At 69.1% G+C, this 57070-nt stretch carries 53 protein-coding genes and 1 tRNA gene (2 of these 54 cut by a window edge); 21 read left to right on the top strand and 33 right to left on the bottom strand.

Annotated elements, in window-relative coordinates:
* The 9 genes from menE to QGN31_RS03260 form a co-directional block, all read right to left on the bottom strand.
* Positions 1-100, bottom strand: partial view of an o-succinylbenzoate--CoA ligase gene (gene menE / locus QGN31_RS03220; protein WP_014942955.1) — the 5' end (the start) only. It extends 986 nt beyond the left edge of the window; the window shows 100 of its 1086 coding nt (coding positions 1-100); it begins with the start codon at positions 98-100; the stop codon falls past the left edge of the window.
* A 68-nt stretch (positions 101-168) separates the two neighbouring features.
* On the bottom strand, positions 169-471 hold the full coding sequence (locus QGN31_RS03225; protein ID WP_008261050.1) for a DUF3349 domain-containing protein: 303 nt from the start codon (positions 469-471) through the stop codon (positions 169-171).
* A gap of 56 nt (positions 472-527) precedes the next feature.
* On the bottom strand, positions 528-839 hold the full coding sequence (locus QGN31_RS03230) for a hypothetical protein (RefSeq protein ID WP_008261049.1): 312 nt from the start codon (positions 837-839) through the stop codon (positions 528-530).
* Complete coding sequence (locus QGN31_RS03235; RefSeq protein WP_008261048.1) at positions 836-2074, bottom strand: inorganic phosphate transporter; 1239 nt, start codon at positions 2072-2074, stop codon at positions 836-838. Before QGN31_RS03235 ends, QGN31_RS03230 begins: the two co-directional genes overlap by 4 nt.
* 97 nt (positions 2075-2171) lie before the next feature.
* A complete protein-coding gene (locus QGN31_RS03240; protein ID WP_008261047.1) occupies positions 2172-2579 on the bottom strand; it encodes a VOC family protein in 408 nt (135 codons plus the stop codon).
* 40 nt (positions 2580-2619) lie between these two features.
* Positions 2620-3516, bottom strand: a complete 897-nt coding sequence (locus QGN31_RS03245) for an SDR family oxidoreductase (RefSeq protein WP_008261046.1) — start codon at positions 3514-3516, stop codon at positions 2620-2622.
* A 29-nt stretch (positions 3517-3545) separates the two neighbouring features.
* Positions 3546-4448 carry a 1,4-dihydroxy-2-naphthoyl-CoA synthase gene (locus QGN31_RS03250; protein ID WP_014942954.1) on the bottom strand — a complete coding sequence of 301 codons (903 nt, stop codon included), beginning with the start codon at positions 4446-4448 and terminating at the stop codon, positions 3546-3548.
* A gap of 13 nt (positions 4449-4461) precedes the next feature.
* On the bottom strand, positions 4462-4917 hold the full coding sequence (locus tag QGN31_RS03255; RefSeq protein ID WP_014942953.1) for a nitroreductase family deazaflavin-dependent oxidoreductase: 456 nt from the start codon (positions 4915-4917) through the stop codon (positions 4462-4464).
* Positions 4918-4931: 14 nt separating this feature from the next.
* Positions 4932-5867 carry an aldo/keto reductase gene (locus QGN31_RS03260; protein WP_014942952.1) on the bottom strand — a complete coding sequence of 312 codons (936 nt, stop codon included), beginning with the start codon at positions 5865-5867 and terminating at the stop codon, positions 4932-4934.
* Positions 5868-5952: 85 nt separating this feature from the next.
* On the opposite strand from QGN31_RS03260, the gene QGN31_RS03265 reads away from it, so the two are divergent.
* The gene (locus QGN31_RS03265) at positions 5953-6495 is read left to right on the top strand and encodes a TetR/AcrR family transcriptional regulator (RefSeq protein WP_038537675.1); all 543 of its coding nucleotides are present in this window, start codon (positions 5953-5955) and stop codon (positions 6493-6495) included.
* A gap of 75 nt (positions 6496-6570) precedes the next feature.
* Here QGN31_RS03265 and fadD8 read toward each other — a convergent pair whose 3' ends face one another.
* The 5 genes from fadD8 to QGN31_RS03290 all read right to left on the bottom strand — a co-directional run bounded on the left by fadD8 (position 6571) and on the right by QGN31_RS03290 (position 11780).
* Positions 6571-8172, bottom strand: coding sequence for a fatty-acid--CoA ligase FadD8 (fadD8, locus tag QGN31_RS03270; protein ID WP_014942951.1), 1602 nt, complete (start codon positions 8170-8172; stop codon positions 6571-6573).
* Positions 8173-8260: 88 nt separating this feature from the next.
* Positions 8261-9076, bottom strand: a complete 816-nt coding sequence (locus tag QGN31_RS03275) for a hypothetical protein (protein ID WP_225342356.1) — start codon at positions 9074-9076, stop codon at positions 8261-8263.
* A 133-nt stretch (positions 9077-9209) separates the two neighbouring features.
* The gene (locus QGN31_RS03280; protein ID WP_014942949.1) at positions 9210-10046 is read right to left on the bottom strand and encodes a hypothetical protein; all 837 of its coding nucleotides are present in this window, start codon (positions 10044-10046) and stop codon (positions 9210-9212) included.
* A 265-nt stretch (positions 10047-10311) separates the two neighbouring features.
* Positions 10312-11478: a hypothetical protein gene (locus tag QGN31_RS03285; protein WP_014942948.1), complete on the bottom strand. Its 1167-nt coding sequence runs from the start codon at positions 11476-11478 to the stop codon at positions 10312-10314.
* Positions 11479-11480: 2 nt separating this feature from the next.
* The gene (locus QGN31_RS03290) at positions 11481-11780 is read right to left on the bottom strand and encodes a hypothetical protein (RefSeq protein WP_225331002.1); all 300 of its coding nucleotides are present in this window, start codon (positions 11778-11780) and stop codon (positions 11481-11483) included.
* 276 nt (positions 11781-12056) lie between these two features.
* Between QGN31_RS03290 and QGN31_RS03295 the strand changes: the two genes are divergently transcribed.
* From QGN31_RS03295 to QGN31_RS03320, 6 genes are all read left to right on the top strand, one after another.
* On the top strand, positions 12057-13661 hold the full coding sequence (locus QGN31_RS03295) for an amidohydrolase (protein ID WP_014942947.1): 1605 nt from the start codon (positions 12057-12059) through the stop codon (positions 13659-13661).
* Between the two features lie 50 nt (positions 13662-13711).
* Positions 13712-14629 (top strand): o-succinylbenzoate synthase, encoded by a 918-nt coding sequence (locus tag QGN31_RS03300; protein ID WP_373307938.1) that lies wholly within the window; start codon positions 13712-13714, stop codon positions 14627-14629.
* Positions 14626-15411 (top strand): alpha/beta fold hydrolase, encoded by a 786-nt coding sequence (locus QGN31_RS03305; RefSeq protein WP_009951861.1) that lies wholly within the window; start codon positions 14626-14628, stop codon positions 15409-15411. The genes QGN31_RS03300 and QGN31_RS03305 overlap by 4 nt, the downstream gene beginning before the upstream one ends.
* A gap of 140 nt (positions 15412-15551) precedes the next feature.
* Positions 15552-17210, top strand: coding sequence for a 2-succinyl-5-enolpyruvyl-6-hydroxy-3-cyclohexene-1-carboxylic-acid synthase (gene menD, locus QGN31_RS03310; RefSeq protein WP_043955392.1), 1659 nt, complete (start codon positions 15552-15554; stop codon positions 17208-17210).
* A gap of 11 nt (positions 17211-17221) precedes the next feature.
* The gene (locus tag QGN31_RS03315) at positions 17222-17746 is read left to right on the top strand and encodes a DUF3592 domain-containing protein (RefSeq protein ID WP_036389758.1); all 525 of its coding nucleotides are present in this window, start codon (positions 17222-17224) and stop codon (positions 17744-17746) included.
* A 51-nt stretch (positions 17747-17797) separates the two neighbouring features.
* Entirely contained in the window at positions 17798-18952 is a 1155-nt protein-coding gene (locus tag QGN31_RS03320) for a glycosyltransferase family 4 protein (protein ID WP_014942944.1), read from the top strand.
* Positions 18953-18960: 8 nt separating this feature from the next.
* Here QGN31_RS03320 and QGN31_RS03325 read toward each other — a convergent pair whose 3' ends face one another.
* Positions 18961-19785, bottom strand: coding sequence for an SDR family oxidoreductase (locus tag QGN31_RS03325; RefSeq protein ID WP_014942943.1), 825 nt, complete (start codon positions 19783-19785; stop codon positions 18961-18963).
* Positions 19786-19840: 55 nt separating this feature from the next.
* On the opposite strand from QGN31_RS03325, the gene QGN31_RS03330 reads away from it, so the two are divergent.
* Complete coding sequence (locus QGN31_RS03330) at positions 19841-20533, top strand: demethylmenaquinone methyltransferase (RefSeq protein WP_014712415.1); 693 nt, start codon at positions 19841-19843, stop codon at positions 20531-20533.
* A gap of 7 nt (positions 20534-20540) precedes the next feature.
* Here the strand turns inward: QGN31_RS03330 and QGN31_RS03335 are convergent, their stop codons facing one another.
* Both QGN31_RS03335 and menJ read right to left on the bottom strand, forming a co-directional pair.
* Entirely contained in the window at positions 20541-20954 is a 414-nt protein-coding gene (locus tag QGN31_RS03335; RefSeq protein ID WP_008261015.1) for a DUF732 domain-containing protein, read from the bottom strand.
* A gap of 110 nt (positions 20955-21064) precedes the next feature.
* Positions 21065-22303, bottom strand: coding sequence for a menaquinone reductase (gene menJ / locus QGN31_RS03340; RefSeq protein WP_036459730.1), 1239 nt, complete (start codon positions 22301-22303; stop codon positions 21065-21067).
* Between the two features lie 22 nt (positions 22304-22325).
* Here menJ and grcC1 point away from each other — a divergent pair, with 22 nt between their 5' ends.
* From grcC1 to QGN31_RS03355, 3 genes are all read left to right on the top strand, one after another.
* Positions 22326-23342, top strand: coding sequence for a nonaprenyl/(2E,6E)-farnesyl/geranylgeranyl diphosphat synthase (grcC1, locus tag QGN31_RS03345; RefSeq protein ID WP_008261013.1), 1017 nt, complete (start codon positions 22326-22328; stop codon positions 23340-23342).
* Positions 23343-23438: 96 nt separating this feature from the next.
* On the top strand, positions 23439-24302 hold the full coding sequence (gene htpX, locus QGN31_RS03350; RefSeq protein WP_008261012.1) for a zinc metalloprotease HtpX: 864 nt from the start codon (positions 23439-23441) through the stop codon (positions 24300-24302).
* Between the two features lie 82 nt (positions 24303-24384).
* Positions 24385-24645 (top strand): helix-turn-helix transcriptional regulator, encoded by a 261-nt coding sequence (locus tag QGN31_RS03355; RefSeq protein WP_008261010.1) that lies wholly within the window; start codon positions 24385-24387, stop codon positions 24643-24645.
* Positions 24646-24678: 33 nt separating this feature from the next.
* On the opposite strand, the gene QGN31_RS03360 is transcribed toward QGN31_RS03355, so the two are convergent.
* The 4 genes from QGN31_RS03360 to QGN31_RS03375 all read right to left on the bottom strand — a co-directional run bounded on the left by QGN31_RS03360 (position 24679) and on the right by QGN31_RS03375 (position 29665).
* Entirely contained in the window at positions 24679-26217 is a 1539-nt protein-coding gene (locus QGN31_RS03360; RefSeq protein ID WP_009951853.1) for a SulP family inorganic anion transporter, read from the bottom strand.
* A 244-nt stretch (positions 26218-26461) separates the two neighbouring features.
* Positions 26462-27487 (bottom strand): NAD(P)H-dependent glycerol-3-phosphate dehydrogenase, encoded by a 1026-nt coding sequence (locus QGN31_RS03365; RefSeq protein WP_008261006.1) that lies wholly within the window; start codon positions 27485-27487, stop codon positions 26462-26464.
* Between the two features lie 61 nt (positions 27488-27548).
* On the bottom strand, positions 27549-29060 hold the full coding sequence (locus QGN31_RS03370) for a flavin-containing monooxygenase (protein ID WP_009951851.1): 1512 nt from the start codon (positions 29058-29060) through the stop codon (positions 27549-27551).
* Positions 29061-29173: 113 nt separating this feature from the next.
* On the bottom strand, positions 29174-29665 hold the full coding sequence (locus tag QGN31_RS03375) for a YajQ family cyclic di-GMP-binding protein (protein ID WP_008261003.1): 492 nt from the start codon (positions 29663-29665) through the stop codon (positions 29174-29176).
* 69 nt (positions 29666-29734) lie between these two features.
* Here QGN31_RS03375 and QGN31_RS03380 point away from each other — a divergent pair.
* A tRNA-Tyr gene (locus tag QGN31_RS03380) sits at positions 29735-29818 on the top strand.
* Between the two features lie 252 nt (positions 29819-30070).
* Positions 30071-30280 (top strand): hypothetical protein, encoded by a 210-nt coding sequence (locus QGN31_RS03385; RefSeq protein WP_009951849.1) that lies wholly within the window; start codon positions 30071-30073, stop codon positions 30278-30280.
* Between the two features lie 97 nt (positions 30281-30377).
* Here QGN31_RS03385 and QGN31_RS03390 read toward each other — a convergent pair whose 3' ends face one another.
* Positions 30378-32363 carry a molybdopterin-containing oxidoreductase family protein gene (locus tag QGN31_RS03390; RefSeq protein ID WP_009951848.1) on the bottom strand — a complete coding sequence of 662 codons (1986 nt, stop codon included), beginning with the start codon at positions 32361-32363 and terminating at the stop codon, positions 30378-30380.
* A gap of 127 nt (positions 32364-32490) precedes the next feature.
* Here QGN31_RS03390 and QGN31_RS03395 point away from each other — a divergent pair, with 127 nt between their 5' ends.
* Entirely contained in the window at positions 32491-33798 is a 1308-nt protein-coding gene (locus QGN31_RS03395) for an NRAMP family divalent metal transporter (protein ID WP_014942942.1), read from the top strand.
* Positions 33799-33811: 13 nt separating this feature from the next.
* On the opposite strand, the gene QGN31_RS03400 is transcribed toward QGN31_RS03395, so the two are convergent.
* The 3 genes from QGN31_RS03400 to QGN31_RS03410 form a co-directional block, all read right to left on the bottom strand.
* Entirely contained in the window at positions 33812-35131 is a 1320-nt protein-coding gene (locus tag QGN31_RS03400) for a hypothetical protein (protein WP_014383327.1), read from the bottom strand.
* Between the two features lie 229 nt (positions 35132-35360).
* The gene (locus tag QGN31_RS03405) at positions 35361-36590 is read right to left on the bottom strand and encodes a cytochrome P450 (protein WP_008260994.1); all 1230 of its coding nucleotides are present in this window, start codon (positions 36588-36590) and stop codon (positions 35361-35363) included.
* A 153-nt stretch (positions 36591-36743) separates the two neighbouring features.
* Complete coding sequence (locus QGN31_RS03410) at positions 36744-37643, bottom strand: NYN domain-containing protein (RefSeq protein WP_014385837.1); 900 nt, start codon at positions 37641-37643, stop codon at positions 36744-36746.
* Positions 37644-37709: 66 nt separating this feature from the next.
* Between QGN31_RS03410 and QGN31_RS03415 the strand changes: the two genes are divergently transcribed.
* A complete protein-coding gene (locus QGN31_RS03415; RefSeq protein ID WP_014385836.1) occupies positions 37710-38582 on the top strand; it encodes an alpha/beta fold hydrolase in 873 nt (290 codons plus the stop codon).
* 7 nt (positions 38583-38589) lie between these two features.
* Here QGN31_RS03415 and QGN31_RS03420 read toward each other — a convergent pair whose 3' ends face one another.
* From QGN31_RS03420 to QGN31_RS03430, 3 genes are all read right to left on the bottom strand, one after another.
* Positions 38590-39756, bottom strand: a complete 1167-nt coding sequence (locus tag QGN31_RS03420; RefSeq protein ID WP_014942941.1) for an FAD-binding domain — start codon at positions 39754-39756, stop codon at positions 38590-38592.
* On the bottom strand, positions 39753-41003 hold the full coding sequence (locus tag QGN31_RS03425) for a cytochrome P450 (RefSeq protein WP_014381171.1): 1251 nt from the start codon (positions 41001-41003) through the stop codon (positions 39753-39755). Before QGN31_RS03425 ends, QGN31_RS03420 begins: the two co-directional genes overlap by 4 nt.
* An 84-nt stretch (positions 41004-41087) precedes the next feature.
* Positions 41088-43310 carry an FUSC family protein gene (locus tag QGN31_RS03430; protein WP_008260987.1) on the bottom strand — a complete coding sequence of 741 codons (2223 nt, stop codon included), beginning with the start codon at positions 43308-43310 and terminating at the stop codon, positions 41088-41090.
* 81 nt (positions 43311-43391) lie between these two features.
* Between QGN31_RS03430 and galT the strand changes: the two genes are divergently transcribed.
* From galT to QGN31_RS03445, 3 genes are all read left to right on the top strand, one after another.
* The gene (gene galT / locus QGN31_RS03435) at positions 43392-44507 is read left to right on the top strand and encodes a galactose-1-phosphate uridylyltransferase (protein ID WP_014942940.1); all 1116 of its coding nucleotides are present in this window, start codon (positions 43392-43394) and stop codon (positions 44505-44507) included.
* On the top strand, positions 44504-45595 hold the full coding sequence (locus tag QGN31_RS03440; RefSeq protein ID WP_014385834.1) for a galactokinase: 1092 nt from the start codon (positions 44504-44506) through the stop codon (positions 45593-45595). The genes galT and QGN31_RS03440 overlap by 4 nt, the downstream gene beginning before the upstream one ends.
* Positions 45596-45795: 200 nt before the next feature.
* Positions 45796-46485 (top strand): PAS and ANTAR domain-containing protein, encoded by a 690-nt coding sequence (locus QGN31_RS03445; protein ID WP_014385833.1) that lies wholly within the window; start codon positions 45796-45798, stop codon positions 46483-46485.
* On the opposite strand, the gene QGN31_RS03450 is transcribed toward QGN31_RS03445, so the two are convergent.
* Together QGN31_RS03450 and QGN31_RS03455 are read right to left on the bottom strand one after the other, a co-directional pair.
* Positions 46482-46967, bottom strand: a complete 486-nt coding sequence (locus QGN31_RS03450) for a hypothetical protein (protein WP_014385832.1) — start codon at positions 46965-46967, stop codon at positions 46482-46484. The genes QGN31_RS03445 and QGN31_RS03450 overlap by 4 nt on opposite strands.
* Before the next feature lie 37 nt (positions 46968-47004).
* Positions 47005-47685, bottom strand: coding sequence for an LpqN/LpqT family lipoprotein (locus QGN31_RS03455; protein ID WP_041785223.1), 681 nt, complete (start codon positions 47683-47685; stop codon positions 47005-47007).
* A 199-nt stretch (positions 47686-47884) separates the two neighbouring features.
* On the opposite strand from QGN31_RS03455, the gene QGN31_RS03460 reads away from it, so the two are divergent.
* Positions 47885-50530, top strand: coding sequence for a GH92 family glycosyl hydrolase (locus QGN31_RS03460; RefSeq protein WP_014385830.1), 2646 nt, complete (start codon positions 47885-47887; stop codon positions 50528-50530).
* Positions 50531-50540: 10 nt separating this feature from the next.
* Here QGN31_RS03460 and QGN31_RS03465 read toward each other — a convergent pair whose 3' ends face one another.
* Positions 50541-52919 carry a lysylphosphatidylglycerol synthase transmembrane domain-containing protein gene (locus QGN31_RS03465; protein ID WP_008260980.1) on the bottom strand — a complete coding sequence of 793 codons (2379 nt, stop codon included), beginning with the start codon at positions 52917-52919 and terminating at the stop codon, positions 50541-50543.
* Positions 52920-53064: 145 nt separating this feature from the next.
* Here QGN31_RS03465 and QGN31_RS03470 point away from each other — a divergent pair, with 145 nt between their 5' ends.
* Positions 53065-54012: a class I SAM-dependent methyltransferase gene (locus QGN31_RS03470; protein ID WP_008260979.1), complete on the top strand. Its 948-nt coding sequence runs from the start codon at positions 53065-53067 to the stop codon at positions 54010-54012.
* Between the two features lie 159 nt (positions 54013-54171).
* Entirely contained in the window at positions 54172-55557 is a 1386-nt protein-coding gene (locus tag QGN31_RS03475; protein WP_008260978.1) for an HNH endonuclease signature motif containing protein, read from the top strand.
* A 75-nt stretch (positions 55558-55632) separates the two neighbouring features.
* Here QGN31_RS03475 and QGN31_RS03480 read toward each other — a convergent pair whose 3' ends face one another.
* Positions 55633-56388 (bottom strand): TVP38/TMEM64 family protein, encoded by a 756-nt coding sequence (locus QGN31_RS03480; RefSeq protein WP_009957870.1) that lies wholly within the window; start codon positions 56386-56388, stop codon positions 55633-55635.
* Positions 56385-57070 carry the 3' portion of an exodeoxyribonuclease V subunit alpha gene (gene recD, locus QGN31_RS03485; protein ID WP_014942939.1) on the bottom strand. Its footprint extends 1036 nt past the window's final position, so 686 of the gene's 1722 nt are visible here — the last part of the coding sequence; the start codon falls outside the window, past its right edge; its stop codon occupies positions 56385-56387. Before recD ends, QGN31_RS03480 begins: the two co-directional genes overlap by 4 nt.

Genomic DNA, 57070 nt, shown 5'->3' on the forward strand with positions numbered 1-57070 from the left:
CGTCGTCGATGGTTTCCCCGACGCGCAGCCCCGCCCGCAGCGCCGCCGACTCGCGATCGTCGCCGACGGCTACCAGCGCCGGGTCGCGTCCCTCCAGCACGCCCGCCAGGGCGGGCAGCAGCGTCTCGGCCGCCGCGCCCGGCGGGACGTGCAGCGCGCGCAGTACGGCTATGCCGGATCCCCGGCCTGATCGGCGTCGTCGAAGGGCCAGCCCTGGGCCGCCAGCCGCACCCGTACCCGCTCGACGTCCTGCGGCGACGGCAGCTCGTCGGTGATCTGGGTGATCAGCACGCCGATGTCGACGTCGTCGAACTCGCCGCGCCGAACCAGCTCGCACGCCACGGCCTTGGCTTCGTCGTTGGACAGCCGGCGGGCCAGCAGCGCGAGCACCGGGAACGTGTCGGTGGGTGGCACGCCCTCGGGGTAGCCCGCGCGGAGCCACGAGACGATGGAATTGAGAAATCCGTTCACGCGGATACAGCTCTCCCCGGCGTCCGGTTCGCCGACTCGATGGGCATCAAACGATGCTACTTGGGTTTCGCTCCAAGCAGCGGATAGCCGGTGTGATGGGCGATGAAATCGCGGGCAATGTAGAGCAACGCCAGCGCGATCACCGCGATGACCAGCGCGTAGATGCTCCACGCCAACGCAGTCAGCATCGGGTTGCGCCGCGGGGCGGAGCCGTTGCTGGCGCCGTCCAGACTGATGTCGCCCGCCCCCGCGGACTGCAGCCGGATCCCGAGGGCGAACAGCCCCGGCAGGGCGGCGCCGGCCAGCATCGCGAAGACCAGAATCTTCAGGCTCGCCTGGTAGTTGAACCAGTCGCCGATGTGGCTCATGAGGCGTTGGCTTTCAGCGACGGGTCGTCGGAGTCGTACCGGGCGGACACGCCGCCGAGCGTGGGTCCGTCATCGCCGGGCGGCGGCTGGTCGGCGGCCTGCAGCCCGCTGGTCAGATCGCCCTTCCATTCGGCGTTGACGTTGTGGTGGTCGACCTTGACCCTGCGCGACCGGAGGTAGATGGTGGCCGAGACCGCGACCAGCAGCGCGAAACCGGTGATCGCCCCCGGGTAGCCGCCGATCAGGTGCACGATGCCGTAGGTGAAGGCGCCGACCAGCCCCGCCAGCGGGAGGGTGACCAGCCAGGCGACCCCCATGCGGCCGGCGACGCCCCAGCGGACCTCGCCGCCGGGCTTGCCCAGCCCGCTGCCCAGCACCGAACCCGTGCACACCTGGGTGGTCGACAGCGCGTAGCCGAAGTGGGCCGACAGCAGGATCACCGCGGCCGAGGAGGATTCGGCGGCCATGCCCTGCGGCGACTGGATCTCGACCAGGCCCTTGCCCAGCGTGCGGATGATGCGCCACCCGCCGAGGTAGGTGCCGGTCGCCATGGCCAGCGCGCAGCTCACGATGACCCACAGCGGCGGCATGGTGGCGGTCTTGCTGACCGAGCCGTAGGAGATGAGCGCCAGGAAGATGATGCCCATCGTCTTCTGTGCGTCGTTGGTGCCGTGGGCGAGCGAGACCAGCGACGCCGAACCGATCTGGCCGCGCCGGAAACCGGCCTCCGTGCGGGCCTTCGGCACGCCGCGGGTGATCCGGTAGACCAGCCAGGTGGCGACCGCGCCGATCGCGATGGCCAGGATCGCCGACACGACGGCCGGGATGATGGCCTTGGAGATCACGCCCTTCCAGATCACGCCGTGCGCGCCGACGGCAGCGATCGTGGCGCCGACGATGCCGCCGATCAGGGCGTGCGACGAACTCGAGGGGATGCCGAGCAGCCAGGTCAGCAGGTTCCAGACGACGCCGCCGACCAGGCCGGCGAACACCAGCTCCAGCGTCACGATGTTGGAGTCGATGAGGCCCTTGGCGATCGTGGCGGCGACGGCGGTGGACATGAACGCGCCCACCAGATTCAGTACCGCCGAGAGCAGAACCGCCGTTTTGGGCTTGAGCGCGCCACTGGCGATCGAGGTCGCCATCGCGTTGCCCGTGTCATGAAAGCCGTTGGTGAAATCGAAAGCCAGTGCCGTGATTACGACAATGATCAAGAGGAACAATTGGATGTTCACAGGGCCTGATTCTGGTGGTAGGGGCAATCCATTGTCGAATGCGGCATGACATGAAACGCGGGTGTACCTTGAGTCGTCGCCAGATGTTACCTCTCAGTTAACCGGAATTTCCCTGCCGTTCACCTCGGGTGTCGCGGCGCAACGGGTGGTCCGGGGGGATCTGGATGAAAATGAGCGTGATGCCGTCGGGGTCGAGCACGTGCATCTCGTGCAGGCCCCAGGGTTCCTGACGCGCCTCGCGGGCGATCGACACGCCGCGGCCGCGTAGCTCGGCCTGGGTCGCCTCGAGGTCGCGGACCTGCAGCCACAGCGCGCCCGGGAACGGGCCGCGGGAATGGTCCGGGGAGCCGTACCCGGCCAGCTCCAGCAGCGACTGCCCGGCGAAAAACACTGTGCCGCCGCCGTATTCACGCGCTATCGCCAGGCCGATCTCGTCGCGGTAGAAGGCCAGGGACCGCTGGTAGTCCGCGGGCCGGAGCAGCATCCGGCTAGCCAGGATCTCCATAACCCGTGTCTATCACACGGGCCCGATCGCGCCGGTCCGGTCAGCGGTCGCCCTTGCGGTTGGGCTGGATGCTCTGGCGCTGCATGACGGCGTTGACCCAGCGGGGGCCGAAGGTGTCCAGCGCCTTGGCCGCGATCGCCATGCGCGGCGCGATGCGCACCGGGCGGGTGCGGGCGGCGGTGATCATCCACTCGCCGGCCTCTTCCGGCGTCAGCGCCGGCACGCCCTCGTAGGCCTTCGTGGGCGCGATCATCGGGGTGGCCACCAGGGGGTAGTACAGCGCCGTGGAGTGCACACCCCGCTCGCCCCACTCCGTTTCGATGACCCGGCTCACGGTCGACAGCGCGGCCTTCGACGCGTTGTACACCGAGAACAGCGGCGACGCCTCCGAGAGCACCCCCCACGTCGAGACGTTGATGATGTGGCCGTCGCCGCGTTCGATCATCCCCGGCGCCAGGCCGCGGATCAGCCGCAACGGCGCGTAGTAGTTGAGCACCATGGTCCGCTCGACGTCGTGCCAGCGCTCCAGCGACTCGGCCAGCGGCCGGCGGATGGACCGGCCGGCGTTGTTGATCAGGATGTCGACGCCGCCGAGCCGCTTCTCGACGTCGGCGACCAGCGCGTCGACGGCGTCCATGTCCGAGACGTCGCAGGCGATCGCCGTGGCGTCACCGCCCGCCGTGGTGATCCGCTCGGCCAGTGCGTCCAGCAGCTCCTGGCGACGGGCCACGACGACCACCGTGGCCCCCTCGCGGGCGAACTGCTCGGCGGCGGCCTCGCCGATGCCCGACGACGCCCCGGTGAGCAGGATGCGCTTGCCCGCCAGCTCGATCGGCTTGATCAGCGGCCGGTTGACCAGCACCTGCGGGGCCATCGGCGGTCGCATGGTGGCCAGCACCAGCTGGTCGGTGAACCGGCGAAGCGGACTCTTGCTCACGGGACGCGAGTCTAGGCGGGCGGGCGGGCTCAGAAGTACCGGGGAAACCGGCTCCAGTCGGGGTCGCGCTTTTCCAGGAAGGCGTCGCGACCCTCGACGGCCTCGTCGGTCATGTAGGCCAGCCGGGTGGCCTCGCCCGCGAACAGCTGCTGGCCCACCAGGCCGTCGTCGAGCAGGTTGAACGCGAACTTCAGCATGCGTTGCGCCTGAGGGGATTTGGCGTTGATCTCGCGCGCCCATGCGATGGCTTCGGATTCCAGCTCGGCATGGTCGACGACGGCGTTGACCGCGCCCATGTGGTGCATCTGCTCGGCGGTGTAGGGGCGGCCCAGAAAGAAGATCTCGCGGGCGAACTTCTGGCCCACCTGGCGGGCCAGGTAGGCGCTGCCGTAGCCGCCGTCGAAGCTGCCGACGTCGGCGTCGGTCTGCTTGAAGCGGGCGTGCTCGCGGCTGGCCAGGGTGAGGTCGCAGACCACGTGCAGGCTGTGCCCGCCGCCGGCCGCCCACCCGTTGACCAGGCAGATGACCACCTTGGGCATGAACCGGATCAGCCGCTGCACCTCGAGGATGTGCAGCCGTCCGGCCCGGGCGGGGTCGACGGTGTCGGCGGTCTCGCCGCTGGCGTACTGGTAGCCGCTGCGCCCGCGGATGCGCTGATCGCCGCCGGAGCAGAACGCCCAGCCGCCGTCCTTGGGCGAGGGGCCGTTGCCGGTCAGCAACACCACGCCGACTCCCGCGGACATCCGGGCGTGGTCGAGCACCCGGTAGAGCTCGTCGACGGTGTGCGGCCGGAACGCGTTGCGCACCTCGGGCCGGTCGAACGCCACCCGCACCGTGGCGTCGTCGACGTGCCGGTGATAGGTGATGTCGGTCAGGTCGCCGAAGCCCTCGACGGGACGCCACTGATCGGCGTCAAACGGGTTGTCACTCAACGTCTGTGAACTCCTATGCCGGGTCCAGCCGGAATACCGGACACACGCCGGCCAGCGCCTCGAACTCTTCGGGGCGGCCGTCGGTGACCAACCCCGAGCGCTTCATGAAGCCGACCCCGGTGGGCACCTCGGTGGGAAACGCCCGCAGGAACGGGCGCGCCTCGTCGGCGGGCAGCTCCACCATCCGCACCCGCTCGCGGTGCCGGCCGCGGGCCAGCGTCGCGTGCTCGGCGGCGCGGACGTTGCGGATCCAATCCGCGCCCGGAAACCCGCCCACCACATAGCGTTTGCCGTCCACCGTCATCGGTGTCACCGGCGTCGACCGTGGCGTGCCGGACTTGCGGCCCGGCACGGTCAACACCACCGGGCTTTCACCGCCGAAGCTGAGGCCCAGCCGGGAGAGCTGAATGAACACCTTGTTCGCCGGTTTCAGCCACCAGGGCGGCTTGAGCCCGTCAGCGCGTGCCATGCCTGACACACTAGTCAGCTCCGGGACGCCTCCCGGAAGGGCTCGGCGCCCTGCGCCCAGGGGTCGACGCCGGGTGTGGCGACCGCGTCGAGCCGGGCGATCGCCTCGGCGCTCAGCGTGACGTCGGCCGCGGCCATGTTCTCCTCGAGGTGGGCGATCGACCGGGTGCCCGGAATCAGCAACGTGTTCGGCGCATGCGCCAGGATCCAGGCCAACCCGACCCGGGCGCCGGAGACGCCCAGCTCGCCGGCGATGCCGGCCACCACCGGATCGTCGGCGACCTTCGGGAATCCGGGGAAGGCGGAGCCGAGCGGGAAGTACGGCACCCACGCGATGCCCTCGTCGACGCACAGCTCGAGCGCGGCTTCCTGGGAGCGGTCCAGCAGGCTGTAGGCGTTCTGCACACAGGCGATGCCGGCGGGCAGCGCCCGCCGCAGCACGTCGAGCGACACGCTGCTGAGCCCGATCGCGCCGATCTTGCCCTCGTCGCGCAGGGCGATCATCTCGGCCAGCTGGTCGTCGAGGTCGACGATCTGATCGCCCTCGGCGGCCATGCCGATGCCCGAGTCGAGCCGCCGCAGGTTCACCACCGGGACGCGGTCGAGGCCGAGCTGGCGCAGGTCGTCCTCGACGGCGGCGCGCAGCTCGGAGGGCCGTTGCGCTGGAGCCAGCGGGATGGGTTGCTCGCCGGTGTAGCGGGCGCCGACCTTGCTGACGATGACGAGGTCGTCCGGGTAGGGGGCCAGCGCCGCGCGGATCCGGCGGTTGACCTCGCCGGGACCGTAGAACGACGCGGTGTCGATGTGGTTGACGCCGAGGTCGATCGCGCGCCGCAGCACCGCCGCCGCGTCCTGCGGGGAGGTCTCGAACAGTTGCATGGCGCCGTAGCCCATGCGGGCGACGGGATGCGATCCGATGGTGCCGATGCCGCCGGGGTTGAGATCGGTCATGGTGCTCCCTTGATCGTGAGACACTGGAAAAATGCGGAGGGTCCTCCGCTTTCGTCAGCGTAGCAGAAACGGAGGTGCCTCCGCTTTGGTGGGAAGGTCGGATGCGCGCCGCAATCGCGAGCGGCTGCTGTTGGCGGCCACCGCGGCGTTCACCGAGCACGGCGCGGCGGCCTCGCTCGAGTCGATCGCCCGCGACGCGGGCGTCGGGATCGGCACGCTGTACCGCCATTTCCCCAATCGGGAGGCCCTCGTCGAGGCCATCTACCGGGCCGAGCTCGCCGAGGTGGCCGCGGCCGCCGAGCAGCTGCTCGGGCGGCATCCGCCCACGACGGCGCTGCGACGCTGGATGGACCGCTACGCGGGCTTCGTGGCCGCCAAGCGCGGCATGGCCGAGTCCCTGCAGGCGATCTTCGATTCTGGCGCAATGGAACCCAGCCAGACCCGCGACAGCATCGTCGGCGCCGTCGAGCTGCTGTTGCGGGCGGGCGCCGACGACGGCAGCCTGCGCGCCGACGTGCGCGCCGACGACGTGGTGTCCAGCCTCATCGGCATCTTTTTGGTCAGCGGTTCATCGGAGCAGACCGGCCGCATGCTCGACCTGCTCGTCGCGGGGGTCTCGGCGACCTGACCGAGCGCCCGGCCAGCCGGGCGCCGCGCCGCCAGCGCCCGGCGGGCCGGGCGCTCGGCGCAACCCGCGCAATGTTCAACCCACCGAGCGCTCGGCGCCCTCCCAGAACTGCGCGCGCACGGCCTTCTTGTCCGGCTTGCCCAGCCCGGTCAACGGCAGCGATTCGGCGATCACCACCCGCTTGGGTGACTGCACCGAGCCCTTGCGGTCCTTGACCGCGGCCTGGATCTCGGCGGTCATCTTCTCGATCGCGGCGTCGTCGCGGGGCGCGTCGGAGCGCAGCACCACCACCGCGGTGACGGCCTCGCCCCACCTCTCGTCCGGCGCGCCGACCACGCATACCTGGGCGATCGCCGGGTGCTCGGCGACGACGTCCTCGACCTCGCGGGGGAAGACGTTGAAGCCACCGGTGACGATCATGTCCTTGACCCGGTCGACGATGAAGTAGAAGCCGTCCTCGTCCTCGCGGGCCATGTCGCCGGTGTGCAGCCAGCCGTCTTTGAAAGTCTTCGCCGTCTCGTCGGGCAGGTTCCAGTACCCGCCGGCCAAAAGCGGTCCGCTGACACAGATTTCGCCGGGCTCGCCCTGGGGGACCGGCTTGCCGTCCTCGCCCAGCAGCGCCACCCGCGCGAACAGGGTCGGGCGTCCGCACGAGGTGAGCCGCTTCTCGTCGTGCTCGTTCTTGGCCAGGTAGGTGATGGCCATCGGCGCCTCGGACTGCCCGTAGTTCTGCGCGAAGATCTTGCCGAACCGGCGGATCGCCTCGGCCAGCCGAACCGGGTTGATCGCCGACGCGCCGTAATAGACGGTCTGCAGCGACGACAGGTCGCGGGTGTGCGAATCGGGGTGGTCCATCAGCGCGTACAGCATCGACGGCACCAGGAAGGTGGCCGTGATGCGTTTCTCCTCAATGGTTTTCAGCACATCTGCCGGGTCGAACTTGGGCAGCACGTGCATCTCGCCGCCCTTGATCAGGGTGGGCAGGAAATACGCCGCCCCCGCGTGGGACAGCGGGGTGATCATCAAGAACCGCGGATCCTCCGGCCACTCCCACTCCGAGAGCTGGATCTGGGTCATCGACGAGATCGACTGCGCGGTGCCCATCACGCCCTTGGGCTTGCCGGTGGTGCCGCCGGTGTAGGTCAGGCCGATGACCTGATCCGGCGGCAGGTCCGCGGCGACCAGCGGCTGCGGGTCGTACTGGGCCGCCTCGGCCGCCAGGTCGACCGCGACACCGTTCAACGCCTCGGGCACCGGCCCGATGGTCAGGATCTGCTTGAGCCCCGGCACCTTCTCCAGCAGGGCCAGCGCGCGCTCGACGAACATCGGGTTGGGGTCGATGATCAGCGAGCTGATGCCGGCGTCGTTGAGCACGTACGCGTGGTCGTCCAGCGAGCCCAGCGGGTGCAGGGCGGTGCGCCGATAGCCGCGGGTCTGGCCGGCGCCGATAATCAGCAGCACCTCGGGGCGGTTGAGCGACAGCAGTCCGACCGCCACACCGGTGCCCGCGCCGAGCGCCTCGAACGCCTGGATGTACTGACTGATCCGCTCGGCCATCTGACCACCGGTCAGCGTGGTGTCGCCGAGGAACAGCACCGGCTTGTTCTTGTGGCGCTTGAGGGCGCCCACGAGCAGGTGGCCGTTGTGGGTCGGGTTGCGCAGCAGCTCGTCACTCATGTGGCAAGACTAGAACGTGTTGCAATTTGGGTCAGCCGCACCCTCGAAGACCCCGGGACGCGATGACGGGAGTCGAACCGGCCGCGGCTCAGTCCAAGTTCATGTTCTCGTACCTATCAACGACTTCCCCAAGGGACTTGCTTGGATCGGCGCCCCGCTCCAGAGCGTTTTTTGCTGCCTCGAGATCTTCATCTTCCATTGCTAACCACAGGTCAATGTCTGCGTCCTCTACACCGGAAGCCTTGAGTTGACGCAGTCGTTTCCCCGCGGCACCTAGACCTGCTATAGCTTTTTGATCTGAGATAACGCTTTCCAGCGCTACTAGAAGAACGTCGTCCTGCCGTGAATTCGTTAGGGATGACAAGACATTCGGCATATTTTTGATCTCGCGCCGGATCTGTTTGATCGCCTTCTTGTCGAGAGCGCTTAAGGTGCGCTCAAGCTCGAGTGCCAGCATGCCGGCGGTTTGATTGTCTGATGGCTTCGTGACGGTCGTCGTTGCTAGGTTTGTAAGCTGCATGCGCAATACGCGCCATGAGGCTGCCACAGGATCATCCGGTGCACCGGCCGCTCCGACTCTTCCGGCGTAGAGAGAAAGTGCGAGACCACTCGTATTAGTCATAAACGCGCGCACGGTAGCCAGCTCCACGTCGATGGGGATCGGCGTCTTACGCTGCTCGCCCATCGCCATTGCACCTTTGACAGCTATCGACCGTAGAGCCGCGAGCAAGGTGGCGAGGTCCGTCAGCAGGGCTTGGGAAGCTTTGAAGCCGCTCCCGTTAACCTGGTAGCTAGTTCGGGCTGAGCTAACTGCCGACGCAATTGCGATCACGGCAGATGCAATGGAAATAGCTGTGGCGAGCATCATCCCGGCCCCTTCGTAGGCTGAGCTGAATCCAACCACGATATTTCACCCAACAACGACCATTTGTCTCCGGTTTCTAGTCGGCCGACCCAAAAGTAAGGGGATGAGGATTGCCAGTTCCTGTCTCGCGTCAGCACAAGAACAGATCCATCGCAATAACGAGGTCCCGGAGCTATGCCGGTGATTGCCAGGGGTAGACCACATCGACATATTCGTCCCGGGACACGACGAGGGTTTTGGTGGGCGTGGACATGTCGACGTAGAAGTGGCCACTGGTTGGACGACCTACGGTGCCCTCGTCGCTGAGAACAGCGAGGTCTGCAATGATCTCGGCCGCCTTTGCTTCGTCAAGCCGCCACACAACGTGGATAGGGCCGAGTTCGATATCGGCTGCGTCGGACTCAATATGGAACTCATGCGTAACTCCGTCATGCTCGAGTCGCGATGCCCCGTGCTGCTTGGCGTCACTGAGTGCGGCTTTGAGTTTGTCGACTCCGCCGCCGTCCAATGTCAATAAAACAGCGTCGTCGCCAAAATAAAATTCAGGAAGAAAGTTGACGCGAATGATGCTCATGGGTCTCCACTTACGGCCGGTATCCGCTGGTCCTGTTGCGATTGGGGTCGTTGACGACGAGCTAAGGGCTGGGCGCCGGCCAGTGGCGTATTTGCCTGTGCTTCGTGGGCTCGGCGCCGGGGCGCGGTCGATGCTGGCTAGCAGAGCGCGGTACAGATCGTCGGTGAGCTTCGCCGCCTCGCCACTTAGCGTGGGTTGCGCGTCGCTGCCGACCATCACCGCCTGCTCGATGAGCGCGCCGCCAGCAGCGGTATTGATCGCGTAGTACGTGTATTGGCTGTGCACCGTGCGCGCGCCGATATGTAGCAGGCCTGATGAACGCATAGCGATCACGCCATACCGCGGCGGCGTATCGATGTGGTGTGTGTGGATGGAATCGGCGCCGCTGTCGCGCAACGTGCGGTCGGCGTTGTCGAATACCAGTTTTTCGGGCACTGTGCCTGACACACGATAGAGATTTAGGACCTCGCAGCCATCCCAGTTGTCGCCACTACCGAGTCGCCTCAGGAGCATCCTCGTCACAGTGGGACCCTCGACCGCCCCAAGGTCCCATCCCTGTGGCACGGTGAGGTCGGGTAGCCACAGCGGCAGGTGTGCTGGGGGAACGAATGTCAGCCCGCCAGTGTGCTCGGCGAGCACTTCCGCAAGTGACGACACCCCGGCGGGGTCGAAGGGCCGGCGCGTCGTATCAGTTCGGTTCTCAGGCAAGAGCCAGCGCCCCCAATATCAGCAGCAGCAGACCCCCGCCGGCGACCACTGCGGTCTCGCCGCCCGCCGTTTGCAGGTCACCCGGGCCCGGTGCGGGCAGGTCAATGTGCGGCATCAAGCCCGGGCCTGGGGACGGGGAAGGTGCGGGTGGGGGAGTGGGCATGGTCGCACCAGGGAACGGTGCCAGTAGTGGGTTCTGTGGCGGTCCGGGCGCCCCGGCCGCCGCAGGGTTTTGAAGCCATGGCGGCAGCCCAGAGATGATCGGCGGAGCGCCACCGATGCGAGGGGGAAGACCATTGATGGGAATATTGTCCCAAGGAGAATTTGGGTTCGAATGGGGGTTGTAGTCCCAGTGCGGATTGTGCCATTTGTCGCCCGGGAAGTAGCGCCATTCTCCACCGTGCTCATCCCACAGACTTTGGCCGCCGACACTTCGTTCGCTGGGGCGGCTGGCCGGCCCTGGCGTCAGGGGACCATCGACCGGTGGATGAACGCCCTCGGGCGGTAACCCTCGGGCGGGAGGACCAGGCGGGGGCGGATCCGATTGGCCGTTGCCACCATCTCGTTTCCACGTGTGGTCGACAGCCTGGATATGGCCGTTGGGTGCCGGTCGAGAGGCGACAGGGGCGGTGCTTTGTGGGAAGGTATCGCGTATTCCGGCTATGGCGGCAGTGATTTTTCCGGCGACTTGTTGATCCAGGCTTACCAGTTGTGCGGCGCGCAGACGAATGTCGCTGGCGAAGGCTTGGGCTGCCGCTTGCCGCGCAGCCCTTTGGGCGACTGATCCGCCGGTCATGCAGTCGGTGACCGAAAGATCTTCGCGGACTCCGAATCCGGCTGTGCGAGCATCCTCGACGGCGTAGTGCACTCGGGAGCGGGCCGCATACAGATCCGATGCTCCATCGCGCGCGACGCGCGCGGCCGCCTGAAGCTGGTCGACTGATGCGTTGGTAGTTCGCAGGTCCGCATGCGTCGCGGAGCGCAGCTTCTCGGCGGCTTCACCGTGCCAATCCACTGCGAGCGCATCTCGCCAGATCTGGTGTGCCACACCATAGCTACGCTCGCCTACGTCCTCCCAGTGAGCGGCCGCATCGGTGAGATGGTCAGTGGGCCAAGCCAACAGCGTCGACAGGCCGGGCACCCCCACGACCGCTGCCATCGCTACACGCTGGTAACCGGGTGAGCCACCGCTGCGAGTTTGGCGGCCGAATCAGCTTCTGCGGTGAGGTAAGAGGTGTTGCCTTGGGCGACGCCGGTCACGTGTGCGCCCATTTGCGTGGCAAGCCCCGCGGTGAACGCGGTGACATCAATGTGGGCGGCGTTGACTGCGGCCGCGCTGGCCTGACACGGCAACCCCCGCGCCGCGGGAGCTACCGTCGCGTTTAGTCCTTCCACTGAAGAACCCCAGCGGGAGGCCATCGCCTGCAAACCCGCGGTATCAACACGCAACGTCTGCTGCACAGACGAGAGTGTAGGCACGTACGTCACGCGTCTGCCAGTCACTGCGGCCCGCCCCAGCAACTCGCCTTTCGATAGGGACCCAGAATAGAGATCGGCACACCCTCTATTGGTCAAAGTATTCGCGCATCCTCCGAACTCGGCCGTGAATGTCACAGCCACCGACCAATGCTGTCCATTTTGCGACAACGATTTGGCAACAGCAGGAACAACTCCGTTGCTTACTGCCGCCGGAGAACTCGTGCATAAAATGTCGCCCGGTCACTAGGATCGCTACGCATGGGGCAGGCAGATCTCGTCGTGACCGGAACCATCCTGACCGTCGACGAGGCCCGGCCCACCGCCGAGGCGCTCGCCGTGGCCGACGGCCGGATCGTCGCCGTCGGGACTCGTGCCGAGGTCGCCGACGCCATCGGCCCGGACACCCAGACCGTCGACGTCGGTGACGGCTGCGTCATGCCGGGATTCGTTGAGGCCCACGGCCATCCGCTGATGGAGGCGGTCGCCCTGTCGGACCGCCTCGTCGACATCCGCCCGGTCACCATGCGCAGCGCCGACGACGTCGTCGCCGCGGTGCGTTCCGAGGTCGCGCGGCGCGGATCCGACGGCGCCTACCTCAACGGCTGGGATCCGCTGCTGCAGAACGGACTTCCGGAGCCGACGCTGAACTGGCTCGACGGCATCGCGCCCGACACCCCGCTGGTGATCATGCACAATTCCGGGCACAAGGCGTACTTCAACTCGCGCGCCGCCCAGCTGCACGGCCTCGACCGCGACACCCCCGACCCCAAGGGCGCCAAGTACGGCCGCGACGCCGACGGCGAACTCGACGGCACCGCCGAGGAGACCGGCGCGGTGTTCCCGCTGCTGGGCGGGGTCATCGACTTCGCCGACTATCCGCGGATGCTGCTCGCCGAATGCGCCCGGCTCAACCGCGCCGGGCTGACCACCTGCTCGGAGATGGCCTTCGACCCCGGCTTTCGGCCGCTGGTAGAAGGGCTGCGCTCCCAGCTGACGGTCCGGCTGCGGACCTACGAGATCTCCAACCCGCAAATGTCCACCGACGCCACACCCGGGCAGGGCGACGACATCCTGCGCCAGGTCGGCATCAAGATCTGGGTCGACGGCTCGCCCTGGATCGGCAACATCGACCTCTCGTTCCCGTACCTGGACACCGAGGCCACCCGCATCATCGGCGTCGCGCCCGGGTCCTGCGGCTGCGCCAACTACACGAAAGAGCAGCTGCACGAGATCGTCGGCGCCTACTTCCCGCTCGGTTGGCCGATGGCCTGCCACGTGCAGGGCGACGCCGGCGTCGACACCATCCTCGACGTCTACGAGGACGTCCTCAGGCGCCATCCGCGCGACGACCACCGGCTGCGGCTCGAACACGTCGGAGCCATCCGGCCCGAGCAGCTGCGGCGCGCCCACGAGCTCGGCGTCACCTGCAGCATCTTCGTCGACCAGATCCACTACTGGGGCGACGTCATCGTCGACGGGCTGTTCGGCGAGGAGCGCGGAACCCGTTGGATGCCAGCGGGATCCGCGGTGGCCACCGGGATGCGGATCTCGCTGCACAACGATCCGCCGGTCACGCCCGAGGAGCCGCTGCGCAACATCAGCGTGGCGGTGACCCGCACGGCGCCCAGCGGCCGGGTGCTCGGACCCGAGGAGCGGCTGACGGTCGAGCAGGCGATCCGCGCCCAGACCATCGACGCCGCCTGGCAGCTGTTCTCCGACGACGTGATCGGCTCGCTGGAGGTCGGCAAGTACGCCGATCTCGTGGTGCTCTCGGCCGACCCGCGCACCGTGTCCCCCGAGCAGATCGCCGACCTCGACGTGCGGGCGACCTATCTGGCGGGCCGCCAGGTCTACAGCGCGTGACGCCGCCCCTCGAGGACCTGCTGGACCGCCTGCACGTGGTGGCGCTGCCCATGCGGGTGCGGTTCCGCGGCATCACCACCCGCGAGGTCGCGCTGATCGAGGGCCCGGCCGGCTGGGGGGAGTTCGGGGCTTTCGTCGAATACCAGCCACCCGAGGCCGCGCACTGGCTGGCCTGCGGCATCGAGGCCGCCTACCGGCAGCCGCCGCCGGTCCGCCGGGACCGCATCCCGATCAACGCCACGGTGCCGGCCGTGCCCGCCGCCCAGGTGGGCGAGGTCCTGGCCCGCTTTCCCGGCGCGGGGACGGCCAAGGTGAAGGTCGCCGAGCCCGGCCAGACGCTGGCCGACGACGTCGCCCGGGTCAATGCGGTGCGCGACCTGGTGCCGACCGTGCGGGTGGACGCCAACGGCGGCTGGAGCGTCGAGCAGGCGGTCGAGGCGGCCGCGGCGTTGACCGCCGACGGCCCGCTGGAGTACCTCGAACAACCCTGCGCGACGGTCGGCGAACTCGCCGAGCTGCGGCGCCGCGTCGACGTGCCGATCGCCGCCGACGAAAGCATCCGCAAGGCCGAGGACCCGCTGGCCGTGGTCCGCGCCGGGGCGGCCGACATCGCGGTGCTCAAAGTCGCCCCGCTGGGCGGGATTTCGGCCATGCTCGCCATCGCCGACCAGATCGACATCCCCGTCGTGGTCTCCAGCGCGCTGGACTCGGCGGTCGGGATCGGCACCGGGCTGACCGCGGCGGCGGCACTGCCGCGGCTTCGGCACGCCTGCGGGCTGGGCACCGGCGGGCTGTTCGTGGACGACGTGGCCGAGACCGCCCCGCCCGTCGACGGGCACCTGGCCGTGGGGCCGGTGACGCCGGATCCGGCGCGGCTGGCCGCGCTGGCGGCACCACCCGAGCGTCGGCAGTGGTGGATCGACCGGGTCAAGGCGTGCCATCGGTTGCTTGTACCGTCGTCCGGGTGATCAACCTGGCTTACGACGACCGCGGCTCCGGTGAGCCCGTGGTCTTTATCGCCGGCCACGGCGGCGCCGGACGGACCTGGCACCCCTATCAAGTCCCCGCGTTCCTGGCGGCCGGATACCGCGTCATCACCTTCGACAATCGCGGGATCGGCGCCACGGAGAACGCCGACGGCTTCTCGACGCAAACGATGGTCGCCGACACCGTGGCGCTGATCGAGGGGCTGAACGCCGCCCCCGCCCGCATCGTCGGAATGTCGATGGGCGCCTTCATCACCCAGGAACTCATGCTCGCCCGGCCGGATCTGGTCAGCGCGGCGGTCCTGATGGGCACCCGCGGCCGCATGGACCGTGCGCGGCAGTTCTTTCGCGACGCCGAGGCCGAGCTGGCCGACGCCGGCGTCACGCTGCCGGCCGCCTACGAGGCGAAAATCCGCCTGCTGGAAAACTTTTCCCGCAAGACGCTCAACGACGACACCGCGGTCGCCGACTGGATCGCGATGTTTTCCACCTGGCCGGTCAAGCCCACCCCGGGCATGCGCGCCCAGCTGGACGTCGCGCCCTACACCAGCCGGTTGTCGGCGTACCGCAGCATCGCGACGCCGGTGCTGGTGATCGGCTTCTCCGACGACGTCCTGACGCCGCCGTATCTGGGCCGGGAGGTCGCCGATGCGCTGCCCAACGGCCGCTACATGCAGATCCCTGACACCGGGCATCTCGGGTTCTTCGAGCGGCCCGACGCCGTCAACGCCGCCATGCTCAAGTTCTTCGCCGAGCCGCGCTAGGCGCCCGGCCGAGCCGACGTAGGCGCCCTCGCCGAGCCGAGGTAGGCGCCGAGCGTCGACTTGTGGGGCGAAATCGCGGCGATTTGCCCCAACAACTCCACGCTCGACGTGTGCTAAGCGGGCTGTGACACCCTGTAGGAGTGAACCCCTCGACGACCCAGGCTCGCGTGGTCGTTGACGAGCTGATTCGCGGCGGCGTCCGCGACGTGGTGTTGTGCCCGGGTTCGCGGAACGCGCCGCTCGCCTTCGCGCTGCAGGACGCCGACCGGTCGGGCCGGATCCGGCTGCACGTCCGCATTGACGAACGCACCGCCGGCTACCTGGCCATCGGCCTGGCGATCGCAGCCGGCGCGCCGGTGTGCGTCGCCATGACGTCCGGCACGGCCGTGGCCAACCTGGGCCCCGCCGTGGTGGAGGCCAACTACGCGCGGGTGCCGCTGATCGTGCTGTCGGCCAACCGGCCCTACGAGCTCCTGGGCACCGGGGCCAACCAGACCATGGAGCAGCTGGGCTACTTCGGCACCCAGGTCCGGGCCGCCATCAGCCTGGGGCTCGCCGAGGACGCCCCCGAGCGGCTGGACGCGCACAACGCCACCTGGCGCTCGGCCACCTGCCGGGTGCTGGCGGCCGCCACCGGATCGCGCACCGCCAACGCGGGACCCGTCCAGTTCGACATCCCGCTGCGCGAACCCCTGGTGCCGGATCCCGAACCCCGCGGCGCGGTGCTCCCGCCGGGCCGCCCGGGCGGCCGGCCATGGACCTACACCCCGCCGGTCACCTTCGACCAGCCGCTGGAGATCGACCTGACGCCCGACACGGTCGTCATCGCCGGCCACGGCGCCGGCACCCATCCCGCCCTCGCACAGCTGCCCACCGTGGCCGAACCGACTTCATTTTCTGGCCAGCCCCCTCCTAACCCGCTGCACCCCCTGGCGCTGCCGTTGCTGCGGCCCAAGCAGGTGATCATGCTCGGCCGCCCGACCCTGCACCGCCCGGTGTCGGCGCTGCTGGCCGACCCCAAGGTGCCGGTGTTCGCGCTGACCACCGGCCCCCGCTGGCCCGACGTCTCGGGAAACTCGCAGGCCACCGGCACGCGAGCGGTCACCACCGGGGCGCCGAACCCGGCGTGGCTGCACCGGTGCGCCGAGACGAACCGGCACGCGAACGACGCGGTGCGGGGCCAGCTCGCGGCGCACCCGCTGACCACCGGTTTGCACGTCGCGGCGGCGGTGGCCGACGCGCTGCGGCCCGGCGACCAGCTGGTGCTCGGCGCGTCCAACCCGGTCCGCGACGCGGCGCTGGTCGGCCTGGACACCCACGGCATCCGGGTGCGCTCCAACCGCGGGGTCGCCGGGATCGACGGCACCGTGTCCACCGCGATCGGGGCGGCACTCGCCCACGAACGCGTGGGCAACCCGGACAACCCGGCGCGGACCGTCGCGCTGATCGGCGATCTGACCTTCGTGCACGACAGCTCCGGGCTGCTGATCGGCCCCACCGAACCCACCCCGCGCCGCCTGACCATCGTGGTCTCCAACGACAACGGCGGCGGCATCTTCGAACTGCTCGAGCAGGGCGACCCCCGGTTCTCCGACGTGTCGTCGCGGATCTTCGGAACCCCGCACGACGTCGACGTGGGGGCGCTGTGCCGCGCGTATCACGTGGAGAGCCGCCAGATCGAGGTCGACGAATTGCACGCCGCCCTCGACGATCCCGGCCCCGGGATGCGGGTGCTGGAAGTCAAGGCGGACCGCTCCTCGTTGCGGCAGCTGCACGCCGCCATCAAGGCGGCGCTGTGAGGCGCGCATAGATGGCGAGATCCCCAAAGGTTCTGCTGCACTTACTGATTCACGGACGCAGCGACGAACCTCCGAAAACGCCTGCCAGGATCGCGTTGCGATGGGCCCGGATCGCGGTGCTGATCGTCGCCGGCCTGGTCACGCTGCAGTCGGTGCTGCTGGTGGCCGGCGCGTGGCGCAACGACCTTGCGATCACCCACAACATGGGCGTCGCGCAGGCGGAGGTGCTCAGCGCCGGGCCGCGCCGCTCCACCATCGAATTCGTCACCCCCGAGCGGGTCACCTACCGCCCCGAACTCGGGGTGCTCTACCCGTCCCACCTGGCCACCGGGATGCGAATCTACGTCGAGTACAACAAGAACGACCCGAACCTGGTCCGCGTGCAGCACCGCAACGCGGGGCTGGCGATCATCCCGGCGGGGTCCATCGCGGTGGTGGCCTGGCTCGGGGCGGCGGCGCTGCTGGTGGCGCTGGCGCTGCTGGACAAGTGGCTGGACCGCCGCGCCGAAACCGCCGAACCTGCAAATTTCGCGTGACGGACGCCCGTTGGCAACCTTGTCGACAGGCGGCGCTGAGACGGTGATGGGGTGCGCGTTGCCATCGTCGCGGAATCTTTCCTGCCGGAAGTCAACGGTGTCAGCAACTCGGTGATCCGGGTGCTCGAGCACCTGCGCCGCACCGGCCACGAGGCCCTCGTCATCGCCCCCGACACGCCACCCGGCGAACCGCCGGCGGAGCGCATTCACGACGGCATCCGCGTGCACCGGGTGCCCGCACGAATGTTCCCGAAGGTGACCACGCTGCCGCTCGGCGTGCCGACGCCCCGGCTGGTGAGCGTCCTGCGCGGATTCGACCCGCACGTCGTGCATTTGGCGTCGCCGGCGCTGCTGGGGTATGGCGGGGTGCGCGCGGCGCGGTGGTTGGGGGTGCCGACGGTCGCGGTGTATCAGACCGACGTCCCGGGTTTCGCGGCCAGCTACGGCATCCCGATGACGGCACGGGCCGCGTGGGCCTGGTTCCGGCACCTGCACGGCCTCGCCGACCGCACGCTGGCGCCGTCCACGGTGACGATGGAAGCGCTTGTCGCCCACCGTTTTCCACGGGTGCACCGGTGGGCGCGCGGCGTCGACGTGCTGCGGTTCGCGCCGTCGGCGCGCGACGAGGCGCTGCGGCGGAGGTGGTCACCGCACGGCAAGCCCATCGTCGGGTTCGTGGGCCGGCTCGCGCCGGAAAAACACGTCGAGCGGCTCGCCGGGCTGGCCGCCGGCGGCTCGGTGCAGCTCGTCATCGTGGGTGACGGCGTCGACCGCGACAAACTGCAATCGGCAATGCCGACAGCGGTTTTCACGGGTGCGCTCTACGGCGACGAGCTCGCCGCGGCGTACGCCAGCATGGACGTGTTCGTGCACCCCGGTGAGCACGAGACGTTTTGTCAGGTCGTGCAGGAAGCGCTGGCGTCGGGGTTGCCGGTCATAGCCCCCGACGCCGGCGGCCCCCGTGACCTCGTCACCCCGTGGCGTACCGGTCTGCTGTTGGGGGTCAACGAGTTCGAGGCCCGGCTGCCCGAGGCCGTCGCGCACCTGCTCGCCGAACGGGCGCGCTACGCGCCGGCCGCGCGGCGCAGCGTCGTCGGCCGCAGCTGGTCGGTGATCTGCGACGAGCTGCTCGGCCACTACGAGGCGGTGCTGTCGCCGTTCGAGCGGCGCCGGCTGTCCGCCAGGCGCTACGCGCAGGGGGAGTGACGGCGCGATCAGCCCTGCGCCAGCTCGGCGACGGGCTGCCATTCCTCCCAGGTGCGGAGCCGGCTCTCGTAGTCGGCCTTCGCGGTCTCCAGCGGGGACGAGCCGAAAAAGACTCGCAGCGGCGGCTTTTCGGCGTCGACCACCTTCAGTAGCGCGGCCGCCGAGGCGGACGGGTCGCCCGGGCTGGCCCAGCGCCGGCTGCGTTCGGCCTCGACGGCCGCGCGGAGGTCGTCGTAGGCCGGCAGCCGCTCGGCGTGCCTGGCCGAGGCGCCGGCCCAGTCGGTGTCGAAGCCGCCCGGCTCGATCAGGGTGACGTGCACACCGAACGGGGCGACCTCCTGGGCCAGCGCCTGGGAAAAGCCTTCCAGCGCCCATTTCGACGCGTGGTAGATGCCGACCAACGGGAACGCGGTGATGCCCCCGATCGAGGACACCTGGATGATGTGGCCGCTGCGCTGCTCGCGCAGGTACGGCAGCGCGGCCTGGGTGATCCACAGTGCGCCAAAGACATTGGTCTCGATCTGGTCGCGGGCGTCTCGCTCGGAGAGTTCCTCGACGAACCCGAACTGCCCGTAACCGGCGTTATTCACCACGATGTCGAGGCGGCCGAAGTGGTCGTGCGCCCGCTTGACGGCCGCGAAGTCCGCGGCGCGGTCGGTCACGTCCAATTCGATCGGCAACAGCGCGTCGCCGTGCTTGCGCACCAGATCGTCCAGCGACGCCGTATCGCGCGCGGTGGCGGCGACCCTGTCGCCCCGCTCGAGTGCCGCGATCGCCCACGCCCGTCCGAAACCGCGCGATGTACCGGTGATGAACCACACTTTGTCAGTCACGCAGAGTTGCAACGCTGCTGTCGCCGCGGAATTCCCTGGGGGTACCGTCCGTGTGGTGAGCCGCGCCGAGTTGGACAAGGACCCCCGCGACGTCGCGTCGATGTTCGACGGCGTCGCCCGGCGCTATGACCTGACCAACACCGTGCTCTCGATGGGCCAGGACCGCCACTGGCGCAAGGCCACCCGGGCGGCGCTGGAGATCGGGCCGGGCCAGCGGGTGCTGGACCTCGCCGCGGGCACCGCGGTATCGACCGTCGAGCTGAAGAAATCCGGGGCGTGGTGTGTGGCCGCCGATTTCTCGGTGGGCATGCTGGCGGCGGGGGCGGCGCGCCACGTGCCGAAGGTTGCCGGCGACGCCACCAGGCTGCCGTTCGCCGACGACGTATTCGATGCCGTCACAATCAGTTTCGGGCTACGCAACGTCGTCGACACCCAGGCCGCGCTGCGCGAGATGGCGCGCGTCACCCGCCCGGGCGGCCGATTGGTGGTGTGCGAGTTCTCCACCCCCACCAACGGCCTGTTCGCCACCGTCTACAAGGAGTACCTGATGCGCGCGCTGCCGCGGGTGGCGCGCGCGGTGTCCAGCAACCCCGAGGCCTACGTGTACCTGGCGGAGTCGATCCGGGCGTGGCCCGATCAGGAGGGGTTGGCGCAGCAGCTCACCCAGGCCGGCTGGGTGGGAGTGCGGTGGCGCAACCTGACGGGTGGCATCGTCGCCCTACACGCCGGGCACCTGCCCCCGCGCTGAGACGGACTTAGTGGTTGCCGGCCGCTTGGACGACGTCGATGTGCTCCGGGCAGTAGTGGTCGACCGCCGCGCCCAGGAACTGCAGCGACTGGCCCTCGGTGGTGCCGCGCGGCAGGTTGCGCTGGATGAACGTCGCGGACTGGTGGGCGTCGTGGTCGACGCCGTGGTCGATCCGGTCGCAGGTGATCTTGCCCAGCCAGGCCAGTTGGTCCTGCGGCTGGTAGATGCCGAACCCGTTGACCGTGTTCTTGAACGGCGCGTCGTAGTCGCTGGGCGGCGACGGCGTCCGCGGGGTCGGGTACGGCGCCGTCGGCGGCGGGTCCGCCTGGGCGGGCGCGGAGAGCGGCGCCGGCGCGGCCAGCGCGAAAGCAGCAACAGCAGCGGCAGCGGCACCGATAGTAGCCAGCATCGTTCCCTTCATTAGCTGGACTATACACGCCCGGTTCCGGCCGCGCCGACAAACGGCGGGCGCCGATCGTGCGTCCCGGCAGGGTCGCCGCGCCCTCCGACCAGCGGCGATGCGGCCGCGGCTCAGCTGAACGGGGTGCGGCGGTCGATCAGCCGGGACAGCCGGCCACCGCCCCGCCAGGCGCGCGCGACCCAGTCCGCGTCCTCGTCGGTGACCAGGTTGGCCATCACCCGCACGGCGATGGTCATCAGCGTCGTCGAGCGCATCGCGATCGGCCCGGTCGCGGGCAGGAATCGCTGAAAGGTCAGTAGCAGCGCCAGCCGGCGCGCCACCGAGAAGCCGCGACCGTAGTGCTCCCGCAGCAGCGACGGCCACGCCTGCGACAGGTCGCGGCCGTCCAGCAACTCGGCGGCCAGCCGGCCCGTCTCCAGCCCGTAGTCGATGCCTTCGCCGTTGAGCGGGTTCACGCACGCCGCGGCGTCGCCGATCAGCATCCAGTTGGGCCCGGCGACCCCGGACACCGCGCCGCCCATCGGCAGCAGCGCCGACGACACCGCCCGGGGCGGGCCGACAAAGCCCCACTCGTCGCGGCGCAGGTCGGTGTAGTGGTCGATCAGCGGCCGCAGCGCCAGCTCGGCGGGTCGTTTCGATGTCGACAGCGCCCCGACGCCGATGTTCACCTCGCCGTTGCCGAGCGGAAAAATCCAGCCGTAGCCGGGCAGCACTGTGTCCTTGGAGCCGTCGGGTCCGCGTAGCTCGAGATGCGAGGTCAGCCAGGGGTCGTCGGCGCGCGGCGTGCTCAGGTACCCGCGGGCCGCCACGCCGTACACCGTCTCCTGGTGCCAGCGCCGGCCCAGCTTGCGCCCCAGCGACGAACGGGCGCCGTCGGCCACGATCAACTGCCGGCACCCGACTTCGGTGCCGTCGGCCAAGGTCAACGATGTCACCCGTCCCGATGAGTCATGTTGCACGCCAACGGCTTTGGTGCCCAGCAGCATCCGCGCTCCGGAATCCTCGGCGACTTTGCGGATCCGGTCGTCCAGCTCGACGCGGGCCACCGCGCTGCCGGTCGACGGGAAGGACGGGCCGGGCCAGTCCACCTCCACCTCGCCGCCGAACCCGCTCATCCGCAGCCCGCGGTGCCGGATGCGGGCGTCCAGCCAGTCCCCGAGCCCCAGGCGTTCGCACTCGGCGACCGCGCGCGGGGTCAGCCCGTCACCGCAGGCCTTGTCGCGGGGGAAGCTCGCCGAATCGATAACCAGGACCTCGCGGCCTGCGCGCGCGGCCCACGCCGCCGCCGCCGAACCGGCGGGTCCGGCGCCCACCACCACCACGTGGGCTCGGGTCGCTCCCGTGTTCATGCACACCAGTATGTTTGGTCCCGTGAATACTCCGGCGACGGTGGTGGCGGGCGTTGATCTCGGCGACGCGGCCTTCGCGGCGACGGTGCGCGACGGTGTCGGGCGGATCGAGCAGCTCATGGACACCGAACTGCGCAGCGCCGACGAGATCATGACCGAGTCGCTGACCCACCTGTTCAAGGCCGGCGGCAAGCGGTTCCGGCCGCTGTTCACCGTGCTGTCGGCGCAGCTGGGGCCCAATCCCGACGCCGCGGACGTGACGATCGCCGGCGCCGTGATCGAGCTGGTGCACCTGGCCACGCTGTATCACGACGACGTGATGGACGAGGCCGAGGTGCGCCGCGGCACGCCCACCGCCAACGTGCGCTGGGGCAACAACGTCGCGATCCTGGCTGGGGACTATCTGTTCGCCACCGCCTCGCGGCTGGTGTCCCGGCTGGGGCCCGAGGCGGTGCGGCTGATCGCCGAGACATTCGCCCAGCTGGTGACCGGGCAGATGCGCGAGACCCGCGGCCTGACGGGGGCGGCCGAGGGGGCGGACCCGATCGAGCACTACCTGAAGGTGGTCTACGAGAAGACCGCGTGCCTGATCGCCGCGGCGGGCCGCTTCGGCGCGATGTTCTCGGGCGCCGACGCCGACCAGGTGGAGCGGCTGAGCCGCCTCGGCGGCATCGTGGGCACCGCCTTCCAGATCTCCGACGACATCATCGACATCGACAGCGACTCCCGCGAGTCCGGCAAGCTGCCCGGCACCGACGTGCGCGAGGGCGTGCACACCTTGCCGATGGTCTACGCGCTGCGCGAACCCGGCCCCGACGCGGCGCGGCTGCGCGAGCTGCTGGTCGGGCCCATCGACGACGACGAGACGGTGGCCGAGGCGCTGGCGCTGCTGCGGGCGTCGGAGGGCATGGCCAAGGCCAAGCGGTCGCTGCAGGATTATGCGGCGCAGGCACACCAGGAGCTGGCGCTGCTGCCCGACGTGCCCGGCCGGCACGCGCTGCAGACGCTGGTCGACTACACCATCAGCCGGCACGGCTAGCGCGTCACGGAACTCCTTCGGCCGTCTCGGGCGTTCAATAGTCGACAATGAACGAGTGTTCCGGAGTGTGCTCCGGAATGTCCTAGGAGGACACCGATGACCTGGCATCCGCATGCCAACAGGTTCAAGACGTTTGCCCTCTTGGTCGGCATGTCCGCGTTGATCGTGTTTGTGGGCTCGTTGTTCGGCAAGACCGCGATGTTTCTCGCGGTGCTGTTCGCCATCGGCATGAACGTCTACACCTACTACAACAGCGACAAGCTGGCGCTGCGGGCGATGCATGCGCAGCCGGTTTCCGAGCTCCAGGCGCCGGCGATGTACCGGATCGTCCGGGAGCTGGCCACCGCCGCGCACCAGCCGATGCCCCGGCTGTACATCAGCGACACCAACGCGCCCAACGCGTTCGCGACCGGCCGCAATCCGCGCAACGCCGCGGTGTGTTGCACCACCGGCATTTTGGGCATCCTCACCGAACGCGAGCTGCGCGCCGTGCTGGGACACGAGCTGTCGCATGTCTACAACCGCGACATCCTGATCTCCTGCATCGCCGGTGCGATGGCGTCGGTGATCACCGCGTTGGCCAACATGGCGATGTTCGCCGGCATGTTCGGCGGCAACAGCCGCGACGGCGAGAATCCCTTTGCGCTGCTGCTGGTTTCGTTGCTCGGCCCGATCGCGGCGACGGTCGTGCGCCTCGCGGTGTCCCGGTCGCGGGAATACCAGGCGGACGAATCGGGCGCGGTGTTGACCGGGGACCCGCTGGCCCTGGCGTCGGCCCTGCGCAAGATCTCCGGTGGGGTCCAGGCGGCCCCGCTCCCGCCCGAGCCCCAGCTGGCCAGCCAGGCACACCTGATGATCGCCAGCCCATTTCGAGCCGGCGAGCGGATCGGGTCGCTCTTCTCGACGCACCCGCCGATCGAGGACCGCATCCGCCGCCTCGAGCAGATGGCCGGGCGGTAGGAAACGGCGGTAAAACGCCGCGTGCACACTGGCCGAACCGCACGTAACATCGGAGTTAGCTGTAGTCCTAGGCTTTCCATTGATGGAAGCGGTGATGGCGATGTCGCACTCTGACTCGATCGATATTCACGAAGCCGGGCTGGCGCTGAATCTGCCCGATTTGGTCTTCGAGACCCGTGCCGGTGCCGGGATGAACCAGGAACAACTGGCGCACGCACTGGGCACCACCCGCGAGGCCGTGGCCGCGTGGGAGAGCGGGGACGAGGTGCCGCGCGTCGACGTGCTGCAGCGCCTGGCGCAGGTGTGCGGCAAGCGGCTGCACATCAGGATCGACGTCGACTGAGCGCGCGGCGCGCTATAAGCGCGGGGCGCGCAATTACGCTGCGGCCCCGGGCGCCTGGGCCTCGACCAGCGGTTCGTCCGCGGCGCGGTGACCCGTCTCCATCACACCCCGGATTTCGACGGTCCCGCCTGTCGCCTCGTGCTGCCGCTGCCAGTCGGTAATCGTTTGGTGCGCAGCGTGATCGAGGTAATGGACCGAGATCGCCACCGTCACCGTCGCGCCCCGCGGAACCGACGTCAGCATCCGCGTCAGCCTCGGGAGCGCCAGGAAGGTGCAGGCCGCGCCCTCGATCGTCACCCGCCATTCGTCGCCAACCGGCTCCGCCTCGATCTTGGCCCGGATCACTCGCCATCCGGTCAGCGCGATGGCCAGTGCGAGGCCGATCAGCACGCCGTGCAGCAGATTGAGGAAGATGACGCTGACGGCGGTCACCACGTACACGGCGAGATCGCCGTGCTTCATTGCGGTTTCGATGTGCGCCGGCTTGAGCAGCTGGACGCCGATGACGATCAGCAGACCGGCCAGCGCGGCGGTGGGGATCTGCTCGACCAGTCCGGCGAACGGAATGGTGAACAGCAGGATCCAGACGCCGTGCATGATCGCCGACGCCCGGGATTTGGCGCCCGCGTTGACATTTGTGGAGCTGCGGACGATGACCCCGGTGATCGGCAGCCCGCCGACGGTCCCCGAGATGATGTTGGCGGCGCCCTGTCCCACCAGCTCCCGGTTGAAGTCGGTGCGTGGCCCGTTGTGCATCCGGTCGACCGACACCGCCGACAGCAGGCTCTCGACGCTGGCAATGAGCGCGACGGTGATCACCCCGACGGTGAACGCGCCCCAGTTGCCGTGGGGAAGGTCGGGCAGCCTCAGCGCGTCCAGCGGTGACCCCTCGAGGTCGATCCGGCGCACGTGAAACGGGAAGACGACCGAGAGCGCGGTGACCGCCACGATCGCGACCAGGGGACCCGGTACCCGGCGAGCCTTGGCGGGCACCCACCGCCAGGCGACCATGATGACGATCACCAGGACGCCCAGGATGACCCCCGGCCGGTGCGCACCGACGACCTGCCCGGGCAGGCCGATCAGGTTGTGCCAGGCGGTGCTCTTGGATTTTCCGCCCAGCAACACGTGCGCCTGCTGCAGGGCGATCGTGATGCCGATGCCGGCCAGCATGGCGTGCACGACGACCGGTGAAATCGCCAGGGCGGCGCGCGCCACGCGGCTCAGCCCCAACAGCACCTGCAGGGTCCCGGCGGCGACGGTGATCAAACACGTGATGCCCCAACCGAACTCGGAAACCAGCCCGGCGACGATGACGGTCAGCCCGGCCGCGGGGCCGCTGACTTGCAGCGGGGAGCCCCCCACGCTGCCGACGACGATGCCCCCGACGATCGCGGCGATCAGGCCGGCGAGCACCGGGGCGCCCGAGGCGATCGCGATTCCCAGCGACAGGGGGAGCGCGACCAAAAAGACCACCAGCGAGGAGGGCAGGTCGTGCCGGATGATGCCGCGCAGCCGGTCGGCGCGTGACGCGGTGGGGAGCCGATCGCCCGCCCGTTCAATGTCTTGCATCGGTCACGTCCCTCGTTGGGAGTTTGCGGGGGATGTTCCGATATCCGCCCTTCTTGCGGCCAGTTACATCTTCGTAACGGGTTGGCGTGCAGCGGATTACATCCGGACGACGAGCAGGATCGCAACCGGAAAATCACTGACTACCTGGTCTGACGGTATTTTGCTGGCAAACCGGGGTCAAGCGGACGTGAGCGGCCCATAGAGAACGCAAAGATTTGAATTTGGCCAGCCCGCGACGCCCAGGTCAGAAGCCCGCGCCGTGCACCTCGTGGCCGGGCACCTCGGCGATCAGGCCGCGGTAGGCCTCCTCGACGGACGAGCCGTGGTTGATCACGGCGTCGACCTCACGGGCGATGGGCATGGTGAGGCCGAATTCGTTGGCAAACTCCATGATCACGCTGGCGGCCTTGACCCCCTCGGCGACCTGGTTCATCGAGGCGATGATCTCGTCGATCGGTTTGCCCGCCCCCAGTTGTTCACCGACGTGACGGTTGCGGCTGCGCTGGCTGGTACACGTGACGATCAGGTCGCCCAGCCCGGCCAGCCCCGGGAAGGTGTCCGGGTCCCCACCCACCGCGACGCCCAGCTTCGTCATTTCCCGCAGCGCGCGGGCGATGACCAGCGCTCGGGTGTTTTCGCCGATGCCCAGCGAGTACCCCATGCCGACGGCGATGGCGAACACGTTCTTCAAAGCCCCGGCCATTTCGGCCCCGATGACGTCGTCGGTGGTGTACACGCGGAAGCGCCTGGTGCGGAACAGCCCGGACAGCCGCGTCGCCAGATGCTGGTCGGGCATGGCCAGCACCGCGGCGGCGGCGTAACCCTCGGCGACCTCGCGCGCGATGTTCGGACCGGCCAGGATGCCCGCGGGGTGCCCGGGCAGCACCTCCTCGACGATTTGGGACATGCGCATGTTGGTGCCCTGCTCGAGGCCCTTGACCAGGGACACCACCGGCACCCACGGCCGCAGCTCCCGGGCCAGCTCGGTGAGCACCCCGCGGAAGCCGTGCGAGGGCACGCCCATGACCACGACGTCGGCGGAGTTCGCCGCCTCGGCGAAGTCGGTGGTGGCGCGCAGGGTGTCGCTCAGCTCGACGTCGTTGCCGAGGTAGCGACTGTTGCGGTGGTTGTCGTTGATGTCGCGGGCGGTCTCCTCGGAGCGCACCCATTGCAGCGTCGGCCCGCGGCGCGCGCAGATTGAGGCCACGGTGGTGCCCCAGCTGCCGCCACCGAGGACAACGACTTTGGGTTCGCGCTTCTCAGATGCCATGGCGATCAGCGTATTGCCGACATCTGAGATTTGGGAGTAGTTCACGAACTCCCGTGCGTGGCTATCCGGCCAGCGCGGTGCGGTCGGCGGTCCGGCCGAACACCATTGCCTCCTCGATGCGGTCGAAGCGGTAGTCGATGGCGTCGGCGAGATAGTTCTGCCGCACGTTCCACGGCCGCTTGGTGCCGGACTTAGGCAGCGCGTGCACCGAGCGCAACACGTAGCCGGCGTTGATGTCCCACGACGGCTTCTCGGTCATCGGCTCGTTGCCGCGGTGCGGGGCGGCGCGCGTGTAGCCGTGAGAGGCCATGTGCTCCATGAGTTTTGCCGTCGCCCGGGCGGTGATGTCGGCCCGCAGCGTCCACGACGCGTTGGTGTAGCCCACACACCAGAACAGGTTCGGCACGTCTTCGAGCATGTGCGCCTTGTAGACGAACCGGTCGCTGGTCTTGATCTCGTTGCCGTCCAGGCTGATCGTGGCCCCGCCCAGCGCCTGCAGCTGCAGGCCGGTGGCGGTGACGATGACGTCGGCGTCGAGGTGCCCGCCGGACTTGAGTGCGATGCCGGTCGCGTCGAAATGGTCGATGTGGTCGGTGACCACGTCGGCGCGCCCGGCGCTGATGGCCTCGTACAGGTCGGCGTCGGGGATCAGGCACATCCGCTGGTCCCAGGGGTTGTACCGCGGCTTGAAGTGGGTGTCGACGTCGTATCCGGCCGGCAGGCTGTTGATCGCCTTGCGCCGCAGCAGCCACCGCACGAACCCCGGCGCCTTGCGGGACAACGCGAAGAACACCGCCTCGGTCAGGGCGCTGTACATGCGGACGACCAGATGAGCGGGCTTGCGGGGCAGCAGTTTTCGCGCGACGGCGGCGACCGTGCCGTACTTGGACGCCGAGATGAGATAGGTGGGCGAGCGCTGCAGCATGGTCACTTTCGCGGCGCGGTCCGACAGCGACGGCAGCAGCGTCACCGCGGTCGCGCCGCTGCCGATCACCACGACCTTCTTGCCGGCGTAATCCAGGTCCTCGGGCCAGTGCTGGGGGTGCACCACCGTGCCCTGGAACTCCTCGATGCCCGGGAAGTCGGGGGTGTAGCCCTCGTCGTAGTTGTAGTAGCCGCTGCCGAAGAACAGGAAGCGGCCGCGGTAGAGCCTGCGCTCCCCGCCCTGTTCGACGGTGACCGTCCAGGTGTCGGTCGCGGAGTCCCAGTCCGCCGAGCGCACGTAGCTGTCGAACCGGATGTGGCGGTCGATGCCGTACTTGCGCGCGGTGGCGGCCAGGTACTCGCGGATGTGCACGCCGTCGGCCACGCCCTCTTCGCGGGTCCACGGCTCGAACGGGAAGGACAGCGTGAAGATGCTGCTGTCGGAGCGCACCCCGGGGTAGCGGAACAGGTCCCACGTCCCGCCGATCTGCGCGCGCCGCTCCAGGACGGTGTAGGTCAGCTGGGGATTGCGTTCGGTGATCCGGTAGGCGGCGTCAATGCCGGAGATGCCGGCGCCGACGATGATGACGTCGAAGTAGTCGGCCTCGGTCGCGCCGTGGCCGGCGGCCTCCTGGGGCGTCACGGTCATCGTGAACCTCGCTCAAATTGTGGGACTCGTCACTAGCCTAGAGACCCACCGGTTGGTCGGGCTAGGAAGTCGCGAAACCGCGCGGGCCGCACCGTCGCGCTCGCGACCGGCGATCACCGGTAGTTGACGAACTGCAGCGCCACGTCCAGGTCGGCCTGCTTCAGCAGCGCTTGGACGGCCTGCAGGTCGTCGCGCTTTTTGCTGGTGACCCGGATCTCGTCGCCCTGGATCTGGGTCTTGACGGACTTGGGGCCGTCGTCGCGGATCAGCTTGGTGATCTTCTTGGCGTTCTCGCTGCTGATGCCCTGCTTGAGCGAGCCGCTGACCTTGTAGGTCTTGCCGGAGGCCTGGGGCTCGCCGGCGTCGAAGGCCTTCATGGAGATGTCCCGGCGGATCAGCTTCTCCTTGAAGACGTCGACGGCCGCCTTGACGCGTTCCTCGGTGGACGACGTCAGCTCGATAGCCTCGTCGCCCTTCCAGGCGATCGTGGTGTCGGTGCCGCGGAAGTCGAACCGCGTGGCCAGCTCCTTTGCGGCCTGGTTGAGCGCGTTGTCGACCTCCTGGCGATCCACTTTGCTGACGATGTCGAACGATGAGTCCGCCATGCATTCCGTCCCTTCATCCGGTGATAGGCGTTTGTGCTTTGTCTACTCGCTCGTTGTAACCTGTCTGGCGGCAGGTTGCCCGAGCGGCCAATGGGAGCGGACTGTAAATCCGTCGCGAAAGCTTCACAGGTTCGAATCCTGTACCTGCCACCACAGTTTTTGGTAGGCCCGCGCGCCGTCGCACACCGCGAATTTCGGTTTGCCGGGGCGCACTCGTGTGGCGCTCCGCGCGGTCGTTCCGCCCGCCGCGATTCCCGGTCGCCCGGGCGGCCGACCAGGGGCCGGCGGCGACGTTGTGCGACACGTGCGCAATTTCTACAAATTGGTTGTAAAAATTTGCGCCACGGCGGTGTGGCGGGCCCCGGGGCGGGTATCGCTGTGAGAGCGCGATTTGTAGGGGGCGACATGTCTATCAGTCCCGCCACACTCTCAATACTCCGCGAGTGCCGCACGGCACTGGCGACGGCGCGCGAATCGGCCCTCGCCGCGCAGGCCGGGCTGGCCGGCGTCCGCAAGGCCCGCGCCGCCGAGCTGGCCGAGAAGATCGCCGATGCCATCGCCTTCGCCGACCGGCTCTGCTTCGTCGTCCAATGCGACCTGCGCGCCGGGCAGTGACCTTCGAGCGTCAACGCCAAGCCAGGCACCCTCCCGGTTCGACTCCTCCAACCCATCGACCGGGAGGGTGTCTTCTGCCCAACCAGGACAGCGTGTTTCAGGCCGGATGCAGGCTGACGGGCACCCCCGAGTAGCGCACCATGCCGGTCACCACGTCGATGTCGTCCTTGTTGGTCAGGCGGTTGACGTTGGCCGCGTGGTGGCCGTGCGGGATCGACACCGCACCGCGCCGAATGGAGTCGTCGACCTTGGCGATGCCGGTCAGTTCGCCGTTCGCGCTGCGCACCGTCACCTTCTGCCCGTCGGCGACACCCGCGGCGGCGCCGTCCTCGGGGTGGATGAGAACCTCGGGGGCTTCACCGAGAAAATCCAGCTGCCCGTTGAGCTTTCGGCGCTGCCGGCGCGGCACCAGCACCAGCGGCGCGGGCGGTTTCAGGCCCGCGAGTTGGTCCACCAGCAGCGGCGGCGCCAGCCGCCAGCCGCCCATCCGCGCGACGTGCTCGTCGACCCAGGCCGCGGGCAGCTCGCGCGGGGCCTCGGCCCAACCCACCGCCGCCACCTCGTCGAATCCCGTTCGGGCGCCGGCCAACAGGACGGCGAGCACGTCGTCGTCGGTGCTGGTGTCGGGATCGCCGAGATTGCCGAGCTCGTAGCCGAGCCGGCGGCCGAGTTCGGCGAACACCCACCACATCGAGCGGCGTTCGCCGACCGGCTCGACGACGGCCGGGCTGTATTGCACGGACACATGCGAACTCAGGATGTCGTGGATGGTGATGTCGGGGCGTTCCAGCGGGTCCTTGGTGGGCAGGACGTGGGTGGCCAGCTCGGTGGTCTCGTTGTTGATGATCTCGGTGGTCGCGAACACCTCGAGGCTCTGTAGGGCCGGAATCAGCTTGCCGGTCTCGGGGAACGAGGTGACCAGGCTGCCGCCGACGTTGATCAGGGCGCGGATGTTGCCCGCGGCGATCTCGTCGGGCAGCGCCGCGCAGGGCCACTCGTTGATGAACGCCTGCGCCTCGGGGCGGCTGCGCGGTCCCGGACCGAAGGATCCCTCGATCGGCGTGACGGGCAAAAACTCGCCGAAAGTCTCGAGCTGGTAGGCGAATCCGGGGTGAAACCACGTCCCGCCGGGCCGGTTCATCGCGCCGGTGAGGATCATCAGCACCCAGGCGAGCCACTGCGTGACGTTGGCGCGCTCGGCGGTCATCGTGACGCCGGTGCCGGTTTCGACCGCGACGCACTTGGCGGCCCGCACGCCCGCAAACAACCGGGCCAGGTCGGCCTCGGCGACATCGGCCAGCTTCGCGGTGTGCTCGAGCGTGAACGGCTCGACCGCACGCGCCAGCTCGTCGATGCCCTGCACGGGAACGTCGGATTTCATTCCGTCGCGCAGGATCTCGCGCACCAGGTAGGCGAGGACGGCGTGGTCGGTGCTGGGCCGCGGCGCCAGATGGGCGGTGGCCAGCCGGGCGGTCTCGGTGCGACGGGGATCGATCACCCACACCTGCCCGCGCCGCGCGATCTCGCGCACCGTGCCGGTCGGATTGGGCATCGAGATCGCATGTCCATGCGAGACAACGGGATTGACGCCGACGAGCATCAGGAAGTCGGCGTTGTCCAGGTCGGTCCGGCCCGATAGCCCCATGAATCCGCCGACCAGATCCGAGACCAAAGGCTTGGCGGTGCCGTCGATGGTCAGGGGGCTGAACTTGGCCGGTGTGCCAATCGCGGCGTGCAGCGCCTCGGCCATGCGGAAGCCGGCGCTTTCCATGGTGGAGAAGTAGAACGCGACCGATTGCGGCCCGTGCCGGTCGATGATGTCCTTCAGCCGCGTGCCCAGGTCGTCGAGGCAGGCGTCCCATGTGGTGTCGCGCAGGCGGCCGTCCGCCCGCATCCTCGGGCGTTCGAGCCGGTCGGGGTGGTGGTGCAGTTGCGGCAGGGCGCGGCCCTTCGGGCAGGTGTAACCGCGGGAGAAGGGATGCTCCTGATCGCCGCGAACGCGGAGCACCTCGTCACCCTCGACGTCGACGAGGATGCCGCAGACGGAGGTGCAGACGCGGCAGAAGCTACGCACCGTTTGCATACTTGGGCAACGTACTCTCGCAATTCGAGAACGCCTATCGCATTTTAGAGAATGGCGGCACATTTTCGGCCAATGGCGCTCTCCGGCAAACGCCCGTGGTTAGGCGGCCCCTAGTTAGGATCCACCGGTGACCGATACGACCACCCCGCCGGTGGCGGACGAATCCGAGGACCGGCCGCAAATACCGCTGCGCACCCGTGGCCGCTGGCTGCGATGGGGGCTGCTGTCGGTGTGGGGCCCCGGCCTGGTGGTGATGCTGGCCGACACCGATGCCGGGTCGCTGATCACCGCGTCGCAGTCCGGCGCCCAGTGGGGCTACCGGATGGTGCTGCCGCAGCTGATCCTGATGCCGGTGCTCTACGTCGTGCAGGAAATGACCGTGCGGCTGGGCATCGTCACCGGGCGCGGCCACGGCTCGCTGATCCGGGAGCGGTTCGGCCGCGGCTGGGCGTGGCTGTCGGCGTTCACCCTGTTCGCCTCGGCGATCGGGGCGTTGCTCACGGAGTTCGCCGGGGTGGCCGGCGTGGGTGAACTCTTCGGCGTCTCGCGCTGGGTGAGCATTCCGGTCGCGACCGTCGCGCTGCTGGCGCTGGCCCTGACCGGTAGCTACCGGCGCGTCGAGCGCATCGGCCTGGTCGTCGGCGCCGCCGAACTGGCCTTCCTGGTGGCGATGGTCATGGCCCGGCCCGCCCCCAGAGCCCTCGTGGACGGGTTGTCGTCGATGCCGCTCGGCAACTCGTCATACCTGCTACTGGTCGCGGCCAACGTCGGCGCGGTCATCATGCCGTGGATGATCTTCTACCAGCAGGGAGCGGTGGTCGATAAGCGCCTGTCGGAGAACACGATTCGCCAGGCCCGTTACGACACCGCCTTCGGCGCGGTGCTGACCCAGCTGATCATGATCGCGGTGGTGGTCACCATGGCGTCCACCATTGGGACGAGCGGCGCGCACGGCGGCGGCGCGGAACTGGAGACCGTCGGCCAGATCGCCCAGTCGCTCACGCCCTACCTCGGCCGAGTCGGCGGGACGGTGCTGTTCGGGCTCGGCATGCTGGGCGCGGCGCTGGTGGCCGCGATCGTCGCCTCGCTCGCGGGCGCGTGGGGGCTCGCGGAGGTGTTCGGCTGGAAGCACACGCTCAACGAGCGGCCCAACCGCGCCACCGCCCGGTTCTACATCACGTATTCGCTGGCGCACATCGTGGGCGCGGTGCTGGTGCTGGCCAGCGTCGACCTGGTCAATCTGGCCGTCGACGTCGAAGTCATGAACGCGTTGCTGCTGCCCATCGTGCTGGGCCTGCTGCTCGCGCTGGAAGCCAGGGCCCTGCCCGAGCAGTGGCGCATGCGCGGGCTGCACAAATACGTCACCCGCGCGCTGTGCTTCGTGACCATCGGGTTCGGCCTGTACATGGTTCCGCAGGCCCTCGGCTGGATCTGACCGCGGGCGACCGTCAGAACCAGGGCCCGGGGTAGTGGCCGTCCTGGTCTTGCACCATGACGATCTCCTTGCACTCGCCGTTGGACGACGGCGCGGTCTCGCCGCGGCACACCAGCGTCCATCCGGATATCCGCTCGAACGGGCGTGTCGACCAGCCGGACGCGACGGGATCCGTTGCAGGAAGGGCGATTACCGAGAACGTGCCGCCGCTGCCGGTGAGGTAGAGGTGGTCTTCGAAGAACGCCAGCTTCGAAATCGACATCTTCTTGGCGTCGTCGCGGCTCTTGAGCAAGTCCCACTGTTGGCTGCGCAGGTTCCACACCCCGAACCCGAACGAGGAGTTCTCCGAATTGTGCCCGTCGACAAACAGTTTCCCGTCGGACAGGGCCGCGCTCAGCCCGCCGCCGGAGATCCGGTCCGAATCGCCGATCTTGATGAGGGATTTGGCGTTGAGGTCATAGAACATCGTGGAGACGGCCGGTGGGTTGCGCGACTCCCGGTGGGTGATCTTCACAAGTTTGTCTGGGCCCTCGGCCAATTCGGCGTCCACGGATTGCGCGTCGTCGTCCTGGTAGATCGCCTCCCCGTTCGGGCGGCGCAGCTCGGCCCCCGAGGCCTTGCCGGGATCGGCGTTGCGGGGGAACGCAATGACGTCCTGCCAAACTCGGGCGGGCTGGGGATCGTCCCACATGATCGACAGGTCGGCGCCGGACAGGACCACGGTTCGGGGCGGCGACGCGGGGGCGTGCCCGTCGGTGAAGGCGTTCACCCACGCCACGCCCGAGGCGGTCGGGGCCAGTCCCCATTCCTTCGGCGCCGCCAACCTCAGGCCGGGGGTCGGCGGCTGCAGTTCTTTGGTGGCGACCTGGTGGCCCGAGGACCAGTCGTAGGAATACGCGGTGGTCCTTGAGATTTCGGGCGCCGGGGCCTGGGCGGGCTTGACGGTGGTGACCACGTAGACGACCTTGAGGTCGGCGGCGGCGCCGGTCAGCGCGCACATGGCGCCGGTGAGGTTCTCGCCGGCGGCGATCGTGGGGATGGCCGGCGCGACGTACTGTCCCGTCTTCGGGTCGAAGATCTTCGGCCGGATGTCGTCGAGTGCGGATTTGCCGGCCGAAAAGGTCTGCGGGCAGCCGAAATACGCCGTGCCGCCGTAGCTCTTCCAGTCCTTTTCCAGCGGGCCCGTGATCGGGGCGGGTCCCGCACGGGTGGTCGTTTTCGACGCCGACGTCGGCGCGGTGGGGGTCAGCGGGGGCGCCGACACGGTTTCCGAGCAGGACGACAGCGCCAGGCAGGCGACCGCGGCGGCCGCCGGTCCCCAGGTTGCGCGCATCGAAAACCCCCGTGAAGTTCGTGTAACCCCCGCAGCGTAAGGCCGCCCCGGCGCCACCGCGACTCGGCGGATTGCCAACGGCGTCGCGTTGGGTGTGAAGCCTTGGCTTTGACTGTGAAGCCACGGCGGCCGCGCTCGGCGTGTCGTCGCCCTCAGCGCACAGTCAAAGCCGTGGATTCACACCCGAATCCGCGAGCTCACACCCGAATCCCTGAGCGGCGCCGGATGCCTAGCGGTCGAACTCCAGCGGCAGGCTCAGCGGGCCGCTCAGCGTTCCCATCGGCTTCCACGGAGCCGGGCCGGCGATGCGCGGATTGCGCAGGCGGGCGGTCAAGACGGTCAGCGCCTCGGCGATCTCGCGCCTGGCCAGGTTGGCGCCCAGGCAGTAATGCGCGCCGCCGCCGAACGTCAGGATCGGCGGGGCGCCCTCGCGGGTGATGTCGACGCGGTCCGGGTCGTCGTAGACGGTGGGGTCGCGGTTCGCCGCCCCGGTGTTGAGCAGGACCATCGTGCCGGCGGGAAACACGTAGCCGTCGACCTCGGCGTCCTCGGCCACCAGCCGCAGCGTCCCGCACACGATCGGCGAGTGCCGCATGGTCTCCTCGACCGCGCGCATCGCCAACTCGGGTCGCCGGCGCAGCAGCTCCCACTGTTCCGGGTGCTCGCACAGCAGGTGCACCGACGCGGCGACCTGGTTGCGGGTGGTGTCCGTCCCCGCCAGCAGCAGCCCCCCGGCCAGCATGCGCAGTTCGGCCGCGTCGAGGCGGTCGCCCTCGTCCTCGGCGCGGATCAGGTCGGACAGCAGGTCGTCGGTCAGGCTGCGGCGGCGCCCGGCGACCATCTCGTCGACATAGGCGTCGAGTTGGCGCCACGCGCGCATCACGACGGGCTCCACTTCGGTCAGGTCGGCGGTGAAGCTGAACGCCTTGAACACGTCGTCCGCCCACAGCGAGAACCGTTGCCAGTCCTCGCGGGGCGCCCCGAGCAGCGCGCAGATGATCGGCACGGGATACGGGCGCGCGATGTCGGTGACGACGTCGCAGCGCCCGGCGCCGGCGACCCGATCGACCAGTTCGTTGAGCACGCCGACCATGGTGTCGTGCAGGCGCAGGGTGGCCTTCGGCGTGAACGCCTTGGAGGTCAGGCTGCGCAGCCGGTGGTGCGCGTCGCCCTCGAGGCACAGCAGGCTGTTGACCACCTTGTCCCACAGCGGGCCCGAAGTGATGCCCTGGACAAGGAGATTCAGGCCGGGCGGGATCTGGAACCGCGTGTCCCGCAGGACGGACCGGACCATGTGGTACCCGAGCACCTCGGGGCCGTGCGGCCCCAGTGCGACGGGCGCGTGTCGTTGCGCCTCCCGCAGGCGCGGGTAGACCTCCGCGGGTGTTTCGTCGTCACGGTAGGACAGAGTGGGCAGGTCGGCGTCGAAAACGCTTGGGGGAGCGGCACCGACGGTCATGACGGTCTCCTCATCGATCCCCCACCAGCTGCGGACGACTCCCAGACAATGTATGGCCACCCCGGGGCGCTGTCAACGATATCGATCCGCGCATCGGCGAAACGCCATACACCAGCGAGAAAATGCATTGCCGCGACGCGGGGGCGACGCCGCTCAATCCTGCGCGCGCAGCCGCACCATCCGCGTCGTCGACGTCTCGTCCAGCTCGACGATGTCGGAACGCGACCGCAAAAAATCGCTGAATGACCGGAAACCCAAAGACCTTTCGCTGAACGACGGATCCATGCGCCGCATCTGCGCCTTCACCGCGGAGTTGTGCAGCCAGTCGACGTCGTCTTTCTCCAGGCCGATCTGTAGCGCGCGCGTCAGCAGCGCGGTGGCGGCGGCCTGCGCGTCGGGCGGCTCGGGCTCCTCGGCCTGTGCCGCCTTGGTGCGCCCGCCGCGCCGCTTCGGCGGGGCGGTGTCGGCCGGCCCGGGCTCGCGGTCGAGCGCGGGAACCCCCGGCAGCGCGTCGTACACGACGAACTCCTCGCACGCGGCCGCCAGCGCCCGGCTCGACGCCCCGGCCACCCCGATGCCCACCACGTACCGGCCCAGCCTCTTACAGCGCTGGGCCAGCGGGATGTAGTCGGAGTCGCCGGCCACGATCACCACGTGGGTCAGGTCGGGCAGCCGGAACATGTCCTCGACCGCGTCGACGGCCAGCCGGATGTCGGCGCCGTTCTTGCCGTAGGCCGCCGCGGGGAACAGCTGCACCAGGTCGACCGCGCGGGCCACCAGCTGCCCGCGGTATCCGGCGTTGATATCCGCCGACCAGTCCGCATAGGCGCGGGTGAGCACCAGGGTCCCGAACGACGACGCGTAGTCGAGGATGGCGCCGACGTCGACCGTCGCCTGGCCCAACCGTTCGGAATGCTGCTCGAGCCCCTTGGCCTTGTCCTTCTGAAACGAGTTTCGCCCGTGTATCTGGTCGTACCGCGAGATCACGATGTTGTCGAAGTCGAGGTAGACGGCCACGCGGGCCGCAACCGGTTCGGTCATGCCCTTGATCATTGCTCAACGGGCGGGCATTTGCCCTGCCCGCGTCGTCAGCAGGGCCAAAGCGGGTACACAGCCCGAATGAGTGACATGAAGTTTCTCGAGTTACATGGGGATCGCATCGCCTATCGCGACGAGGGTGACGGCGAAGCGTTGCTGCTGATCCACGGTATGGCGGGGAGTTCGGAGACCTGGCGATCCGTGATACCGCAGCTGTCGAAGAAGTTCCGGATCGTCGCGCCCGACCTGCTGGGCCACGGCCAGTCCGCGAAGCCCCGCACCGACTACTCGCTGGGCGCGTTTGCGGTCTGGCTTCGTGATTTCCTCGACGAACTGGGTGTCAGCCAGGCCACCGTGGTCGGTCATTCGCTCGGCGGCGGTGTCGCCATGCAGTTCGTCTATCAGCACCCCGACTACGCCAAGCGGTTGATCTTGATCAGCAGCGGCGGCCTGGGTCCCGACGTGGGATGGGTCCTGCGGCTGCTCTCGGCCCCCGGGGCGGAGCTGGTGTTGCCGATCATCGCGCCCACGCCCGTCCTGTCCGTCGGCAACAAGCTCAGGTCCTGGTTGACAAGCGCGGGCATCCAGTCGCCGCGCGGGGCCGAGCTGTGGAGCGCCTACTCGTCGTTGTCCGACGGTGAGACGCGCCAGTCGTTCCTGCGGACGCTGAGGTCGGTGGTCGACTACCGGGGCCAGGCGGTCAGCGCGCTCAACAGACTCTCGCTGCGTGAGGACTTGCCGGTCATGGCGATCTGGGGGGAACGCGACGGCATCATCCCCGTCGATCACGCGTACGCCGCGCACAAGGCTCGCACCGACGCCAGGCTCGAAATCCTGCCCGACGTCGGTCATTTCGCGCAGGTGGAGGCGCCGAACCAGGTGGTGGAGCTGATCGAGGACTTCATCGCCACGGGCGAGCGCCGCGACACACAAAGTCCGCAGCCGAGCTTGTGATCGGTGGCTAGATGCCGTAGTCGGGCAGCTCGAAGTCGTCGCGCACGTCGCGCGCGAGAAGCCGTGTCATCGGGGCGAAATTCATGGTGCGCAGCGCCAGGTCGCGGAACCACAGCCCGAATCGGGTCCGGGTGGCGAAGAACCCGATGAACCGCGCCGCGCCGGCCTGCTTGCCCTCGATGAAGGGACGCAGCCGCATCTCGTAGGCGTCGAACACGCGGCGATGGTCGCCCCCGGCGCGCCCGAGTTCGCCGGCCAGCACGTAGGCCTCGGCGATCGCCAGGCCGGTGCCCTCACCGCCGAGCAGCGAAATGCAGCCGGCCGCATCCCCGATGAGCAGCACGCGCCCCCGCGACCAGCGGTTCATGTGGATCTGGCTGACGACGTCGAAGTAGAGGTCGTCAACGTCGTCGAGCGCGGCCAGCATGTCGTGGGCTTCCCAGCCGCAGTCGGCAAAGGTGTTGCGCAGCTGGTCTTTCGGCGGTGTGTCGGTGCCGTCGTGGTCGGCGCGGAAGATGAACAGGAACGTGGTGCGGTCGCCGCGCAGCGCGAAACGCGCCAATTGGCGGCCGGGTTCGGCATAGGTGACGTAGGCCAGCTCGTCGCGCGGCCGGTAACGGTCGACCACGCAGGCCGCCACCTTGCAGCCCAGATAGCGCTCGAATTCTCGTTCGGGCCCGAAGACCAGGCGGCGCACGTTGGAGTGCAGCCCGTCGGCGCCGATCAGCAGGTCGAAATCGCGCGCGCCGCCGCGCTCGAACCCGAGTCGGACCCCGTCGTCGCGCTCGTCGACGAACGAGATGCTGTCGCCGAAGACCGTTTCGACCTCGTCCTCGATGGTGGCGTAGATCGCCGCGGCCAGATCGCCGCGCGGCAGGCTGGTGAAGTCGGCGCCGAGCAGGCGGCGAAAGACGTCGACGTCCACGTCCGCCTTGATCTCGCCGCGAGGGCCGACCGAGCGGAGCCGTTCCATCTCGTATCCGGCGGCGCGGATCGGCCCTTCGATGCCCATCCGCTTGGCCACCTGGTAGCCCACGCCCCAGAAGTCGATCATGTAGCCGCCGGTGCGCAGGTGCGGCGCCTGCTCGATCAGCGTCGGCGTGTGGCCGGTCCGATGCAGCCAGTGGGCGAGCGCCGCCCCGGCCACGCCGGCACCGCTGATGGCGATCCTCATGAGGCGACCGGGTGGCCGCCTCGGTAATCGACGGGCCAGTGCTTGATGCCGTTGATGAACGACGACCGCAGGCGCTCCGGATTTCCCAGCGGGGCCAGGTCGGGCAGCCGGTCGGCCAGCGCGTTGAACATCACATCGATCGTCATGCGGGCCAGGTTGGCGCCGATGCAGTAGTGCGCCCCGGTGCCGCCGAAACCGAGGTGCGGGTTGGGGCTGCGCAGGATGTCGAAGGTGAACGGGTCGTCGAAGACCTCTTCGTCGAAGTTGGCCGAGCGATAGAACAGCACCACCCGCTGACCTTCTCTGATGGCCACACCGCCGAGTTCGGTGTCCTCGCGCGCGGTGCGCTGAAACGCGGTGATCGGTGTGGCCCAACGGATTATCTCGTCGGCCGCGGTCTTGGGTCGCCGCGCCTTGAACAGCTCCCACTGGACCGGATAGTCGGTGAAGGCCATCATTCCCTGCGTGATCGAGTTGCGCGTGGTCTCGTTTCCCGCGACGGCCAGCGTGACCACGAACATGCCGAACTCGGCCTCCGACAGGCGCTGGCCGTCGGCATCGGCCTGAATCAGGGTGGTGACGATATCGTCGCCAGGTTCTTCGGCCTTGCGCGCCGCCAATTGCATGGCGTACCACATCAATTCGCCGGCCGAGGTCAGCGCGTCGTTGCCGGCGAATTCCGGATCGTCGCTGCCGATCATGTTGTTGGTCCAGTCGAACAGCTTGTCGTAGTCCTCATGCGGAACCCCGAGCAGCGCGGAGATGGCCTGCAGCGGCAACTCGCAGGCCACCTGGCGGACGAAGTCGCCCGACCCCGCCGCCGCGGCCTCGGTGACGATGCACCGGGCCCGCTCGGACAGTTCGGCGCGCAGCCGCTCGACCGCGCGCGGTGTAAAGGCCCGCGACACGATCCTGCGCAACCGGCTGTGCTCGGGGTCGTCCATCATGATCATCGACGCCCGGCCCGCCTCAATCTGCCCGGCCGCCAAGTCTTCCCGGTAACGCGGCACGATCGACTTGGCGGCCGACGAGAACACGTCGCTGCGCAGCGAGACGTCGCGGATGTCGCGATGCTTGGTCACCGCCCAGTAGCCGCCGTCGCCGAACCCGCCCTTATCCGGCGCCTGCTCGTTCCACCAGACCGGTTCGGTGGCGCGCAGTTCGGCGAACTCCCGCACCGGCAGCCGGTGCGCGTAGATGTCGGGATCGGTGAAATCAAAGCCCGGCGGGAGGTTCGGTGTGGCCATGGGATTTCTCCTCGGCTGTGGCTACGGACCGCGGCGGTCAGCACGATGGTAGCCGCGGCCGCGCGCGATCGGTAGCAAAGCGCCTCAGCGTGACGCGGGCTCGGCCGTCCGCACGCGTTCGCGTCCACCGAGGTTGGTGGCGGCGGTGATGACGGCCCGCTCGATCTGGCGAAGGGCGTGCACCGCGGTGAGGTACCGCCGGGTCTCGGGCCGCGGCTCGGCGCCGTGGCCGTCGCCGTCCTGTTGTCGCGCCAGGGTTTCCGCGGCGTCGAGGTCGTCGGCCGCCGAGACCAGGGTCGGTGCGTGACCCCCCTCGATGGCCTCCTGCAACGCCTCGATGTTGCGTCGCGTCTGGGCGGCGGCCGCCGAAAACGCCTGCGCCAGTTTCGGGGCCGGCGGCGGTGACCCGACGGGGTCCCGATACTGCTCGCTGCTGCGTGCCAGGCTGCGGCCGTATTGGTCACACGCGGTGAAGATGCCCAGGGCGCGGCGGATGCTGCGCCGCCCCGCGAGTCCGGCGACGCCCGCCAACAGCGGCTTGGCGGTGACCCGGAACTGCTGCAGATCCCGATCGACCTGACGCGCCTGCTCGGACGGGCTGGCGCCGCCCTCTCCGCACATGGTGGCGGCGCACACCTCGATCAGCGCCGACAGGCTCGTCAGGAAGGTGCGGGTGTCGGCGCGGATCGCGGTTCTGGTGTTCGTCGGCAACACGACGACGGCCACCGTCGCCCCGATGACGGCGCCGATCGCGGTCTCTTCGATCCGCAGCATGAGCACGCCGAAGGAGAACTGGCCGAGCAGGCCGTACAGCAGCGCCAGCATCGTGGTGATCCAGAAGGTCATCAGGCTGTAGGTGACCGTCATGAAATAGAAGGCGCAGAACAGACACACGAAAATGCCGGCGAGAGCGCCAATTTCGTGGCCGGTCAGCAGCGTGGCCACCAGCACGCCGGCGGGCACGCCGAGCAGGGTGCCGAGCAGGCGTTGCCAGCCCTTGGTCAGGGTTTCGCCCCACGAGTTGGTGCCGGCGAAGATCACGAACGCGGCGATCACCGCCCAATACCACCGGTCCGGCGAGACCAGCTCCCCGGTGACGATGGCCAGCGAGGCGGCGATACAGACCTGGATGGCTTGCCGGGTGGTCGGCAGCAGCCCGCCGGGGCGTGCCTCGTCGGCGGCCCCCTCCGGCGCGGCGCGCTCGTCGGCCGCCGGCCGCTCGCCGCCGGTTTCGTCAAGGGGGGCGCCGGCGGCCATCCGATCGACGATCGCCCGCACGTCGGACGTCGCCCCCGCGGCGTTGATGATCGCCAGGGCGAGGCGGCGGACCGCGGTGGCGCCCGGGTCGTCCTCGGCCGCGGCTCCAGCCTCGGGCAGCTCGTCCAGCAGCCGTTGCGCGCGGGCGGCCGCCCGCCGCAGCCCCTCGGGTTCGGGCAGGCGGATCGCGCGGGCCAGCTGCGAGAGCGCGTCGACGAGCGGGACCCGCGTGCCGATCGGGATGGATTCCGGGGCCTCACCCGCCACGGCGGCGGCCCGCCGACCGGCGGTGGCGACCCATTCGATGGCCAACTCGGCGTCCAGCAGCCAGGGGGCCAGCTGTTCGGCGGTGACGCCGGGCCACAGCGCGCCGGGATCGGCTTTGTCCTCGATCTGGCTCTGCACCAGCAGGGCGGTCTCGTTGAGCCGCGTGGTGCGCGCCCGCATGCGGCGGCGCCGCCGTTCGTCGAGGCGGCCCGTCCGCACCGCTTCGGCGGTGGTGTCGATGACGATCGCCATCCGCGCCCGCAGCGCCCGGATGGTGGCGCGCAGCACCCGCTCGGGGCGGTCGGGCAGCACGTAGGCGGTCATCACGTACGTGCACACCGTGCCCACCGCGACCGCCCCGATCATCCAGGGCAGCTCCGAGACGCGGGCCCGCAGGTACAGCGTGAAGAAGTACGACATGAACGCGACCATCCCCAGCGCCCTGCCGCGCGCCCCGAAGCGGCGGATGTAGGCCGCGGTGAACACGATCAGCACGAAGACGGCATCGCTGGCCACCACGTGCGGGGCCAGCAGCGCGGCGGCGGTGATGGCCAGCGCGGCGGGAACGGGCAAGAGCGCCATGGTGATTCGTTGCTGGCGCGGGTCGGGCTCGTTGACTGACCGCGACGCGACCATGGTGATGACGACGCCCAGCAGCGCGACGGTCAGGGGTTGTCCCGTCGCCCTGGTGAGGACGAAAAGGACCAGCAGCGAAAGGCCCAGCGCGGCCGTTGTCCGAGTCGCCATCCGCAGCCGAAGCAAGCCCGGATCGGAGCCGATCACCCAGTTGCGGGCGCGTTCGTACAGGACAGTTATTCCGGTGACCGCCTCTCTATCGCGTACCCCCATGGTTACCCGAACCGGGTGCCGGCGACCAAGCTAGTCTTCGACATCGTGACTGAGCCGACGCGAGCGAAGCTGGCTGACGGCCGTGACCTGCTGTTCTTCTCGCTGCCCGGGCATCGTCCGGCGCCGGTCGAGGACCGCCGGCCCCTGCCGCCGCGTACGGCCGAACAGTCGCAGTTGCGGTTCGACCGGACGACCGGGCAGTGGGTGATCGTCGCGGCGCTGCGCCAGGACCGCACCTACAAGCCGCCGCCCGACGCGTGCCCCCTGTGCCCGGGCCCGACCGGGCTGACCAGCGAGGTGCCCGCGCCCGACTACGACGTCGTCGTGTTCGAGAACCGCTTTCCCAGCCTGTCGGGCGCCGCGACGCCGCTTCCCGATCCCGGCGACGCCGACGGCTTCGTGTCGACCCCGGCGCCCGGGCGCTGCGAGGTGATCTGCTTTTCGGCCGATCACACCGGCTCCTTCGCGGCGTTGACGCCGGCGCACGCGCGGCTGGTGGTCGATGCGTGGCGCCACCGCACGGCCGACCTGATGGCCGCGCCGGGCGTCGAGCAGGTGTTCTGCTTCGAGAACCGCGGTGAGGAGATCGGGGTCACCCTCACCCATCCGCACGGCCAGATCTACGGCTATCCCTACCTGACGCCGCGGACGGTCGCCATGCTGGAGCAGGCGCGGGCGCATCGAAACAAGCACGGCGGCAACCTGTTCGGTGATCTGCTGGCCCGCGAGGTCACCGATGGGGGCCGCATCGTCGCGCGCAACGAGGTGTTCACCGCGTTCGTGCCCTTCGCCGCGCGCTGGCCGGTCGAGGTGCACATCTACCCGAACCGGTTCGTGCCCAACGTGATCGGCCTCGACGAGGACGAGCTGGACGGGTTCGTGGCCATCTACCTTGACGTGCTGCGGCGCTTCGACCGCATGTATTCCACGCCGCTGCCCTACATTTCGGCGCTGCACCAGTATTCCGGGGCCGGGGTCCAGGCGGACGGGTACTTCCACGTCGAACTGATGTCCATCCGCCGCAGCGCGACCAAGCTCAAGTACCTGGCGGCCTCCGAATCGGCGATGGACGCCTTCATCGGTGACGTCACCCCCGAAAGCGTGGCGCAGCGGTTACGGGAACTGCAGTGACGGTGCGCTACGGCGCGCCGGGACGGATCAACCTGATCGGCGAGCACACCGACTACAACCTGGGTTTCTCGCTGCCGATCGCCTTGCCGCAGCGCACGGTGGCGACGTTCAAGCCCGGCCCCGGCGACGCGATCACCGTGACCAGTGAGCGCGCGGACGCCCCGGTGCGCATTGCGCTCGGCACCGCCCCGGGGGAGGTGACCGGTTGGGCGGCCTACGTGGCCGGGGTGATCTGGGCGCTGCGCCAGGCGGATTACCCGGTGCCCGGCGGCACGATGTCGATCACCAGCGACGTGGAAATGGGCTCGGGCCTGTCCTCCTCGGCGGCCTTGGAATGCGCGGCGCTGGGGGCGATCGCCTCGGCCGCGGGCGTGCGCATCGACCGCAAGCACCAGGCCCGGCTCGCCCAGCGCGCCGAAAACGAGTACGTGGGCGCCCCAACGGGTTTGCTCGACCAGCTCGCCTCGCTGTTCGGCCGGCCGGCGACGGCGGTGCTGATCGACTTCGCCGACCTCGCCGTCTCGCCGGTGGCTTTCGACCCCGACGCCGCCGGCGTCGCCCTGCTGCTGATCGACTCCCGGGAGCGCCACAGCCATGCCGGCGGTGACTACGCGGCGCGGCGCCAGTCGTGCGAGCGCGCCGCCGCCGACCTCGGGGCGTCGTCGCTGCGCGAGGTCGGCGATCGCGGGCCCGCCGACCTGGGCGCCGTGCGGGACCCGGTCGATGCCCGTCGCGCCCGCCACGTGCTGAGCGAGAACCAGCGGGTCATCGATTGCGTTGCGGCACTGGGCGATGGGAACTACGCCGAGGCCGGGCGGATCTTCACCGCCTCGCACGCCTCCATGCGTGAGGACTTCGACATCACCACCGAACGCATCGACCTGATCGCGGCGGCAGCGGTGCGCGCGGGCGCGCTGGGGGCCCGGATGACCGGCGGCGGATTCGGTGGCTGCGTGATCGCGCTGGTGCCGATCGCGCGCGCGGGGGCGGTCGCTGAGGCGGTGCGGCGCGCCGTGGTCGACGCCGGCTTCGAACAACCCGTCGTCACCCGGACCCGGGCGGCCGCCGGCGCGGGTTCGTGCCAGTGAGCGCGCCGAAAACTTACTCGCCCGGCAATTTCTTGATTTCCGCAGTGACCACCGGTCAGAAACTGTAATCTCACGGCCATGGGGGTATCTCACTCCTGCATGTGCAGTTCCGGATTTCCCGCCCGGGGGTCGGCGATCCATTCGAGATCGCCCATGCACGCTGTTACCGGTCCGCTTGCCGTCGACGCGAAAAACCCACCGTGGCTTGGGAATTAGACCGCCAGGCCGCGGCGATCGAGCGCGGTTTGGCCGGCGCCGTTCCGCAGCGGGCCGGCTGGTTCCGCTTCTACTTCGAGGGCCACCGCTGGGTATGGTCCGACCAGGTCCAGCGCATGCACGGTTACGAGCCCGGCACCGTGACCCCCACGACCGAGCTGGTGCTGTCGCACAAACACCCGGCGGACCGGCCCCAGGTGATCGACGGGATCAACGACATGATCAGGCGCCGTCAGGCGTTCAGCGTGCGGCATCGCATTGTGGACACCCGCGGGCTCATCCACCACGTCATCGTGGTGGGCGACCGGTTCTGCGACGACAACGACGAGGTCGTCGGGACCCACGGCTTCTACATCGAAGTCACGCCGCCGCCCGCGCGCAACCGGGAGGATTCCATCAGCGCCAAGGTCGCCGAGATCGTCGGGCGCCGCGGGGTCATCGACCGCACCAAGGGGATGCTGATGCTGATCTACGGCATCGACGAAGACGCCGCCTTCACCATGCTCAAAACCCTGTCCCAATCGAAAAACACGAAGCTCGGCGTGCTCGCCCAACGCATCGCCGACGACTTCACGGCGCTGGGCAAGGAGGTCATCACGGCGCGTTCGCGCTTCGACCGGTGCCTGCGCGCCGCGCACCTGCGGGCGCCCGGCGGCCCGCCGGCTGACGGCTAACCGACCGGACTGAGCCGGACGGCCCCCAGGTGGAGCCGGTCGACCGCCTCGGCGAACTCGTCGCGGGTCGGAATGCGGTGATCGCGGAACCTCAGCCCGATCATGCGCTGCGCGCGCGCCACGCCATACGACTCGGCGGCGCGCAGCAAGAGATCGGAGACCGCGGCCCGGTCGCGGATGAGCTCGCCGCGCATCGCCGTCGTCGTGCCGTCGTACACCACATCGACGGGGCCGCCGTCGCGGAAGTTCTGCTTCCACGGCGCGCCGGTCAGCGCGTAGAGCTGACCGTCAATCAGGTGCGCGCTCAACGGAATTGAGTACGGACGCCCGGTCTTGCGCCCGGTGAAACTCAACACCATGAATTGCTTGCGCGCGGCGCCGGCAAGGGGGCTGCGCAGCAAAAGCCCCATCACCGGGTTGACGAGACGCAATAACGCCGACGGCGGATGCCCGGCATCGACCGCATATGACTGCTCTGCCATGCGTTTACCGTAGATCCCTGCGGCGCCGCACTACTTCTCAGCCGGTGATGGTGGTCTTTTCGTCGATGACCATGGCGGCGTCGATCAACGAGGCTTGATCGCTCTGAAGTCCATCGGCTTTGAGCAGGAGCACATAGACCGCCCCCTGCGCGGGGATCACCACCGTCTTCTGCGCCCTGACGCGGGTGTTGCCGGCCTTTTGGTAGGTACCGCCCAGCTGCCAGGCCTGGAAACCGCCGAGCGTGGACGCGGAACCAGCACCACCCTGGCCTTGGTATCCGGGCAGATTCTGCACCTCGCCCGGGGCGTATTGAAGGACCTTCGCCGGGTCGACGTTGCCGGTGAGCTTGGAGAACAGCGTCGCGATGGTGGGCGGATCGGAGGGATTGGCGGGCTGGCTTTGCACGATGCCGCCGTAGGAGGTGCCGGAGTCCTGGGTGAGTTGCCAGCCTGGGGGCACCGGCAGGTCGACGTTCGGACCGGGATCGCCGTGGTGGACGGGCGTCTGCGAGATGTTGTTGTCCTTGACGTAGTCGGCGATCGTGTAGTGGGCTTTCGCCGCCGGCGCCGCGCTGGTCTGCGACGAGGTCCCCGAGGAAGTGGACGTCGACGCCGACGTGGACGTAGTCGTTTTGTCAGCAGACTTGTGGTCGTGGCCGCAACCGACAAGCGCAAAACTCAGCGCCAAGGAGATGATTGCTAGAGGCAAGTGTTTCATTTATCCAGGCTTTCCCGAGAATTGGGCCGATACCAGCGCCAGCCACGCTGGATGACAGTAGCCGAAATGTGCCGCAAGTTTGCCGCTATCTTTTAGACATTTTGCTGCCTGTGCCGCGCCGGCCGCTCGTCAGTCAATTCATAGGGGAAACGCCACCGCAATGCGCCGCTGCGCGGTCGTATCGGAGTAAGAGACTTCTATGCGGTCACGAAGGGCGCTGATTGCGGTCATCGCGGCGTCGGCCGTCTTCATGACCTTCATCGCCGCCGCCCCGCCGAAGGGGTATGACGGCCCACCCGTCTTCGTGGCCAATCCGGTCGACCACGTCGCGACGCTCATCGGCACCGGCACGGGCGGCGAGACGGTCGGCGAGATCAACAACTTTCCCGGCGCCACCGTGCCGTTCGGGATGGTGCAGTACTCGCCGGACACCGTCGGCAACTACGCCGGATACAACTACGACAACCCGCGCTCGACCGGGTTCAGCATGACCCACGCGTCGGTGGGATGCGCTGCGTTCGGCGACATCTCGATGCTTCCGGCCACCGGCGGCGTCGGCCCGCAACCCTGGAACGCCTGGGAGACGATCGCCCACGACGACACCGAGCAGGGCGTGCCCGGCTACTACGCCGTGCGGTTTCCCGACACCGGCGTGAGGGCCGAACTGACCGCCACCGCGCACACGGGCGTCGGGCGATTCAGTTACCCGCGCAACGGCCGCCCCGCCCTGTTGCAGGTCCGCTCGGGCTCGTCGTTGGCGGGAAACTCCCGCGCGACCATCCAGATCGGGGAGGACAACACCACCATCACCGGCTGGGCCACCAGCGGGGGGTTCTGCGACAAGCCGAACGCCTACACGGTGTATTTCGCCATGAAATTCAGCCGGCCCTTCACCTCCTTCGGATCCTGGGACGGCGCCACGGTCTACGCCGGTGCCCGCAGCGCGAACGCGCCGTACAGCGGCGGCTACGTCGAATTCCCGGCCGGCACGACGCTCGAGGTGCGCACCGCCATCTCCTACGTCGGCATCGAGGGCGCGCGGGCCAACCTGGCGGCCGAGGACGCCGCCGGCTTCGACGACGTGCGCGCCGCCGCCTCGCGGGAATGGAACGCCGCGCTGTCCCGCATCTCGGTGGCCGGCCGGAATGTCGACGATCTGACCACCTTCTACACCTCCCTGTACCGATCCCTGTTGCACCCCAACATGTTCAACGACGCCGACGGGCGCTACGTCGGGTTCGACGGCGCTATCCACACCGTGGCCGCGGGCCACACCCAGTACGCCAATTTCTCCGACTGGGACACCTACCGGTGCCTGGCGGCGTTGCAGGCGATGCTCTTTCCGGACCGGGCCAGCGACATGGCGCAATCGCTGGTCAACGACGCCCAGCAGAGTGGTTCGCTGCCGCGCTGGGCGTTCGCCAACGCCGCGACCGGCGAGATGACCGGGGACAGCGTGGTGCCGTTCATCGTCAGCCTGAACACGTTCGGGGCCAAGGACTTCGACGTCCGTGCCGCGTTGCGCTACATGGTGGACGGGGCGACCAAGGGCGGGGCGGGGCTGGCCGGTTACGTGGAGCGGCCGGGCATCGAGACCTACCTGCGGTTCGGTTATGCGCCGTTCACCCTGGTATTCGGCCGTAACGGCTGGATCGCCGACGCCTCGATCACGTTGGAGTGGTCGGTCGACGACTTCGCCATCTCCCGATTCGCCGACTCGCTCGGGGACGCCGCGACCGCCGCCGAATTCCAGAATCGGTCGCAGTACTGGCAGAACCTGTTCAATCCCACCACCCGATCCGTGGTGCCCCGCAGCTGGAGCGGGTTCTTCCGCCCCGGCCCCGCGGTCGTGGTGTCCCCGGAGAACTTCGGCCAGGTCGGGTACGACGAGGGCAACGCCGAGCAGTACGTCTGGTCGGTGCCGCACAACGTCGCGGGCCTGGTGACCGCCCTGGGCGGCCGCGCGGCCGTGGCCGACCGGCTCGATCGGTTCACCGAGAAGCTCAACGTCGGCCCCAACCAGCCCTACCTGTGGGCGGGCAACGAGCCGAGTTTCGGTGTGCCATGGCTATACAACTACATCGGGCAACCGTGGAAGACCCAGCGCACGGTCGACCGGGTGCGTGGACTGTTCGCGCCGACCGCCGACGGGGAGCCGGGCAACGACGACCTGGGCGCGCTGGCCGCCTGGTACGTGTGGGCGGCGCTGGGCGTGTACCCGGCCACCCCGGGCACGCCGATCCTCACCGTGGGCGCGCCGCTGTTCGACCGAATCGAAATCGCGCTGCCCGCAGGCAAATTCCTCCGGATCTCCGCGCCGGGCGCGTCGGGGCCGCACCACCTCAAATACATCAGCGGCCTGAAGGTCGACGGCCGGCCCACCGAGCACACGTCACTGCCGGAGACGATCATCACCACCGGCGGCACGCTGACGTTCTCGCTCGCCGCCTATCCCGACAAGCGTTGGGGCACATCCGAAGCGGACGCGCCGCCGTCGTTCGGGGCGGGCAGCTCGGCGTTGACCGTCAACGTCGCTCAACCCGTCGTGACGATCGCGCCGGGGCGCACGGGCACGGTCACCCTCGACGCGCAACGGATGATCGACGGCCGCGACGTCCCCGACGGCTACACGGTTTCCGGCACGTCCACCGACGCCGGGATCACCGTGGCGCCCACGCCCGGCCGCTTCGGCAACGGCGGATCGGCCGCGGTTTCCGTCCCGATCACGGTGGCGCAGTCGGTTCCCGAGGACTACCACCTGGTGTACTTGACCACCACGGCCGGCGAAAGCGCGCGCAGGTCAACGGTTCTGGTGGTCACGCAGGCCGAATCCGGCAACTCCTGACCGGGATTCCTCAGATCATCTCGTTGGTGGTCAGCCAGCGCATCACCGGCCACCCGACGAACACCGGCAGCCAGCAGGTCAGCATCCGGTACAGCAGCACCGACGGCACACCGATCGCCGCCGGCACCCCGAAGGCGGCCAGGCCACCGATCAGCGCCGCCTCGACGGCACCGACGCCGCCGGGGGTCGGGGCGGCCGAGGCCAGCGTCCCACCGACCATCGTGACGACCGTGACGGCGACGAATGTCGTTCCCCCGCCGAAGGCTTCGATGCTGGCCCACAGCGCGAGCGCCGCGCCGAGGGTGGTGCCCGCGCAGCCCAGCAGGATCAGCGCCAGTCGCCGCGGCTCGCGGGCGAGCTTCACCAGGTCGCCGACCACCTCGTTCAGCTTCGGGCGCACCTCGGTGGACAGCCACCGCCGCAGCGTGGGCACGAACAAGAACGTCCCGATGATGCCCAGCGCCACACCCGCGATCAGGTACAGCAGGGTCGCGCTCGGCACGAAATGGGAGAGATTCATCGAGGCGCCGGCGGCGGCGCTGAACACGACCAGCAGCGCGATATGGGCGATCACCTGCACCGACTGCTGCAGCGCCACCGCCGCGGTCGCCCGCATGGCCGACAGGCCGCTCTTCTGCAGAAACCGCGTCGACAGCGCCAGCCCGCCGACCCCGGCGGGCGTGGTGGTCGCGGCAAAAGTGTTGGCCACCTGGGCGATTGACAGCGTCCAGAAGTTCACCATGCCGTCGGCGCAGGCCCACAGCGCCGCGGCCGCACCGACGTAGGTGAGTGCCGACACCAGCAGGCCCACCAGCGCCCACGACCAGTTCGCCGTCTTCAGCTCCGAGAAGAACGTCGGTGCCGTGCTGATGAAGGGATACGCGACATAGACCAGCGCGCCGAAGAGCACCAGCTGGATCATCTGGCTGCGGGTGAAGCGGGTGATGGTTTGCGGCTTGATCTGATCGGCGCCGGTTTGGCGCTTCACCTCCGCGCGTGCGGCGGAGATGACCGTGCCGGCGTCCGGCACCGACCGCCGAATGAACCGCGGCACAGCGACTTTGGTGAGCCGGCGGGACGCCGACAAAATGGTGTCCGCGCCGAACACCTCGATCGCGGCGCGCACCGCGGACTTCGGGTCATACAGCGCCGACGCCGTCACCAGCAGCTGCGCGATATCCGACTGCAGCTGGGCATCGGTCGCGCCGTACTCGGCGCTGCCGAAGCTGCCGAACAACACCGCGCCGTCGTCGACGGTGATGTGCTGGCTGCGCAGATCGCCGTGGGCGATCTGGCGGTCGTTGAGGATCCGCAGCGCTTCCCACAGCCGGACGACGGGCGTCGTCGCCGCGCAGCGGTCGATGGGCGTGCCCCGAGCGGGCTTGTGCGAGTGCAGCATCCATCCCCGGTCCAACGGGGCGAGGGCGACCGTCGCGGTGTTGGCCAGGCCGGCGTCACCGATGGCGATCGCCATCAACGCGCGATGCTCCACCGCGCGCCGCATCGACGTCACCAGGGGAGCGGTCTCGGTGTCGCGCAGCTTCAGCTTCCCCCACAGCTGGCGCAGCGCACCGCCGCTGCGCTGGTGCGGGCCGTACAGCTCGACCAGCGCGGTCCGGCCGGAATCGTCGTCGCCGTCGGCCGAAAGAATCAGCGGGCCACGCCCGGCCGGCCGGACCACAGTGAGCCGCGAGACGACCAAGCCGGCTTTGGCCATCGCGCGCACCGCGGCGTCCAGCGGCACCTCGAGCGCGGGGGTGCCGACCACCAGCACCACCAGCGCGCCGACCACCCACCCGACCGCCAGCCCCACCAGCGATCGCGCCGGAACGACGGCGCTGATCACCAGGTGGATCGGGACGAAGGCCCACAGCAGCGCCCACCACCAGTGCCGCCAGCGCGCCGGCAGCCAGGGCCCCGACACCGTCAGCACCGCCGCCAGCATCCCGATCCACCGCGGGTCGTCGAGCAGCTGCGCCGGCAGCGTGCTCAGCCGGTCGTGGACGTCGAAGTGCCAGCGGGGCGCCGCCAGGCCGGTGCCGCTGATCGACAAGAGCACGATCGCGCTCAGCCCCGCGGTCGCGTAAGCGCCCAGGAGCTTCCACTGCCCGGCGACGATCAGGCCGATGAGGATCATGAACGGTAGGGCCACGATCGCCAGCCCGTACGCCAGGTACACCACGTCGGATTGGGTGGGCGACAGGACGCCCACGATCTGCGAGACGGATTTCTCCAGCGCGATCCACTGCGGGCGGGTGACCAACGAACCCGTGATCACCAGCGCCAAAAAGAGCGAGGCCAGGACGAGTCGCAGGATGTCGTTGGTCCGTCGGGTCAGTGGCTGCAGCAGGCTGCCGGAAACGGGGATGTCGCGCCCGTCAACTCGCATGTATCAACGATCCTTCGGATTCGCCCCTGCCGATGGGCTCGCCGACAAGTTAACTTCAATACCCGGCTCGGGGACAGCTGCCACTCATCCGCCGCGCGTAGGGTCGGGTACGTAGCCCTGCTAGCGAAGTGGGAAGGACGTGCGCGTGGCCAGGACCGACAACGACAGCTGGGAGATCACCGAGAGCGTGGGGGCGACCGCCCTGGGCGTGGCCGCCGCCCGCGCCGCGGAGACCCGCGGCGAGAACCCGTTGATCAGCGATCCGTTCGCCCAGCTCTTCCTCGACGCCGCCGGTGACGGCGTGTGGAACTGGCATTCGGCGGGGCGACTACCTGACGCTGTCGTCGAAGCCGAACCGACGCTGCCGCTGCAGATGCAATCGATGGTCGGCTACATGGCCTCGCGCACCGCGTTTTTCGACCAGTTCTTCCTCGACGCGACGGCCGCCGGCATCCGGCAGGCGGTGATCTTGGCGGCGGGTCTGGACGCGCGGTCGTGGCGGTTGGCCTGGCCGGCGGGGACGACGGTCTACGAGCTCGACCAGCCCCGGGTGCTGGACTTCAAGGCGTCGACGCTCGCCGAGCACGGCGCGCAGCCCGCCTGTCACCGCGTCCCCGTCGCGGTGGACCTGCGCCAGGATTGGCCGGAAGCGTTGCGGCAGGCGGGTTTTGACGTCAGCGCGCCCAGCGTGTGGTCGGCCGAGGGGTTGATGCCCTATCTGCCGGCCGCGGCGCAGGAGCTGCTGTTCGAACGCATTCAGGGACTCACCGTCCCCGGCAGCCGGGTGGCCGTGGAGGCGCTGGGCCCCAAGTTCCTCGACCCCCAGCTTCGCGCGAGGCGCCGGGAGCGGATGGATCGCATCGCGGCGCTGATGGCCGAGGTCGATCCCGACCGGCAGGTGCCGAGGACCGACGAGCTGTGGTACTTCGAGGAGCGCGAGGACGTCGGCGAGTGGTTCGGCCGTCATGGCTGGGACGTGACGGTGACACCGTCCGACGAGTTGATGGCCGGCTATGGCCGAGCGGCGGCCAAGGAGGTGCGGGACTACGTGCCCGGGAACCTGTTCGTCGCGGCGCAGCGGGCGGCCGGCTAGGGTCCCGAGTCGCCTTCTCTCCTTGGCCAAGCCGTCGCGACGCCTGACGCGGACGCGTTTTCGAATACGGAAAACGCATATCGAAATTCCTTGTGTCACTGTGGTTTCAGTGGTCACAATCCGGGGTTTTTTGTCGGTGTGTGTCGATAGTTTGGCGGTGTGAGTTCCACTGGTCTGCCCGATGTCGACGCGGTGTTCGACGCGCTCGATGCCGAGGTGGACCGCGCGTGTGCGTTGGTGCTCGACGCGTTGACCGTTCAGCAGCAGCTGGCGGTGTTGGAGCGCTGTGAGAGGCTGCGCCGGCGCATCCCGGTCATTGAGCATCCGCTGCTCAATTCGCTGGCCCGCCAAGTCCCGTCCCAGGATCTGGGCGGCGGCTTGTCCCATGCTTTGACGGAATGCACCCTGATCAGCCGTCACGAAGCGTCTCGGCGTATCAAAGAGGCCGCCGATTTAGGTCAGCGCCACGGCCTGACCGGTGAACCGTTGCCGCCGGTGTTGGCGGCCACCGCGGCGGCCCAGCGCGCCGGAGACCTGGGCGCGGGTCAGGTGGCCGTGATCCGCAAGTTCTACTACCAACTACCCGGCTGGGTGAGCGCTGCGGCGCGTGAGTTCGCCGAAGCCCAACTGGCCGGGTTCGGCACCCAGTTCGGCCCCGAACACCTCAAAGAATTGGCCCGCGGGCTCACCGATGCGCTTAACCCCGATGGCACGTTCACCGACGAGGACCGGGCCCGCAGCCGCGGGGTGACCCTGGGCAACCAACAAGCCGACGGCATGTCGGAGTTGCGGGGCCTGATCACCCCCGAGCTGCGGGCCACCCTCGAAGCCGTGGAGGCCAAACTCGGTGCCCCGGGGATGTGCAACCCGCTCGATGACATTCCGTGTGTGGAGGGCACGCCTAGCCAGGCCGCCATCGACCGTGATACCCGTTCGGCTGCTCAGCGCGGCCACGATGCCCTGCTGGCCGGGCTGCGTGGGCTGTTGGCCTCTGGGGAGTTGGGTCAGCACAACGGGTTACCGGCCTCCATCATCGTCACCACCACCCTGGCCGAGTTGGAGGCCGCCGCCGGGCGAGCCCTGACCGGCGGGGGCACCATCCTGCCGATGAGTGAGGTGATCCGCCTGGCCCGCCACGCGCATCACTACTTGGCGATTTTCGATAAGGGCAAGGCCCTGGCGCTCTATCACACCAAGCGGCTGGCCTCCCCGGGGCAGCGAATCGTGTTGTACGCCAAGGACCGCGGCTGCACCGCCCCGGGATGCACCGTGTCGGGCTATTACTGCGAAGTCCACCACGTCACCGACTACAGCAAGTGTCACAGCACCGACATCAACCAGCTGACCTTCGCCTGCGGCCCGCATCACCGCATGCTGGACCCCGGCGGCTGGACCACCCGAAAGAACACCCGCGGCGAGACCGAATGGAAACCACCACCCCACCTCGAGCGCGGCCAACCCCCCACCAACACCTACCACCACCCCGAAAAACTCCTCCACCACGAAAGCAACGACGACGAAGCCGACAATCCAGGGGCGGCATAACGGGGTTCGCGATCGCCACTAGATCCGATCGCCGCTAGGTCAGATCGCGCCGACCCGCTTCGCCCGGCTGGTTGGCTAGCGGGCTTCGGAACCCGGCTCTGGCGAACCGGTGTCCGCGTCACGGCCGGCGTGAGTGCGCCATCTCCGGTACCCGCGGTGGGCGGCGAACGCGCCGACGATGGCGCTCACGCACCACACCGCGATCGCCGCGTAGGCCAGCGGCGACGACCGGTTGCCGATCGAGGCGCCCAGTGCGGTGTAGACGAAGGCCCGCGGAACCGAACCGATGAACGCGCCAGCGGCCATCTGCCACAACGGAACTCCGAACGCCCCGAACGCGTACGAGGCCAGCGCGTCCGAGATGCCGGGAACGAAGCGCTGCCCGACCACCGCCCACAGCCCCCGGCGCCCGATCAGGGCGTCGAAGCGGTCGGCGCGCTGCGCGCCCAGCAGCGCCCGGGCGCTGTCGCGGCCCGCCCGCCGGCCGACGAAACTCGCCACGATCGCGGTGCCCACCGTCGCGCCCAGCGTCACGAACACGCCCAGTAGCGGACCGAACAACAATCCGCTGCCCGCGGCCAGAATCGAGCCCGGCACGAACAGCGCCCCGGCCACCGCCGAGACCACGACGTAGGTCAGCGGGGCCGCCGGCCCGGTGGCCGACACCACCCGCCGGATCTCCTCGATGTCGATGACGTGCGCGACGGCCACCAGATAGAACGCCACGGCCAGAAAGGCCGCGAACACGGCGAGCCGCACGACCGGGCCCCGCCGCGAGACGGGTTGGGACGCCGGGGCGGGACCGTCGCCCTCGCCCCCGCCGTCCGTCACGTTGCGGCGGCGTCGGCCCGCAGCCGTTGCCGCAATCCGGTGGCCCGCATCGCCCGGCGCTCGATCGCCGCGCGCACCGAGGCCTCGGGCCCCACCACCCGCACCCTGGTCTGCGCCCGGGTCACGGCCGTGTAGAACAGTTCCCGCGTCAGCAGTCGCGAATCCTCCGGCGGTATCAGCACGGTCACCTCGTCGGCCTGGCTGCCCTGACTCTTGTGGATGGTCATGGCGTGCATCGTCTCCACCTCGCCGAGACGGCTGGTCGCGAAGTCTAGCGGCCCGCTGGCACCGGCGATGACCGCCCGCAGGCCCTCCGCGCCGGCCACCGCCACACCGGTGTCGCCGTTGTAGAGCCGCAGGCCGTAGTCGTTGGCGGTCACCAGCAGCGGGCGCCCGGCGTACCACTGCGACCATGCCGGCTGCCCCGTCGCCTCGGCAATCCACTTCTGCACCAACGTGTTCCAGTGTGTCGCCCCATACGGGCCCTCGCGGTGCGCGCACAGCAGCCGGTGTTCGTCCAGCGTGGCCAGCGCCTCGTCGGCCGCGCCCAGGAGCGCGGCCGACCGCAGCCGCAGCGCGTGCGCGACGAGCACCTCGCGCAGCCGATCGGCCGGGCGCTGTGCATCCACCCACTCGACGTGCTCGCCCCCGGCCGCCAGCAGCTCCACCACCCGGTCCGCGT

It is taken from the genome of Mycobacterium sp. 2-64, from assembly GCF_035918375.1.
GTDB lineage: Bacteria > Actinomycetota > Actinomycetes > Mycobacteriales > Mycobacteriaceae > Mycobacterium > Mycobacterium intracellulare.

Excerpts from the sequence above, each read along its gene's own strand:
- QGN31_RS03230 (WP_008261049.1), bottom strand. The coding sequence starts at position 839 with ATGAGCCACATCGGCGACTGGTTCAACTACCAGGCGAGCCTGAAGATT.
- QGN31_RS03240 (WP_008261047.1), bottom strand. The coding sequence starts at position 2,579 with ATGGAGATCCTGGCTAGCCGGATGCTGCTCCGGCCCGCGGACTACCAG.
- QGN31_RS03255 (WP_014942953.1), bottom strand. The coding sequence starts at position 4,917 with ATGGCACGCGCTGACGGGCTCAAGCCGCCCTGGTGGCTGAAACCGGCG.
- QGN31_RS03260 (WP_014942952.1), bottom strand. The coding sequence starts at position 5,867 with ATGACCGATCTCAACCCCGGCGGCATCGGCACCATCGGATCGCATCCC.
- fadD8 (WP_014942951.1), bottom strand. The coding sequence starts at position 8,172 with ATGAGTGACGAGCTGCTGCGCAACCCGACCCACAACGGCCACCTGCTC.
- QGN31_RS03285 (WP_014942948.1), bottom strand. The coding sequence starts at position 11,478 with ATGGCAGCGGTCGTGGGGGTGCCCGGCCTGTCGACGCTGTTGGCTTGG.
- QGN31_RS03295 (WP_014942947.1), top strand. The coding sequence starts at position 12,057 with ATGGGGCAGGCAGATCTCGTCGTGACCGGAACCATCCTGACCGTCGAC.
- QGN31_RS03300 (WP_373307938.1), top strand. The coding sequence starts at position 13,712 with ATGCGGGTGCGGTTCCGCGGCATCACCACCCGCGAGGTCGCGCTGATC.
- QGN31_RS03315 (WP_036389758.1), top strand. The coding sequence starts at position 17,222 with ATGGCGAGATCCCCAAAGGTTCTGCTGCACTTACTGATTCACGGACGC.
- QGN31_RS03335 (WP_008261015.1), bottom strand. The coding sequence starts at position 20,954 with ATGAAGGGAACGATGCTGGCTACTATCGGTGCCGCTGCCGCTGCTGTT.
- menJ (WP_036459730.1), bottom strand. The coding sequence starts at position 22,303 with ATGAACACGGGAGCGACCCGAGCCCACGTGGTGGTGGTGGGCGCCGGA.
- htpX (WP_008261012.1), top strand. The coding sequence starts at position 23,439 with ATGACCTGGCATCCGCATGCCAACAGGTTCAAGACGTTTGCCCTCTTG.
- QGN31_RS03355 (WP_008261010.1), top strand. The coding sequence starts at position 24,385 with ATGGAAGCGGTGATGGCGATGTCGCACTCTGACTCGATCGATATTCAC.
- QGN31_RS03360 (WP_009951853.1), bottom strand. The coding sequence starts at position 26,217 with ATGCAAGACATTGAACGGGCGGGCGATCGGCTCCCCACCGCGTCACGC.
- QGN31_RS03365 (WP_008261006.1), bottom strand. The coding sequence starts at position 27,487 with ATGGCATCTGAGAAGCGCGAACCCAAAGTCGTTGTCCTCGGTGGCGGC.
- QGN31_RS03370 (WP_009951851.1), bottom strand. The coding sequence starts at position 29,060 with ATGACCGTGACGCCCCAGGAGGCCGCCGGCCACGGCGCGACCGAGGCC.
- QGN31_RS03375 (WP_008261003.1), bottom strand. The coding sequence starts at position 29,665 with ATGGCGGACTCATCGTTCGACATCGTCAGCAAAGTGGATCGCCAGGAG.
- QGN31_RS03385 (WP_009951849.1), top strand. The coding sequence starts at position 30,071 with ATGTCTATCAGTCCCGCCACACTCTCAATACTCCGCGAGTGCCGCACG.
- QGN31_RS03390 (WP_009951848.1), bottom strand. The coding sequence starts at position 32,363 with ATGCAAACGGTGCGTAGCTTCTGCCGCGTCTGCACCTCCGTCTGCGGC.
- QGN31_RS03400 (WP_014383327.1), bottom strand. The coding sequence starts at position 35,131 with ATGCGCGCAACCTGGGGACCGGCGGCCGCCGCGGTCGCCTGCCTGGCG.
- QGN31_RS03405 (WP_008260994.1), bottom strand. The coding sequence starts at position 36,590 with ATGACCGTCGGTGCCGCTCCCCCAAGCGTTTTCGACGCCGACCTGCCC.
- QGN31_RS03410 (WP_014385837.1), bottom strand. The coding sequence starts at position 37,643 with ATGATCAAGGGCATGACCGAACCGGTTGCGGCCCGCGTGGCCGTCTAC.
- QGN31_RS03415 (WP_014385836.1), top strand. The coding sequence starts at position 37,710 with ATGAGTGACATGAAGTTTCTCGAGTTACATGGGGATCGCATCGCCTAT.
- QGN31_RS03420 (WP_014942941.1), bottom strand. The coding sequence starts at position 39,756 with ATGAGGATCGCCATCAGCGGTGCCGGCGTGGCCGGGGCGGCGCTCGCC.
- QGN31_RS03425 (WP_014381171.1), bottom strand. The coding sequence starts at position 41,003 with ATGGCCACACCGAACCTCCCGCCGGGCTTTGATTTCACCGATCCCGAC.
- QGN31_RS03450 (WP_014385832.1), bottom strand. The coding sequence starts at position 46,967 with ATGGCAGAGCAGTCATATGCGGTCGATGCCGGGCATCCGCCGTCGGCG.
- QGN31_RS03455 (WP_041785223.1), bottom strand. The coding sequence starts at position 47,685 with ATGAAACACTTGCCTCTAGCAATCATCTCCTTGGCGCTGAGTTTTGCG.
- QGN31_RS03460 (WP_014385830.1), top strand. The coding sequence starts at position 47,885 with ATGCGGTCACGAAGGGCGCTGATTGCGGTCATCGCGGCGTCGGCCGTC.
- QGN31_RS03465 (WP_008260980.1), bottom strand. The coding sequence starts at position 52,919 with ATGCGAGTTGACGGGCGCGACATCCCCGTTTCCGGCAGCCTGCTGCAG.